The sequence below is a fragment of the Streptomyces sp. NPDC005963 genome, from assembly GCF_040638655.1.
In the GTDB taxonomy this organism is placed as follows: Bacteria; Actinomycetota; Actinomycetes; order Streptomycetales; family Streptomycetaceae; genus Streptomyces.
This window is the reverse complement of record NZ_JBEXVD010000009.1, coordinates 172,893-230,563: the sequence shown is the minus strand read 5'-3', so window position 1 is coordinate 230,563 and position 57,671 is coordinate 172,893. Positions and strand designations below refer to the sequence as shown.

Here is a 57,671-nt window from a genome sequence, read left to right as displayed (position 1 = left end):
GGGCTCCACGATCCGCACCAGGATCGCCCTCGTCTACGGGGGTGTCTTCCTCGTCCTCGGCGGGGTGCTGCTCGCCGTCGTCAATCTGCTCTCCCGGGAGGGCACCGAGGACCAGGCGGACTCCATCGCCCGCCGGGCCGTCCTCAAGCCGCACCCGTCGTCGCCGGGCCTCTGGTCGGTCAGCCAGGGGGACCTCACCACCTTCAGGGCCCAACAGCTCACCGAGAACGTGAGCGACGCGGCATCCGAGGAGATGCTGTTCTGGTCGCTCACCGCGCTGTTGATCACCGCACTGTGCGCGGTCGCGGTCGGCTGGTGGACGGCGGGGCGGGTGTTGCGTCCCGTCCACGCCATGACGGCGAAGGCCCGCCACCTCTCCGAACGCACCCTGCACGAACGCATCGCGGCCAGCGGGCCCGACGACGAGCTGAAGGAGCTGGGGGACACCCTCGATGCGCTGCTCGCCCGGTTGGAGAGCGCCTTCGACAGCCAACGCAGGTTCATCGCGAACGCCTCGCACGAACTGCGCACGCCCTTGGCCACCCAGCGCACGGCCATTCAGGTCGGGCTGGACACCGGGGCGTCCGCCGAGGACCTGTTGGCCACCAAACGCGTACTGCTCGACACCAACCGGCGCAGCGAGCGGCTGATCGAGGGGCTGTTGGTGCTGGCGCGCAGCGAGCGCGGGCTTGAGGAGCGCGACGAGATCGACCTCGGGGAGCTGACCCGTGAGGAATCGGTCCGCCACGATGTGCGCGCCGAGGTGGAGTACGGCGTCGTCGTACGCGGGAACCGGCTGCTGCTGGCCCAACTGGTGGGCAATCTGCTGTCCAACGCGGTCGTCTACAACGTGCCAGGCGGGACGGTGGGCGTGCGGGTGGCCGCGGATGCGGTCGGCGAGGGCGTACTGATCGTGGAGAACACCGGGCCGAAGATCGCCGAGGACGACATCCCCTCGCTGTTCGAGCCCTTCCGGCGTGGGGAGGGACGCGACCGGATGGGGCCGGGGGCGGGCCTCGGGCTCTCCATCGTCCGCTCGATCACCGATGCCCACGGAGGGCGGGTGGCGGCAGGCCCTGGTTTGGGGGGCGGGGGGCTGACCGTCACCGTGACGCTGCCGGTGGTGGCTGCCGGAGCGGACGAACGGGGCGACTGAACCGCTGTTCTCCGCCCGGTTGGCCCGGTTGGCCCGGATGTGGCCTAGTGGTCTCGGGGCCGCCGGTACGGGGCGCGTACCGGCGGCCTCTCGGACAGCTCTTAGGGCTTCCAGCCCTGGAGGAGACCCTCGAACAGTTCCTCGTCGGGGAGCTGGCCCGGGGTGGGGCCGGCGTGGAAGAAGCCCGCGTTGTCGACGGAGAGCTTGCGGAGGTAGTCGAACGCCTTCGCCTCGTGCTCGCCGAAGGCGACGAACTGCCAGAACACGGGCTTGCCCGCGGCTGCCGCCAGGGCGGCGGTCGCAGCGGTCTTGGACTCGGGCGCGCCGTCCGTCTGGAAGATCACCAGGGCGGGGACGGGCTTGCGCGACCGGCTGCCGGTTGCGGCCCGCAGCGCCTTGGTGGCCTTGGCGTGCAGGGCCAGGACCTCTTCGACGGCCAGGTGGTAGTTGGTACGTCCCATCCGGCCGAGGGAGTCGTGGAGTGCGTTGACCCTTCCTTCGTAGGCGTCGGGGGTGAGCGTGCCGGTGCCGTCGACCTCGGTGGAGAAGAACACGACCTCGACGGCGGGTCCGGTGCCCTCGTGGAGGTGCGTGGCCAGCGCGAGGGCGCGCTCGCCGAGGTGCTGTGCGCTGCCGTCCTTGTAGAAGGGGCGCATGGAGCCGGAGCGGTCCAGCACCAGATAGACGAGCGCCCGGGTGTCGGTGAGTCCCGCCCGCTGGAGCGCGGTGGCCGCGGCGGTCGCGGTCTCGGCGAATGCGGCGGGTACGGGGGTGGTGGGTGCGGCGGCGGGCGCGGGATCGGTCGTGGCTACGGGAGCGGGCGCGGCTGGGGCCGGCTCCGCTTCCGGTTCGACCGCAGGTGCTTCGGGTGGGCTGGTGTCCGCCACCGGTTCTGGGTCGGGTGCGGCGGCCACGGGTGTCGGCTTGTCGGCGTCGGTGGCGTCGGTGGCGTCGGTGGCGTCGGTGGGTTCGCTGGTGACGACGGTGGGCTCGGTGGTTTCGCGGGTGGGTTCGTCCGCGGGCTGGGGAGCGGGAGCATCGGCCGATTCTTCGGTGGACGCCTGGGGCTCGGACGATTCGGCCGCAACGATCTGCGGCTCAGCCGGCTCCTCTGCGGCGGCCTGGGGCTCGACTGCTTCGGCCGCTACCGTTGCGGTCTCGTCCGGCACGGTCGGTGCCGGTGTCTCCGCGACGGCTGTGGCCTTCGGCTCGATGACGTCCGCCGTGTCGGCGTCGGCGTCGCCCTCTTCCGCTGCGGGCGCCTCCGGGGCGGCTCCGGGCTCGGTCTTGAGCTCGGCTTCGGACTTGGGCTCGGCTTCGGGCTCGGGTTCGGTCTTGAGCTCGGTGTGGGGCTCGGTCCCGGGCTCGGCTTCCGCCGGTGCATTCTCCGTACGGCTCTGGGAAGGAACCGATGCGGTCCGCGGCCGGGGCTGCGGATTGTCGAACGCCGCCGACACCAGGTCGGCGGCCAGATCGGACGGCGTGGTGCCGGAGTCCGCCGCAGCGGGGGAGGTCTCCTCCTGTGCCGGCGCACCAGCGGCGGCGGACGCGGAGGGAGCCGGCTTCGCGGCAGTCGCCGACGCGGGCTCGGCGGATTCCTCGGCGGGTGCCTCGGCAGGAGAGGGAATGACCGGTGCCTCGGTGGAAACGGCCTCCGTGGCAGTGGCCGGTTCTGGACGTTCGGACTGGGTCGGGACTGAAGCTGCGACCGGCTCGGTGGGCTCCGAACGATCGCGACCGAACACCTTACGCAGCAAGCTCCGAATGCCCATGTGCGAAACCTTTCGCATGAGTTGGGTGTCTTTTATCCGCATATGGACCAAGTTGTTCTGAGAGTGTCCTGGCCAGGGCGGACACGTAAGGTTAGCGGCCAGGCGCCGTAAACCCCCGCAGGGGCGGATTAACGGAAACTCGCCCGTGATCGGTTCCGTATCGGATCGTTCCCGACCGCCACGAGCCCATATCTTTCCGGGCATTCATCCCTCGTTCACCCTGTGTCCGCTGGTTTGCGTGGAAATCCTCCTAACGTCTCGACGGACGACATTCCGACAGACTGTCGGCGCGGGTGCGCCGGAGGAGGACGAAGTGCGCAGATTGTTGCCACTGTTGAGCACCAAGCCCCACGCGGGTGGACGTTCCGCGCTCACCTGCCGCTATCGCTGCGGTGACGCCTGCTTCCAAGAGGTCCCCAACACCAGCGACAACGAGTACGCGGGCGACATCATCGCCCGTGCTCTGTCCCGGCGCTCCATGGTGCGAGCGGCGGCCGTCGTCACCGTAGCCACCGCTGCCGCCACCGCCCCCGTCCTGGGCACCGGAGCCGGGCAGGCCGTCGCCGGGCCCCTCGACCACCGCGGCCAGCGACCCGGGCGCGCCGATGGCGCCCGCGGTCTGCGCTTCGAGCCGGTGGCGCCCAACAAGAAGGACAAGGTCACCGTCCCCCGGGGTTACGACCAGAACATCGTGATCCGTTGGGGCGACCCGATCCTGCGCGGTGCGCCCACCTTCCGCGCCGAGCGGCAGACGGCCAAGGCGCAGGCCGCCCAGTTCGGCTACAACAACGACTTCCTCTCCCTGCTGCCGCTCCGCGGCGAGCAGGGCCGGCAACTCCTCGTCGCCAACCACGAGTACACCGACGAGGTCCTGATGTTCCGTGGGTACGACCCCGAGAAGCCCACCCGCGAGCAGGTCGAGATCGCCTGGGCCGCGCACGGCCTCTCCGTCGTCGCCGTCCAGGAGGAGCGCAGGTCGGGCCGTCTGGTCGCCCTCCCCAGGCACCCCCTGAACCGTCGCCTCACCGCCACCAGCGTCTTCGAGATGACCGGGCCGGCCGCCGGCAGCCCGCTGCTGCGGACCTCCGTCGACCGCTCCGGCATCAAGGTGCGGGGCACGCTCAACAACTGTGCCGGTGGGGAGACCCCTTGGGGGACCACGCTGCACGGCGAGGAGAACTTCAACCAGTACTTCGCCAACGGCTCCAGCGCCACCGACAAGCGCTACGGCATCGGCGAGGGTCCCAGCGAGCGCAAGTGGGAGCGGTTCGACAAGCGCTTCGACGTCAAGCAGGAGCCGAACGAGTCCCACCGCTTCGGTTGGGTCGTCGAACTCGACCCGTACGACGCCGACTCCGTACCGCGCAAGCGCACGGCACTGGGGCGCTTCAAGCACGAGGCCGCGGCTCCCCGGCTGACCGAGGACGGCCGCCCGGTCGTCTACATGGGCGATGACGAGCGCTTTGACTACTTCTACAAGTTCGTCTCCTCGAAGCGGATGAAGAAGGGCAGCTCGCGGGCGGCGCGTGAACACAACCTCACGCTGCTGGACGAGGGGACCCTGTATGTGGCGAAGCTGACCGGTGACAGCCCGGAGTACGCCGCTGGCAAGGGCACGGGTGCGCTTCCCGCCGACGGTGAGTTCGACGGTTCGGGTGTGTGGATTCCGCTGGCGACCGGTGATGTGTCGCACGTGCCGGGGATGAGCGCGGACGAGGTGTACGTCTTCACCCGGCTCGCCGGCGACAAGGTGGGGGCGACCAAGATGGACCGCCCCGAGGACGTCGAGCCCTCCCCGCGCACCGGACGCGTCTATCTGGCGCTGACCAACAACACCGACCGGGGCAAGCCGGGGAAGCCGGGTGCGGACGAGGCCAACCCGCGCAACCTGAACAAGCACGGGCAGATCCTGGAGTTGGCGGAGAACTGGGACGATCCGGCGAGCGACGGCTTCGCCTGGCGACTGTTCCTGGTCGCGGGCGATCCGAAGGACCCGCAGACCTACTTCGCCGGCTTCCCCAAGGACCGGGTGAGCCCGATCTCCTGCCCCGACAACGTCGCCTTCGACCCGCACGGCAATCTGTGGATCTCCACCGACGGCAACCAACTGGGCTCGCACGACGGGCTGTTCGGCGTGGCGACCCAGGGCGAGCGGCGCGGTGAGCTGAAGCAGTTCCTGACCGTCCCCATCGGCGCGGAGACCTGCGGTCCGGTGATCCAGGACCGCCGGGTCCTCGTCGCCGTCCAGCACCCGGGCGAGGTGGACGGGGCTTCGGTGGAGAAGCCCGCCAGCGCCTGGCCGGACGGGCGCGGGCGCATGGTCCGCCCCGCGGTCGTGTCGGTGTGGCGCCAGGACGGCAACGACATCGGCATGTGAGAGGTGCCCTCGCGCCGCCCGTCCGGGGGACGGGCGGCGCGAGGGCGTCCCCCTGCGGCACGGGGTGAAAACCATCCGCTGTACGCATCGCCCGAGCCGTAGAGTCGATGGCATGGATAGCGAAGGCGCACAGGGATCGGTGCGGGTCGATGCCTGGATCTGGTCCGTACGGCTCACCAAGACCCGCTCCCAGGCGGCTGCGGCCTGCAAGGCCGGACACGTCCGGGTGAACGGCACACGCGTGAAGCCCGCCCAGTCGATCCGCGTCGGCGATCAGGTGCGGATCTTCCACGAGGGCCGTGAGCGGCTGGTGGTCGTCGTGCAGATCATTCGCAAGCGGGTGGGCGCGCCGGTGGCCGTGCAGGCGTACGTGGACAACAGTCCGCCGCCCCCGCCGAAGGAGTTCGTGGCGCCCGTCGCGGTACGGGACCGGGGTGCGGGTCGGCCGACCAAGCGCGACCGGCGGGAGATGGAACGACTCCAACCGGGCCAGCCGAAGCCGACGCGCTAGCCGTACCGTCCCCCTGCCGGTCCTACGCGATCAACGGCCGTCGTGGAGGTCCAGCCGGACCAGGAGCGAGCGGTGGTCGGTGTTGCCCAGCTCCAGGAATCGGGCCTTCCGTACGGAGAACTCCTCACTGACCAGCACATGATCGATCTGTGTGCCCAGTGGTCTGCCGACCATGGTGGGCCACGACGGAGTGCGCGAGGCCCCGCCGAGGGCGGAAGCGTTCTTGAGATCGCCGTCGTCCAGGATGTGCCGGAAGGCCGCGTGGTCCTGCGAGGCGTTGAAGTCCCCCGCGATGATCGTGGGTTCCGCCTTCGCCCCCCGGGCGTACTTCCGCATGAGGTCCAGTTCGCTGCGCCACTCGTCGACCCCGTCCGGGATCGGCGGCAGCGGGTGGGCCAACTGCACATTGATCTTCCGGCCCGCGATGACCGCGACCGAACCGGGCATCGCATGGACGCTGTCGATCCCCGCCGCCTGCTGCAACGGGTACTTGCTGAGGATCGCCGAGCCGGACGCTGCGGCGCCCTCGACCACATTGCGGTACGGGTACTCGGCCTGCGAGATCTCGGCTTCCAGGGCGTCGGAGCAGACGGCCGCGCACTCCTGGACGAAGACGAGGTCGGGCTGCTCCCGCTGGATCGTGGCGAGCAACCCCGGTGTGGCGTTGCCGAACTCGACGTTCGAGGTGAGGACGTCGAACTGGGCGATGGCCCGTCCTTCGGGAACGTCGACCAGCCCCGAGTCGTACGGTCGGACGAACCAGCCGATCAGCGCGAGGACCACGGTCGCCCACGCCATGCCGACGCGCCAGCGCCCCAGCAGTGCGAGGAGCAGCGCTGCCCCCGAGGGGATCAACAGCCAGGGCAGGAAGGCCAACAGCTGGGGCACGGGGGTGGCCCCGTCCAGGTCCATGACCCGGAAGGCCACCACGACGGTGGGGAGGATCAGCAGGAGGGCGGCGAACCACCCCGCAGCTCGACGACTGCCCGGAGGGCGCAGCGGGGCGTCCGGTATGGCGGCGGGCTCCGCGGTCGAGGTGGCGCTGTCCAAAACCGGCCTCCGAAGGTGGTTCATGGTGTGCAGTGGCTCCGGGGTTGCGTTCCGTCACTCCGGAACGGGGCGCCCCCTGTCATGACGCCAGTTTCGCCGACTCTGTTGCACCCTTCGCGCCCTTGGCGGTAACTCGTCGCAACCGGCCGGGAACCTTCCGGATCCGCCGGGGCCATGTCCGTACGGTGGCCTTCCGGCCCGATCGCGGCTTGCCCGGTGTTCAGCCTTCTGGGCGCTCAGGTCTGGCGGGGGCGTCGGGGGCGTCGGAATCGGGACTGGCGGTGGCGTCGGGACTGGCGGAATCGGGAGTGGCGGGGGCGTTGGGGGTGTGCGGGGTGTCCGGGCCGGCTGTTTCGTCGGCGTGGACGGCGGACGCTCGTCGGCGGCCGAGCCACCAGATGCCGACCCCCACGACCAGTCCCACGCCCATCAGCCACCAGGACGTGGTCCGCAGGGAGGCGGTCAGGGCATCGAGCACGGCACTCGCCGCCGGTCGGTCCAGGTCCGAGGGGAGGTCGTCCAGGGCGACGGCCCGCCCCACCCGGACCGTGAGCAGCAGCAGGGCGCCGCCGACCGCGAGTGCGAACCCCAGCAGGGCCACGGCCCGCCAGCGGCGACGAGCACAGAGGACGGCGGCGACGGCCAGCAGTGCCGTTCCCACGGGGAGCCATACGCCCGCGATCTGGAGGTCGTCGAACACCTCCCGCGCCGCACCGAGCCTCTTTGACTCCACGACCGTGATCCTGATGTCACCGACCGGGATCTGGTCCGCGAACGGCACCCCGTCGGCTGACAGTTGCCTTTTGACCTGCTCGATCACCGGACCCAGGTCGATGCTCGCAGTATCGCCGTCATCGCTGGTCAGCGCCTGTTCCACGGCGGTGTGCGCGGCCCGGTTGACGGTGTTCCACGCGGTCGCGTACGCATCGGTCTCGGCGAAGCTGAGCACCGCGTCGTGGACGAGTGCGCGTACGGCAGGGGCGAACGGTCCGGCGTCGACATCCGCCAGCACCTCGTCCGCGATGCGGGCGGCCACGGCCTCCTGCACCCGGTGGTCGGAGGCGAGCGGAGCCATGGCCGACACATAGCCGTCCGGGTCGCCGATCTCCCGTTCCGCCCAGATGGACAAGGCGCTCAGCGGTGTCAGGACGGCGATCAGCACGAGCAGCACCGTCGACACCGTTGAGAGGAGACTCCGCACCCCTCCAGGGAACGCGGCCCCCGCCCCGGGCGCGACCGCTGGTCCGCCGACCGGGCGCGTGAACCGGCCGGTCGTCGCAACCGCTGGTAGGGCCCAGCGGCAGCGCTTGCGAGGTGCGGGGTTATGTGGTGGCCGGACGGGACGAAAGCCCTGACTTGCCGGGTGCCCCGGGTGGGTGTGCCCTGAGAGGGAGTGACGAGCAGGATCGTGAGAGGGAAGGGGCCCGGTCATGGCCACACACGCATCGATGCCCGCGCGACACCACGTGTCCCTCAGCTGGGCGGTGCCGGTCGCCCTCGGGGCCTTCTTCGGCTTCTACGCGGGGTTCCTGCGCCGGACCGGGGTGGCCGTCAACTGGTGGGACGTCCTGTTCGGTGTGGTCGCCGGGCTGGTGTTCGCCGGGGTGGCGTACGGCCTCGGACGGATCCAGAAGGCGCTGCCGCGCGAACTGCGTGCTGCGGCCTACGGCGCGCTGTGCGGAATGTCGATCGGCTTCCTCCACAGTCTGACCGGGTGCAGCATTCTCCAAGCTGCCGGCATGGGTCTGTTCTTCGCCGCGGCCATGGTGGTGGCCTCGTACTACGTGTTCTACATGCGGGAGGGATAGCGGCCTTCTGCCGGCACCTCGGCACCCCAGCACCGGCCGTGAGAGCGTCGGGCGCATGGACGAGGTCTGGGTGTTCAGCGATGGGGTGCCGGTGGCGGCCGATGCCGTGGTGTCGGAGTTGCGGGCGAGGATGGACCGGGGGGTCCTTGAGACCTGGCTGAGCAGTTCGGCCGGGCGGTCGTTGGCCTTCGTGACCAACGGTGAGCGCGCCATGGTGATGCTGCTGGCGGGGGAGGGCGACCCCGGCGAGCACGCGGTGGACCCCGGCGCCGACGGCTGGAGCGAGGGATTCCTACTGGCCAACGGGCAGCACGACGAGTATCCCGACGAGGACACCGTGCCCTTGGCGCATGCGTTCCGGATCGTTGCGCACGTCCTCGCCGTGGGGTCACCGCCGCCGGACGCGCCTTGGTCGGTCGACCGCTGAACCGTGCGCGCGACCGGCGCTTCCGTTTCTCTCGTTGCCCTTCGTTCCCCGTTGTTCCCTGGCGTTCCTTCGCTGCCTTCTGCCAGATGGGATCTGGCGATCGCGCGGCGTGATCTCGCGCCTTGAGGGTGAGGGCGAGTTCGCTGCGAGGGCGATCGGGAGGGAGGGCCCGACTGATGAGGGAGCAAGTCGAGGGGGCACCGGGGCCCCTGCGAGTCGCCGTGATCATCGGCAGTACACGGGAGGGCCGGGTGGGCGACGGCATCGGCCGGTGGTTCACCGAGTGTGCTCGTGAGCGTACGGAGCTGGAGTTGGCGGTCGTCGATCTGATCGACTTCGACTTTCCGACGCGCTATCCCGCGCGGACGACCGGGGCGGTCGGTGAGTTCGCTGCTCAGGTGGATCTTGCGGACGCTTTCGTCGTCGTCACCCCTGAGTACAATCGGTCGTTTCCCGCCTCCCTCAAGCAGGCCATCGACTTCGCCTACGACGAGTGGCAGGCCAAACCGGTCGGCTTCGTGAGCTACGGCCACGGCTCGCACGGGCTGTACGCGGTGGAGCAGCTGCGCTCGGTCTTCACCGAACTGCACACCGTGACCCTGCGCAATGGCGTCGCCATCGACCTCCTGGACGAGCGCTGGGAGGAGCAGGACCGTGCGGCCCGCGTGATGCTCGACCAGCTCGGCTGGTGGGGTCTGGCTCTCAGGGAGGCGCGGGCCCTCCGGCCGTACTGCTCCTGAGCCCCGTGGGGCGCACGAGCTCCGTGCGCTCTCAAAGGCCCGGACAACTTCACATCGGATGTACCGACATTTCGCATGATGGGATGCGAGTCCCGCCGGGTTCTTCCACAGCGATCGATGACTTCCGTCGATCGAGTCGGTCGAAACCCCAGACCCACCCGAAGACCACAGGTCCACGGACCACGGCCCGCCCGCTGGGCGGAGGCGGCTCTCACAGTGTCTCCTCGCCGCGGCCCCCACCCGAGCCTCACCGTGACCACACAAGGAAAAGGCGTGATGAGTACAGAACTGGCAATCGAGACCAAGGGCCTGGTGAAGGTCTTCGGTGAACACCGTGCGGTCGACGGCATCGACCTCGCGGTGCCCGCCGGCACCGTCTACGGCGTCCTCGGCCCCAACGGCGCCGGCAAGACCACCACCGTGAAGATGTTGGCGACCCTGCTCCGACCCGACGGCGGCGAGGCCCGCGTCTTCGGCAAGGACGTGCGGAAGGACGCCGACGCCGTCCGCGCCAGGGTCAGTCTGACCGGCCAGTACGCCTCGGTGGACGAGGACCTCACCGGCATGGAGAACCTGATGCTCCTCGGTCGGCTCCTCGGCCACTCCAAGCAGGCGGCCAAAGCCCGGGGCGTACAGCTCCTCGAAGCCTTCGGGTTGGCGGAGGCGGCGGACCGGCAGGTGAAGAACTACTCGGGTGGAATGCGCAGACGCATCGACATCGCCGCATCGATCTTGAACACCCCTGATCTGCTCTTTCTCGACGAGCCGACCACGGGACTCGACCCGCGCAGCCGCAACCAGGTGTGGGACATCGTGCGCGCGGTCGTCGCCCAGGGCACGACGGTCCTGCTGACCACCCAGTACCTGGACGAGGCGGATCAGCTCGCCTCCCGTATCGCGGTCATCGACCACGGCAAGGTGATAGCCGAGGGCACCAAGGGCGAGCTCAAGGCGTCCGTCGGGTCCGGTGCGGTCCATCTACGGCTGCGGGACGCCCACCAGCGGACCGAGGCCGAGCGGGTGCTCGCTGCGGTGCTCGGTGCGGAGGTGCTGCTCGACTCGGATCCGCTCGCCCTGACCGCGCGGATCAACGGGAACACCAGCGAGCAGGGTGCCGCAGAGCAGGCCGCCAGGGCACTGGCCGAGCTCGCGCGCACCGGAATCACCGTGGACAACTTCGCGCTGGGACAGCCCAGCCTGGACGAGGTCTTCCTCGCCCTCACCGACAAGAAGGGGGCGGCAGCATGAGCACCGCGACCACCACCAAGGCCAAGGACAAAGTCGACCTCGACCTCGAAGCGCCCAGGGCGGAGGATCTCGCGGCACTCCTGGTGAACAAGGAGCGACCACCGCGGCCGAGCGCGCTCTCGGCGTCCATGACGTTCGGCTGGCGGGCCATGCTCAAGATCAAGCATGTGCCCGATCAACTGTTCGATGTGACGGCGTTCCCGATCATGATGGTGTTGATGTACACCTACCTCTTCGGAGGCGCGCTCGCCGGTTCCACCGAGGAGTACATCCAGTTTCTGCTGCCCGGCATCCTGACCATGAGCGTCATCATGATCACGTTCTATACGGGCGTCGCGGTCAACACCGACATCACCAAGGGCGTCTTCGACCGCTTCCGCACGCTGCCGATCTGGCGGCCCGCCCCGATGGTGGGCTATCTCCTCGGCGACATAGTCCGCTATCTGATGGCCTCCGTGGTGATGCTGACCGTCGGCATGATCATCGGCTATCGGCCGGACGGCGGGATCGTCGGCATCGCGCTCGGCGTTCTGGTGCTGATGGTCTTCGCCTTCTCGTTCTCCTGGGTCTGGACGATGTTCGGACTGATGCTGCGCAGTGAGAAGTCGGTGATGGGCGTCAGCATGATGGTCATCTTCCCGCTGACCTTCCTGAGCAATGTCTTCGTCGAGCCCAAGACCATGCCGGGGTGGCTCCAGGCGTTCGTCAACAACAGCCCGGTCACCCATGTGTCGACGGCCGTGCGCGAGTTGATGGCGGGCGAGTGGCCGGCGGCGGACATTGCATGGTCGCTGGGGTGGTCCGTGGTCTTCGTGGTGGTCTTCGGCACCTGGACCATGCGGCTCTACAACCGCAAGTGAGGATCCAGCGCTGAGCCGTTCTGAGCCGTTCCGGCGTGTTCTGAGCTGAGGCGAGCTGAGGGGCGGGCGGCGGATGCTTCCGGGGGGAACATCCGCCGCCCGTTCCTCGATGCGTGATGACGGGAGCCAGCCCGTCGTGTGACGGTTGCCGTGGGCCGTTCCGCTGCCGGTCGACCGCCGTGGGCCGTTCCGCTGCGGGGCGGTCGCCGTCGGCCGTTGACCTTCCTCCCGGGGGAAGCCACAGCATCGGAACACCGGGTGGACCACCACCCGGTGCGAGGAAGGAACCGCATGGTCCGGCTCACGATCGGAGCGTTCGCCCGAGCCTCCCGGCTCTCCGCCAAAGCACTGCGCCACTATGACGAACTGGGACTGCTGCCACCGGCGAGCGTCGATGCGTACTCGGGCTACCGGTACTACGACGAGAGCCAGGTGGAGCGCGCCCGGCTAGTGGCCTGGCTGCGCAGGATCGGGATGCCACTGGCGGACGTCCAAATCGTCTGCGACCTCGGCGACTTTGATCCGGCCGCCGCGGCCCAGGCCGTACGGGCGTACTGGGCACGGGTGGAGGCCGATACCGCCACCCGCCGTGACCTGGCCTTCTTCCTCGCCGACCAGCTGACCCAGCTCTCTCGGGAGGAACCCGCCATGACGCAACTCGCCATTCGCTACGCCGCCAAGACCGACCGCGGTCTGGTGCGCGAGACCAATCAGGACGCCGCGTACGCCACCTCGCGGCTGTTCGCCGTCGCCGACGGTTACGGTGGCCAGGGCGCCGCCAGCCTGATCGCCATCGACGCGCTGAGGGAGTGGGAAGCCACCACACCGGCCGAGCAGCCCTCCACCCGGGCCGGTGATCTCCTCAACGCCCTGGAGGACGCCGTCCTTCGCGCCAACACCGCGCTCGACGAGTCCGCCGACTCCGGCACCACCCTCACCGCGATGGTGTGGACCGGCTCCCGGCTGGCACTCGTCCACATCGGCGACACCCGGGCCCAGCTGCTGCGAGGGGGCGAGGTCTTCCACATCACCCACGATCACACCGTCGTCCAACGCATGGTGGACGAGGGCACGCTCACCCCGGAGGAAGCCGACTCGCACCCCCAGCGCGCACTGCTGCTGCGGGCCCTGGACGGCCGGGAGGAATCCGCCCGCGCCGATCTGCGACTGCACGAGGCACTTGCCAGGGACCGTTATTTGCTCTGCTCGGACGGTCTGTTCGCGGTGGTGTCCGAACGGGACGTGCAGCGGGTGCTGGCCTCGGTCGATGAGCCGGAGGCCGCGGTGACGGAACTGATCGCTCTGGCCCACCGGGCGGGCGGCCCCGACAACATCGCCTGCGTGGTGGCGGACGTGGTGTCCGTCTGAGGCCCGGGGCCTGGCCGGGACATGCCGTGCCCGTCCGGCGCCGCCTGCCGCGCCGCACGACGAGCACCAGTCCCGGTCACAGCACTAGAGCCTCCACCACCAGGATTCGAGTTCATGGTGCTCGGCGAACTCCACGGGAACCGCATAGGGCGAGCGTCGGGCGATGGGTAGGGCGTCGGTGCGGCGGACCGCGGCCCGCAGTTCCAGCACGGCAGGCATCTCGGCGAGTTCGGTGACGTCGAAGAGGCAGCCGGCGAGGCCGCCGAGGAGGGTTTCGCAGCCGAATGCGTACCACAGGCCGATGAGTTCGTGGTCCTGTTCCTTCTCGGCGGCCACGGCCACCTCACGGACCGCTTCGATCAACGGGATGCGGCGTGGTGGGGTGGCGTCAGGGCCGCGGAGCTCGCCGGCGGCGACCATGCGCCGCCAGAGTTCGGTGCCGGCGTCGCAGTAGAGGAAGGGGGGTTCGACATAACCGTCTTCGAGCCAGGAGTCGTAGCCCTCGAAGTCGGGGGCGTCCTCGTCGAACGTGCGCAGACCGGTGAACTCGCTCAGCGCGTCCAAGTATGCGGCCCGCTCTCCGTAGTCGGGGTGCCGATCGATCGGGAACCGGTACGTGTATCCGCGGCGCAGGAGTGCGTCCATCACACGGAAGTGGGTGAACGAGCAGTCGTAGCCGTTCTGGAAGTCGTACAGCACCGCGAACCAGTCCCGGACGCGTGGGTCGCCCGGCTCGGTGTGGACGTCCAGGAGGCGGACCGAGTCCGCGACCAGGTCCTCGATGTCATGCAGGGACACGGGTCCCCTCCTCTTTGATCCGGCGCCACACCACCCTGCGCCCGAGCCTGTTGTACGTAGGAACCGACGGCTGCGCCGTGCGGTACGAAGGGCCCGTGACGGAGTGCCCGCATCCGCTGGCGTGCACGGCAGTCAGTCGGCAATCCGTGTGCAGGGCGGCCGGTGTGCCCACCGCTCTACATTTCATCAGGCCCCACTGACACCCCAACTGACCAGCCCGGCAGACGACCTTGTGATCGGATGGGGGACTGCCCGTGGGTGCTCCGAAGGTCGGGCGTTGTCAGTGGGTGTCCTTAGAGTGGCCGCGATGTTGTTCTTCGGGCCGTGGACACCGTTCATCGTGGATACGGCCCCATGCATGGGAGCCGGAACGTGACGTCAAACCCCTCCTCATCCGGCGACGACTGGGAGTCTTCGCTCACCCAGGCATTCGGGGTCCTGTTGGACCGGCCCCTGTCGGACTTCCCGCCGGATGCCGACTACGCCGTCTACTACAGCGGCAACTGGCTCCACGAGACCGAGGTGTACCGGGACCCCGCAGGCTGGCGGAGGCGGTTCTCACCGGACGGGAGACCATCACCAACGAAAATCTGATGCTGCTCGACGAGGTGGGTTACCCAGAGCTCCGGTTCGACGCGAGCCGCTCCCTGTTCGAGATCGACCCCAGTGAGGCGGACTTCCCAGCTGCCTTTCTGAGGGACCTCGTCGCTGCCGATCGGGCCGCTGTCGATGACCTGCCGTATGTCCTCGGTGCCGATCTGGCCCGACTGACGGCCCGCCACGGGGTCGACCTCACCTCACCGGAGCTGCCCGCGGGCGTCTGGTGTCTGGCGAAGGCCAGGATCAATTCGAACGGCACGCTCCTCGACGCCCTGCGGGTCGCGACCGGGATCGGCGACGGCCCCCACAGCCTCGTGCCCTGCAAGCCGAGGGACGCGGAGACCGAGGCAGCGATCGCAGCCGTGGAACACGCCGGGCTCCGGGCCCATCTGCGCGCCTTCTGCGATTCCTCATCGCACGATCTGCGGTTCTTCTACGACCACATACGGGATTCCCATGGGGAGGACAACAGGGTCGTGGCCGAGTGGGAGGGTGCAGTGGACCAGTTCGAGATCAGCGTGGAGCGGATCGGGCGCTAACACCGAGCACCCCACACCAGCGAGCGCACACCAGCAAGCGCACAACGGGACCCGCCGCTGCCGACCCACACCGCAACGGGCGGCTCCTCGACCCGCTCAGAGCCGCCACCGCACCGGCTTCGCGGGCCGGTACGCGCAGTGGGCGCCCGTCGTCACCGCATCCCGTAGATGCGCGGCCAGTTCGGGATGGAGCGGCTGCAACTTGCGCAGGGTGTCCCGGATGCGCGCGGTCACCGTCTTGCGGGCGCGCTCCGCCGCATCCCCCAGTCGCCGGGTGCGCCCGCCCAGACCGGCGGCCGTGCGCAACTCGTCCAGCAGGGCCGCCCGCTCGCGGTCGAACTCGGCCGCCCTGCGGGTGTCGCCCAACTCGGCCGCGCGGTCTATTTCGTCGTCCAGTCGCTCCAGCCGAAGGCGGTAGCGGGTCTTCGCCTCCTCGTCGAGCACCGGATCCGCACCGAAGCGGTGCGCCGTGACGACCGGGGCCCCACCCTCCGGGTCCAGCAACACCACCGCGGACAACTCCTCGCCCGGACGGGACAGCAGCTTATGAAGATCCCTGAGCCCCTTCGCGTCCGGCATATGTGCCGTACGGCCTGCGAACCGCAGCGACCAGACGGCGCCCTGCTTGCGGAACTCCCCTGCGGTCGTCGTGTTCTCCCCGACCGGAGCAGGGGACTTCACTTTCGGTGGCGCGGTGTTGATCACGCTGTCGGTGCCGTCCGTACCGGCCATGCCCGCCGGGCCCGTCCCCTCTTCGGGAGCATCTGCGCCCGGGGCCGTCAGCAGATGCATCAACCCCAACTCCCCCGCTTCCCGCTGCGTCTGCTCGACCAGATCCTTCGGTGCTGCGTCGCCCAGGAACCGCAGCAGCGCAGCCCGGGAGCGCACCGACCAGGGGCGGGCCCGCATCCGGACCGCCGACTCATGGGCCGCCGTGAGCTCCGCCACCGCCGCCTCGCGGCGCCCCGCCGCCGCATCCAGCAGACCCAGCCAGAGATCCACCGGGCCGCCCAGATCGCATCCGTACAACGAGACCACCCACTGACCGGTGTACGGCGCGAAGGCGGCCCTCGCCTCCCCGATCCGATCGTGGTCCTGCGAGAGCACCGCGGCCTGCGCCCGCAGCCGCATCCACAACGGGGTGAAGATCCGCGGCGGCGGCTCGGGCAGGGCGTCCGCCATCCGCACGGCGAGGGCGGTGTCACCCCGTTCGGCGGCCGTCACTCCCACCAGCAGTTCCGGATAGGGGTGTCCGATGCCGTCCAACCCGTCCAACACCGACTGTGCGGCGGCGAACCGCCCCTGGAGCAGCTCCACCGCCCACTGCATATGGGCGAAGACAAAACTGAACTGCGACTTCCCATGGCGCATCTCGGCCACTTCGTCCATGAGCTCACGCGCCTGTGCGAACCGCCCCCGCAAGCCCGCGACCAGGGCGTTGTCCAGCATCCGAGCCATCTCGAAGCGCACCAGCTCGGCCCGCTCCGCGAGGGTGCTGAAGGCGCGCAGCTGATCGAAGTAGCGCGGGTCGGCCAGCTCCAGCAATGTCACCCAGCGCATGGAGTGGGCGTGCATCTCCATCTCCCGGTTACGGGTGCGATGGCCGACGTCGATCATCTCGGCGGTGAGCGCCAACCGCTGCTCGGCGGTGCCGAGACCCCAGATCGCGTCATGCCGGGCCCATAGCGAGAAGGCGAGCGCCTCGTCGTCGTCCCCGTTGCGCGCCAATGCGGTCGCCCGCACGGCCAGCTCCTGCGCCAGCAGTTCGGGGGAGAGCGTCGGTTCGTCGCCGCTGCCGATGAGCGCACGGTGTGCGTCCCGCAGCAATTGCGTGTGGTGCGCCCGCCCCGGCGCGAAGTGGTCGTTCTGGTGGATGGTGATGGCGACCCGCGCCAACAGCTCCGGATCGCGCAGTGACCGGGCCAACTCGACTGCCTGCTCGAAGGAGTGCAGACCGGCCGCGTCCTCGCTCTGGTGGACCAGTTCGCCGCCCAGGTCGAGATGGAGCAGCACCGCCCTACGGGTGTCGTCCCCCGCGGCTTCGATCGCCCGTCGATAGTGTCCGACGGCCTCCTCGCCCGCGAGCCTGCTCGATGCGTCCCGCGCGGCGAACAGCAACAGCTCGACCCGCTTCGTCCGATCCAACTCCTCACCCGCCAGATAGGCGTGACGTGCCAGATCGGCCGGCACCACCTTCTCGCCGAGGGTGGGTGTCGCCTCCAGTGCCTGGACGACCGAGGAGTGTCGGGCCCGCCGCTGCGCCTCGCTCAACTCGTCGTACAGCGTCTCGCGCACGAGGTCATGGGCGAAGGAGAACAGTCCACCGGGCCTGACCGTCACCAGTCGGGCGGTGACCGCCCGCTCCAGCAGTCGATCGACCTGCGGCACCGGGGTGGAGACGGCCGCCGCGAGCACCTGGCGGTGGATCTCCCGCCCCAGCACGGCGGCGGTCTCCAGCAGGGAGATCACCGGTTCCGGCAGGAGCGCCAGCCGACGCCGCACCGCCTCGCGGACACCCGGGGCGACGGTGGTGACCGGACTGCCGCTGCGCCAGATCCGGGCCGTCTGCTCCACGAAGAAGGGATTGCCCCCGGTGCGTCGAAAGACCTCGTCGACCAGGGGGGCTTCCGGTTCGACGCCGGTGGTCAGGGCGATCAGCGCCCCTACGTCGTCCCGGGCGAGTCCGGTGAGCGTCACCGTCGCCGCGGCGCGGGCCGTCAGCGGCAGGATCAGCCCTTGCAAGGGGTGGTCGGCGGCTTCCACCTCGACGTCCCGATAGGTCCCCACCAGGAGCAACCGCTCGAACCAGGCGTGCTGTGCGGCGAATTCGAGCAGTTTGAGCGAGGCGGTGTCCGCCCAGTGCAGATCGTCGAGCACCACCATCACCGGCCGCTGGTGGGAGGAGGTGACGAGGGCGGTCGTCACCGCGTCGTAGAGGGCGAAGCTCTCGTCCCGCTCGCGCGCATCGCCGTGCTGTTCACCGAGCAGCGCCGAGAGTTGTCTGCCGGCGGCCTTCTCGATCTGCGGCCATTCGTCTCCGAGGCTGCGCCGCAGTCCTCGCACCACCTGGACCCAGGGCCAGTACCCCGGAGCACTGTCCGAATCCCAGCAGGAGCCGCCGAGCACCAGTGCCCCGCGTCGACGTGCCTCGTCGGCAGCCTCCGTGACCAGCGAGGTCTTTCCGATGCCGGCTTCGCCGGTGACCAGCACAAGGCCGCCGTGGCTCTGTGTGGCCCGGTCGATCTCGGCCTTGAGGACGCCCGCGGGGTGGTCGCGCCCGATCAGTGCAGGGGTCATGACGAAACCATAGGAGGCACCACTGACATCCCGCATATGGGATGGGGCGCGACCGGCTGCCGCTGCCGCCTAGCACGCCCGTGACCTGGGGCGCAGCCGTACTCCCTGCCGTTCAGGGGGTTGGGGACGGAAACACGGCCCGGGTCGTATCGACCCGGGCCGTGTGACTGTCTGCGCCACTGGTGCCGCGCTCTTCTCAGGCGATGGGGAGCGCCGCCAGTGGTGAGGTGTCCACCGGCTCCCGTCGCGGAGTGCTCGCCATCAGCCGGGCGAACTGCTCGCCGGCCCGGTCGATGCGCACCGGCAGGGTGTCAGTGAGCGCATCCCCTGTGCCGCCCCAGTCCTCCGAGGCCGCGTACACGGCCGTCGGTGCGACGATCGCCCGCAGATAGGCGAACAGCGGACGCAGCGCGTGCTCCAGCACCAGTGAGTGTCGGGCCGTGCCGCCGGTCGCCCCGATGAGCACCGGCTTCCCGGTGAGGGCGTCCGGATCGATCAGGTCGAAGAACGACTTGAACAGTCCGCTGTACGAGGCCGTGAACACCGGGGTCACCGCGATCACTCCATCGGCTTCGGTGACGGCTTCGATGGCCTCGTCGAGCGCGGGCGGCGGGAACCCGGTCACCAGGTGGTTGGCGATGGGGACGGCCAGCTCGCGGAGTTCGATGACGCGCACCTCCACGTCGACGCCCTGTCCCGCCAGGCCCTGGCGCACCGACTCGGAGAGGCGGTCGGCCAACAGCCGGGTCGACGAGGGCACGCTCAGCCCGGCGGACACGGCCACCAGCTTCAGCGTCTGTTGCGGGTTCACTGTTGGGCCTCCTTGCGGGCAGTAGTGACGGCGGGGTGCAGCGGTGCGGTCTCCGGAACTCCGGCGGGCCGCAGCTTCGCGAACTCCTTGCGCAGCACCGGAACGACTTCCTCACCGAGGATGTCGAGCTGCTCCAGGACCGTCTTCAGCGGGAGTCCCGCGTGGTCCATCAGGAACAACTGGCGCTGGTAGTCGCCCACCGCATCGCGGAAGCCGAGCGTGCGCTCGATGACCTGCTGCGGGGAGCCGACGGTCAGCGGGGTCTGCTCGCTGAAGTCCTCCAGCGAGGGACCGTGTCCGTAGACCGGTGCGTTGTCGAAGTACGGGCGGAACTCGCGTACGGCGTCCTGCGAGTTCTTGCGCATGTAGACCTGGCCGCCGAGTCCGACGATGGCTTGTTCGGGCGTGCCGTGGCCGTAGTGCGCGTACCGCTTCCGATAGAGGTCCACCATCTTCTTGGTGTGGCTCATGGGCCAGAAGATGTTGTTGTGGAAGAAGCCGTCACCGTAGTAGGCGGCCTGTTCCGCGATCTCCGGGGAGCGGATCGAACCGTGCCAGACGAAAGGCGGTACGCCGTCGAGCGGGCGCGGCGTCGAGGTGAAGGACTGGAGCGGCGTACGGAACTTGCCCTCCCAGTCCACCACGTCCTGTCGCCACAACTTGTGGACGAGGGCGTAGTTCTCGATCGCCAGCGGAATGCCCTGTCGGATGTCCTGACCGAACCACGGATAGACCGGCCCGGTGTTGCCCCGGCCCATCATCAGGTCCACGCGGCCGTCGGCGAGGTGCTGGAGGTAGGCGTAGTCCTCAGCGATCTTCACCGGGTCGTTGGTGGTGATGAGGGTGGTGGAGGTGGACAGGATCAGGTTCTCGGTGCGGGCCGCGATGTGTCCCAGCAACGTCGTGGGGGACGAGGGGACGAACGGCGGGTTGTGGTGCTCGCCGGTGGCGAAGACGTCGAGTCCGACCTCTTCGACCTTCTGCGCGATGGCGACCGTCGCCTTGATCCGCTCGTGCTCGCTCGGCGTGCGCCCGTTGGTCGGGTCGGTGGTGACGTCGCCGACGGTGAAGATGCCGAACTGCATGGAGCTCACCTCTCGGGTAGGGCTTCGAAGTAAGTGGTTGAATCTTGAATCAAATCGTACAACGGGACACCCCTCCCCGCTATTCCCCCCTGCCCAAGTCAACGCCACCAGCACCATCACACCCCCTCTCACCTGGTGTTTTTCGGTCTTCAAAGATCTCCGGCCGCCTACCGCGGGCCGGACAGACGTGTGGGGTGCCCGTCATCGAGCGACGGACACCCCACATCGAGTCACCGGCCTGCCCGGCCGGCCGCTATCTCGCGGCGGAGAACAACTGGCGGAACGCATCGGCCGAGTCCGAGCCCGACCGCCCGAACGGTGCGTCGAAGTCCCACACCAAGAAGAGGAGGAAGGCGATCAGCGCGCTGAACAGCCCGGCGAGCAGCAGTTCCCGGAAGGAGCGCCCGATGTGCATGGTGAAGATCAGCCCCACCGTGACCAGCGCGCCGATGATCAGACCGAACCAGACCACGCCCGGCAGCGTCGCTCCCGCGTTCTGCTCCCGTGCGTTGCGCGCGTCGTCGGCGATGGAGATCTGGTCGAGCATGGGCTGGTACGCCTGGGCCTCCAGCTCGTTCGAGGGCTCGTGCTGGGCGACATCGCTCCGTACGGTGTCGAGCAGCTGGGCCCCGCGGTCGGGCAGTTCGTCGCCCGAGGTCATCAGGGGCCACTCCGTGTGGACGACGTGCGAGACGTACCGGTCGATGTCCTTCCGTAGCTCCGTCTGGATGTCGGGGGGAAAGACCTCGGCGCGCTGGGTCACCTCGTAGAGCGCCTGCGCCTCGCGCCGCACATCGTCCTGGGCCGTGCTCCGTGCCTCCCAGACGCCCGCGATGGCCAGCCCGAGGACGATGGCGTACACCACGCCCACCATCATCGTCATGTACTCAAGGACGTCGGGGGTCGCATCGCTGTCGTCGTCGTCGCCCGGGAGGGCCCGGGCCTCGCGTCTGCGGTGGCTGAGCAGGGTTGCGGCGAGTACGACGGCACAGGCGGCGGCCATCGCGAGGGCCAGGACCAGCCATTCGGACATGGGGATCTCCGTGCTGTTCGGGGGTGCTGAGTGCTCTGTTCGGCCCGGTGGGCAGGGTTGCTCCGGGCAGTGCCGTGGCCCGTGTGCCGCGAGGGCGGTCGGGTCCGGTCAGCGACCGCGCCGGGGCCGCAGGATCGCGGCGGCCAGGACCGCGGGCGTGGTGGTGGTGAGCATGATGACGACCAGGGGCAGCCCGTCGGACTTCCGCTTCCCCGGGATCGGCCGGTGCTGGCGCACGGGGACGGCCTGCGGCGGTGCGACCGGCGGCGGGCTGGTACGCGGGGGCGCCGGCAGCGGTCGTCGCGCGGGCGGTGCAGGGGCGTGAGCGGGGACGACGGAGGGCGGCGGCGGCTCGACCGGGGGCGCAGGGGCCACAGAGGCAGGGGGCGGCGGAGGCGTCTGCGGTGCCTCCGACACGGGCGGCGCGGGCGGCGGCGGGGGAGTGGGCGCAGGTGGCGGCGGTGTCGGAGGCGAGGGCGAAGGGCGCGGGCCGGTGGGTGTCGGCTTGGGCGGGAGGCTCGGCGTAGGGGTGGGCGTAGGAGTGGGTGTCGGTGTGGGAGTGGGACAAGGGGTCGGCTCGGGCGGCGGCGGGGGCGGAGGGCAGTGGGTGAAGAGGTGCACCGCCACCGAGACGTCGACCGTCAGCGGAAGGGGGCCCGCGATCGAAACGGACGTCGAAGCACAGACCAGACCCGGGACCGAGACATGCGTGGAGACCTCGAAGGGCAACCCGGGCGCCAACCACACCGTCGACGAGACATCGAGCAACCGCGCAGATGCAGAGGGCTCACCGAGGTGGCCGCCCGTCCGTGGGGTCGACGGAGGCACCGATGCGCGCCCGCTCCGGGCGGACCCGGGCGCCGTGGGCGCGATCTCTTCCCCAGGGGAAGCAAGGGCCGGGCGCCGATCAGCGGTTGGGCTCGGGTCCCGCTGACCATCGGCTGCCGCTGCCGCTGCCGGCTGCTGTTGGGGCTTGCTCTGTTCGACGACCGGGGGGATCGATTCCTCCGGGGCCGCCCCCTCCGGGTCGACGGGAGGATTCGTTTCCCCTGGGGTGGGCTGCTCCGCCGTCGGCTCGGCCTCTTCTGGTGCCGATGCCGATGCCGATGCCGATGCCGGTGCCGAAGCTGATGCGTCTGTCGGTGTCGGTGTCGGTGTCGGTGCCGATGTCGTGGCGTCGGCGGTCGGTCGATCGGGTGTACCCACTCGACCGTCGTCTGCGCCGTTTGCCCCGTGGTCCGGTGGGGCCACCGGCACGGACACCGACGCATGTACCGGCTCCCTCGCGGCCCCGGTCGCAACAGCGGCCACGGCCACCCCTTGCGAACCCACAATCGCCGCGATCCCCAACGCGCTCAACTGCTGCCATCCCGCCACATTCGTACGGTAGGGGCAGGGCGGTCCGTGTCGCGGAGTGTCGCCCGGATAGCCGAATTAGACGTTTGTCTGACACGTCACCCACATGCTTCACCAGCAGCACTGGCGCCACAGAGGTGGCCCCCAGCATCACCGCGTGCCCCATCTGCCCCCGCTGGAGTAGCCCGGAATGCGCAATCTGACGGGCCGTGAGAGGTTCGCCGGGTGATGAGTCTCTTGATCGCCGCACTCTCCGTACCCATGGTCGCCGTCTGCTCCGCAGCGGCACTCGCCCTGCTGGGCACCTCGGCGCTCCGGTTCTCCAGCGCGGGCCGTACCGACCCCTCCGACGAAGCGCGTTCGGTGACGCTCGCGCTCTACGGCTGTGTGGTCGCCGTCATGACCCTCGGACTGTTCGTCACCCTGCTGTAGTCGAAAGCCCCGGGAACGGACGCCAGGGCCAAAGGGCCTGATCGGACGTCGGCTCTCGATCCCCGCACCATTCACCCCACGGGTTCTCCTGTCCGCGGGGACGGAAATGCCTCATGCTCAACGGGCGTCCCAAAGGGCTGGGGCAACAACGGAGTTGAATGGTGAAACGGTGTTCGCCGACCGAGGTTTCAAGATCCTCATGCATGGAATTGAGTGCCCCCTCCACGTCGAAAGGGCGAGGGCCTCGGAAGGGGGTCGGAGACGGACAGAAGGACACTCCTGTGTCCCGTGTGACGCATGGTCTGGAGATTTCACAGAGTCATCCGGTTGTGGACTTCACCTTCGCGCCGAGTAGCGGCATCGTCGCTGTATGAGACGAACACCGCTGCAACGCCTGCGCTGCGCCCGCCTCGCGGACTCCGCCGCCGGCATTCCTGACGGCTCGTCCGATGCAGGTCGAGCCGGGGTGGTGCTGTACGCCACCGGTCAGCCGTCCGGGCTGGCGGGCCTTCGGCTCTACGCACGGGCACGCAAGTGGCCCGTGGTCGCCGAGGTGGTCGATCCGGCGCCGGGCGGAGGACTGTGGTCCAGCACCCTCCACCTCATCCGGTCGCAGCGGGTCGCAGGGGTCCTCCTGGACGGACCGCTGGTGGACACGGCCTGGCTGGAGGACGCCTCGGCCTTCGCCGTTCGCCCCGCGGTCGGCACCGGAATGTCCTGATCCGGACCGCCGATGCCGGACGCGGCGACCCGAACGGGGGCGCCCGGGCATCGGGGCTCAGAGCCAGCCGTTGCGGCGGAAGCTCCGGTGGATGGTCACACAGGCGGTCACCATCACCGTGAGCACCAGGGGATAGCCGTAGGTCCAGCGCAGTTCCGGCATGTGCTCGAAGTTCATCCCGTACATCCCGCACACCATCGTCGGCACGGCGACTATCGCCGCCCATGCCGTGATCTTGCGCATGTCCTCGTTCTGGGCGACCGTCACCTGTGCCAGGTGGGCCTGGAGGATGGAGTCGAGGAGCGCGTCGAAGGAAGCGAGCTGTTCGCCCAGTCGGGCCAGGTGGTCGACGACGTCCCGGAAGTACGGCTGCATCGCAGGGCCCGCCGGAGCGAGCGGTGTGGTGGCCAGGGCCCGCATGGGTCGCTCCAGCGGACCGGCCGACCGCTTGAGTTCGAGGAGCTCCCGCTTGAGCTGGTAGATGCGGCCCGCGTCATGACGACCGGCCTGCTCGCTGAAGACCGCGGTCTCCACCTCGTCGATGTCGTGCTGTACGGCGTCGGCGGCGGCGAGGTAGTCGTCCACGATCTGGTCGGCGATGGCGTGCAGTACGGCCGCCGGTCCCTTGGCCAACTGCTCGGGCCGGGCCTCCAGCGACTCGCGGAGCGGGCCGAGTGAGCCATGTCCTCCGTGCCGCACGGTGAGGACGAAGTCGGAGCCGATGAAGACCATCAGATCTCCGGTGTCCACCACTTCCCCGCCCGACGGCGACTGCGGATCGGAGAGGTAGCGGCAGGTTCGGAACACCGCGACGAGCGTGTCCCCCCGGGTCTGGCCGCGCACGGGCTCGTAGCGCTGGAGCCCGGGCCGCTGCTGCGCCAGCGCCGCGTCCTCCACGGCCAGCGGATGGAGTCCGAACATCTCGGCGAAGACGGCCAACTCCAGCGCGGTCGGTTCGTGCAGCCCGAACCAGACGAAGCCGCGGCCGTCCGATCCCCGCACCTGCCGCAGTGCCTTCTGGGCGTCGCCGTCGCAGGGCTGGCGCACACCGTCCTCGTACACCACGCAGTTGACGACCGTGCTGCCCAGGGGGGAGCGCGCCGGGTGGCTGAGATCGACGGTGGCGCGGCGGTAGGTGCGGCTGATCGCTCGGCGCAGCTTGCGCATCATCGGCACGGTGGAGCTCCTTCGGACGGCCGGGCGTCAGTGTGCCATCGGACGGCTACTGGACGGCAGAGTTCCGCAGGCCAGGACCGTACGGAGGGGGCCATGGGGGCTGCGGAAGACGAAGGAGGGGGCCGGGGCTGGGGAGGCGGGCGGCATTCCCCATTCGTGCCATGACTTCCGAGGGCAAATCACGGCCATGGTGGCCGGAAGTCGGCTGCCTCAGCTGGCTTTATGTGTACCCCTCAAGAGACATTTATGGGATCATCGCAAGGATTCACCACACGCGTCACACAGGCCCCTGTTACGGATTGGCCGCGGCGCGCCCAAGCCATTCGCCGGTCCGGGGGGACGTTGTGCCGTACCACCCTTCTACGGCTGTGAGATTGCTGAAATCCGCGTCGTATGTCGCAGCACTGCTGACCTTGTCCGTGCTGTTGTCCATGGTGGTGCCCGGAGTGGTCGATTGGGTGCCCGAGCGGGGAAAGGCGGCTCCGCAGCAGGAGTCGACGGACCGCACGGTCAATGACTCCAAGAACGCCGCCTCGTCCGCGTCCGTGGGGCTCGCGAAGGTGGATCCGCGCCCGCCCGCCGAGGCCGTTGCGGAACCGGCGCCCGCGGATATCACCGCGTGCAGGGCGCTCCCGCTGTCCTCTTTCGGTGAATCCGGTCACACCGCCGGCCGGGCCACGGTCCCCGGTGACGACAGCGTCTGTTACACCGTCACCGCCGAGCGTCCCGGACTCCACCGGATCCTCCTCGACCGCCAGCGCGGCAACTCCCACGCACTCGCCTTCGACGGCGCCCGCCAGCTCGACTGCTACGACGCGGTCGGCGGAGCCGGCTGGTGCACCCTGCCCCGCGCCGGTGTGTTCACCGTGAAGGTCGTGAACTACGGCTCCGCCGAGAGCCGGACCGCTCTCGCCGCCGTCGCCCTCGGCGACACCACCGGCTGCCGTCGTGAGACGGACACCTCCTGGGCGACCCCCGCCGTCAGCGGCTCGCTGGACAGTGCACTGGAACTGCTGTGCCAGCCGTTCCGCGGCCGGTCCGGCGAGCGGGTGATGGTCGACTTCCCCGGCGATCAGTGGATCACCGACCGCTCCGGCGCCCGCATCTGCCCCCGTACCAACGCCGACGGCAGTGATGGATGCGTGCTGCCCGGCGACGGCCCCTACCGGGTGATCGCCCGCATCAAGCAGTCCGACGGCGGCTTCCCGGCCCCGTACGCGCTGAGCGTCCGAAGGCTGTCCGACCCCTCGGGCTGTGCGAACGCCCCCCTGAACGCCTATGACTCCGCGCCCGCGGCGGCCACCGCCACCGGCTGCAAGATTTTCTCCTCTCCCACCGCCGGCAGCTACGAGATGCACCAGGTCTCGGACGCGGGCGTACGGTCTGGAGTGAAGGTCTACGACCGGACCGGGAAGACCGTCTGCAAGCCGTGGGGCCAGTGCCAACTGCCCGACTCGGCCGACTACACCCTGATCACCGACCAGGCCACGCTCGTCTACGACCGCACCGCCAGCGACGGCTGTCGACCCGCCGTGCTCGGCGGCCACCTCGGCGACTTCGAGGCCGCGGGCGAGACGGACTGTCTGATCCTGCCGCAGCCGGCCGGGTCCCGACTCGCAGCCGTGGGCAACCGCGGTGCGGTCAAGGTGGACCCCGAGGCGGTCGTCCTCGACGCCGACGGCACCCAGCGGTGCGACTGGTCCACCCTGAACGAGGGCACCTGCGGACTCACCGGCAAGGCCCCGCACCGGATGCTGATCACGGCGGGCGAGTCGTTCCAGCCCACCGGCACCTATGCGATGGCCCTGTACCGCACCGACACGGCCGAAGGCTGCACCGTCGTACCCGCCGGTGACTTCGGCGCCACCACGGCCGCCGCCCAGCTCACCACCGGCAGCGGTGTGTTCTCGCACTGTCTGACGATCCCGGCCGACGACCACAGTGCGATGGAGAACCTCCAACTGCACACGGCACAGGGCACGAGCAACGCCGTCGTCACGGTCGTCAACCCCACGGGTACGAAGGTCTGTGCCCTGCGGCCCGGCCAGTACGCGCACACCACCTGCGGTTTCGCTCCCGGCGCCGCCTACACCGTGATCTTCTCGGCCGAGGACGCCAACGGTGCGTACGCCCTCACCCGCCGCGATGTCACCGCCACCGCCAAGGGCTGCATCCCCACCCCGGCGACCGCAGTGGGCGGTCCGTCCACCACGGGGGCGACCGGCCCCGCGGGCACCCTCCAGTGCCGACAGGTGACCACCGAAGACCCCAAGGACACGCTCTATCTGAACGCCCGTGACGAGCAGGCGACCGCCCACACCGTCGCCCACGGCGCGGACGGTGCGATCACGACCTGCGGCTACCGCGCCCGGGCCTGCGCTGTCACCGGCTCCACCAGCTACCAGGTCATCGTCACCGTGCCCCAGGGCCGGGAGGTCGCCCCGGGCTACCGCTTCGACGCCCTGCGGATCGGCACCGCGAGCGGACCGGCTCCCGAATGCCTCCGCGTCCCCAACGTCAGCTACGGCTTCGGTGCCCTCACCGGATCGCTGACCGAGCAGAACACGGCCGTCTGCGCGGCACTGCCCACCGGCACCAGCGACCAGTTCAACGCCACGGTCACCAGCGCCACGGGAGACGCCGAGCGCGGCCGGACCGTGGTGCCCCGGCTCTACGGCAGTGCACTCGAAAACGGCTGCACCACGACCCGCACCGGCCGCTACCGGTGCGCCACCGACGAGCCCACCACGGCCCCGCCCCTGCCCACCACCCTCGTCATCGGGCTCCCCGAGCGCGAGTCGCAGACCACCTACCGCGCCGCCTTCGACTGCCGTTCCAGCCTGTGCGGCAACGAGTCGCGCACGGTCGGCACGATCAGCCCGGCCACCGGGGTCAGCGGCACCGACACCGTCCTCACCCTCACCGGCACCGCACTGCACCAGAAGGACACGGTCCGCATCCAGCGCAAGGGGAAGACGATCGAGTCCACCCCGGTCGCCGTCTCACCCGACCGGCGTTCGCTGACCGTGGCCCTCGACCTCGACGGTGCCGCACCGGGAGCCTGGACCGCCAGTGTGACCACCCACTACGGCTGGGAGTTCGGCCGGGGCACGTTCACCGTCACACCGGGCGCACCCCTGAAGAACACCAAGGCGCCCAGGATCAGCGGGACCGTACGCGCGGGGGCCAAGGTCAGCGCGATCACCGGCGGGTGGACGCCCGCGGCGGCGTCCTACCGCTACCAGTGGAAGGCGGACGGGCGCAGCATCTCCGGCGCCACCTCCGCCACCTACACCGTCCCGTCGTCGCTGGTGGGCCAGCAGCTCACGGTCAGCGTCACCGCCCGTCGGGTCGGCCACCAGGACGGTACGTCCACCAGTGCACCGAGCACGGTCGTACCGGGCAGTGCGCCGAAGGCCGACAAGGCGCCGCGGATCACGGGGACGGCCGACGTCGGCCGCACCCTGAAGGCGAAGCGCGGCACCTGGTCGCCCAAGCCGACGTCGTACGCCTATCAGTGGTACGCCGACGGGCGGGCGATCGCCGGGGCGACCGGGTCCAGTCTGACGCTGAAGCCGGCACAGGGCGGAAAGCGGATCACGGTCAAGGTGACCGCCCACCGCACCGGACACCACAGCGGATCGGCCACCAGCAGGGCGACGGACTCCGTGGACCGCTGAGCCGAGCGCGGCCCGTTCAACGAGCCGTCGGCACGGCACACCCCAACACGGCATACCTCAGCATCGCGGCCCCACCGATCACCGGTGGGGCCGCCGTCACTTCCGGAGAAGCGGACGGCCCGTCACTCGGTCGGCCGGTCACCGGATGCAAAGTCCCCGCGCCCCGTCGACTCTGGGACGAACCACACGCCACGCGGCGGTTCGCCACCGAGCGGCCAGCACGGGGGAAGGTGCCCATGAGTTCCATGGACGTGCCCGCGGACCTTCCGCGGCAGACGACCCGTACCAAAGCGGTCGGCCGACCGGCCAATCCCACCCTGAGTTGGCTGACCCTGGCCCTGATGACCACGGCGTCCGTCGCGAGTCTGCGTGCCGCGCCCACCATGGCGGTCTACGGCCTGGCCTGCGTCTTCCTCTACCTCATCCCCGCGATCGTCTTTCTGCTGCCGACCGCGTTGGTCTCCGCCGAACTGGCGTCCGGCTGGTCCGGCGGCGTGTACCGATGGGTGAGCGAGGGTCTGTCCAAACCCTTGGGATTTCTGGCGGTTTGGTGCCAATTTGCTATGACAATCTTTTATTACCCGAGCCTGCTGGCGTTCGTGGCGAGCACGATCGCCTACGTCATCGATCCGGCGCTCGCCTCCAACGGCCTCTACACGGCCATCGTCATCATGGTCCTGTACTGGACCGGTGTCTGGGTCTCCTCGCGGGGGACGAAGGCGCTCGCCGGGCTCTCGTCCTGGGGCCTGGTCATCGGAACGCTGGTGCCCGGCACGATCCTCGTCGTCCTCGGCATCGTCTTCCTCGGCCAGGGCAACCCCTCCGCCGCGCCCATGACCGCCTCGAACCTGCTTCCCCAGTGGGCGGGGCTGGCCAGCCTGGTGCTGATCGTCAACAACTTCCTCTCCTACTCGGGCATGGAGATGAACGCGGTGCACGTCTCCTCGCTCAAGGACCCGCCGCGCGAGTACCCGAAGTCCATGTTCCTGGCCATGGGACTGGTCCTGTTGATCTTCATCCTGCCGGCGCTCGCGATCAGCTGGGTCGTCCCGTCCGGGCAGCTGAGCCTGACCGCCGGAGTGATGCAGGCGTTCGACGCCTTCTTCTCGTACTTCCACATCGGCTGGCTCACCCCGATCGCCGCCGTGATGCTGGTCTCCGCGGCCCTCGGCGGAATGCTGACCTGGCTCGCCGGCCCCTCCAAGGGCCTGTTGGAGATCTCCCGGCAGGAGGGCTATCTACCGCCGTTCCTGCAACAGCTCAACAAGAACGGCATCCAGCAGAACATCCTGGTCACCCAGGGCATCATCACCACGATCATCGCCCTGATGTACGCGTTCCTGCCGAACGTCTCCAGCGTCTACTGGATCTTCTCCACCATCACCACCCAGGTCTATCTGATCGTCTACCTGCTGATGTTCGTGGCCGCGATGCGCCTGCGGAAGAACCAGCCCGACCACCCCCGCGGCTATCGCGCACCCCTGCTGGGAGTGCTCTGCACGGTCGGTCTGCTGGCATCGCTGGCCGCGCTCGCCATCGGCTTCGTACCGCCGTCGCAGTTCGGCGGCGGCAGCGTGGGCGCGTACGTCCTGATCGTCGGCGGTGGACTGGTGATCCTCGGGCTGCTGATCCCCTGGGCGTTCCTGAAGTTCCGCAAGCCCAGTTGGAAGACCGCCGAGAACGCCGAGAACGCCACGGCTGACGGGAGCGCGTCATGAGCCCGACGCGGTTCGCCTCCGAACACAAGTGGATCTACATCGGTGCGATCGTGCTGCTGGTCGCGCTCGCGATCGTCGGAGTCATCCAGTACAACAAGGTCAAGGTCACCAACGAGGCCGCCCGCAAGGCCGACCAACTCGCCTCCGACCTGGAGGCCGCAGGACTGCCGCGCCCGAAGACGTCGACCATCGCGCGGGTCCTGGGCACGGACGGCGGAGTGGTCTGCGAGGACCCGGCCAGTGCGCTGAAGTCCGCGCTGTGGCGCATCAACCTCTCCAACGGCGCCGCAGGCCCCGGGCAGCGGCCCATCATCGCCGACTCCCAGGTGGTGGAGGCCGAAGCGATGATCGTCGACCTCTACTGCCCGGAGAAGATCGACAAGGTCCGCGATGCGGTCGACGACCTCAAGACCGACGACACCGTACGCGACTGACCCGGTCGACACCCCACGACGACGGGGGCATATGCCCCCGACGGGCCGGCCGCCGATGAGCCGGCCGCCGAGGTGGCGAAGCGCCCCGAGAGACGAGGCACCGACATGAACGCCCAGGCCAGCAGCGCCGACACCGAACTGCGCCGACGCATCACCGACCTGATGCCACGGGCCAAGACCGACCTCACCGAACTCGTCGCCATCCCCTCGGTCGCCGACCCCCGCCAGTACCCGCCCGAGGAGTGCCATAAGGCCGCCCGCTGGGTCGCCGACGCCATCACCGACGCCGGACTGCACGACGTACGACTCGTCGAGACCCCCGACGGCAGCCATGCCGTCATCGGACACCGCCCACCCCCGCCCGGCGCCCCGACCGTGCTGCTCTACTGCCACTACGACGTCCAACCGCCGCTCGACGACGACGCCTGGACCACCCCGCCCTTCACCCTCACCGAACGCGACGGCCGCTGGTACGGGCGCGGCGCCGCCGACTGCAAGGGCAACATCGTGATGCACCTGACCGCGCTGCGGGCGCTCGGGGACGACATCCCCGTCGGGTTGCGATTCGTCGCCGAGGGTTCCGAAGAGCAGGGCACCGGCGGCCTGGAGGCGTACGTCACCGAGCACCCCGAGGAGTTCCTCGCGGACGCCCTCCTGGTCTGCGACACCGGCAACGCGGCCGTGGGCATCGGCACCGCGACCGTTTCCCTGCGCGGGCTCGCAGCCGTCGTCGTCACCGTGGACACCCTCCAGGGCGAGGTCCACTCGGGCATGTTCGGTGGCCCCGCCCCCGATGCGCTCGCCGCACTGATCCAGATGCTGGCCTCGCTGCGCGACCCCGAGACCGGCGCCACCAGGATCGACGGCTTGGACGCAGAAGGCACCTGGGACGGCGTCGGCTACGACGAGGAGCAGTTCCGCACGGACGCCGGGGTGCTCGACGGAGTACGACTGACCGGCACCGACCGGGTCGCCGACCGGCTGTGGGCCCGGCCCGCCGTCACCGTCCTCGGCATCGACTGTCCCCCGGTCGTCGGCTCGTCCGCCGCCGTGCCCGCCACCGCCCGCGCCCGCGTCAGCCTGCGCGTACCGCCCGGCATGAACGCGGAGACGGCGTGCGCGGCGCTGATCGCCCATCTGCGGGCCGCCGCACCCTGGGGCGTGCGCGTCGACATCGAACCGGAGGGCACCGGAGCACCCTTCCGCGCCGCCACCGACGGCCCCGCGTACGCGGCACTCGGCACGGCCATGGCCGAGGTGTACGGCCGGCCGATGTCCTTCCTCGGCCAGGGCGGTTCCATCCCGCTCTGCAACGTCCTCGCCGCCACCTATCCGCGCGCCGAGATCGTCCTCATGGGAGTGGAGGAGCCCCGGTGCCTCATCCACGCACCCAACGAGAGCGTTGACCCCACCGAGATCGAGCACATGGCCCAGGTCGAGGCCCTGTTCCTCCGGCACTTCAGCGCTGCTGCTTCTCCAACAGCTGCGCGGTGACAAAACCGACCACCGCACATACCGCGATCAACGGCATCTGGTTCGCCGCGTCCTTGTCCATCAGCAGCACGGCCAGTACGGAGCTGGTCACCGGCAACCGGGTCACCACCGCCGAAGCGGTCGCCATGCCGAGCGCCAACCCCGGTGTCACCCCCAGCCCCGGCAACCCCGAAGCGGCCACCCCGATCGCCGCACCCAACAGCACCGCGGGGAAGATCGGCCCACCGCGCAGCGAACCCAGGCTGATGCCCCACGCCACGCCCTTGCACAACACCAACGCCAACAGCGCCCCCACCGACCACGCATGGGGATCCGCGGCCAGCGCACCGAGCATCACCTGTCCCGACAGCGCCGCTTCCGCGGGCGAACGACCCGTCACCAGCGCGTACACGGCGATGCACACCCCCACGGCCACCGCACACGCCACCGTACGCAGGGCGGTCTGCCGCGCGGTCCAGCGCAGGGACACATAGCCGATGCGATGCGTGTACGTCACCACCACACCGATCACCACCGCCACCGGCACGCCCCACAGGAAGTCACCGGCGTCCGGGCTCACGTTCGGCGGTACGGACGGCAGTTCCAGCGCTCCGATGGAGAGGCCGGTCCAGTTCCCGAAGCCCGTGAACACCAACGCACCCACACCGCTGGCCAACAGACACGGCAACAGCAACAGGGCCAGTTGCGGACCGGCGAGTCCGGCCGCCTCCACCACCATCACGGCAGCGACCAACGGGCCACCCAGGATGGTGGAGATCGCCGTCGTGGAACCCGTCGTCCCCAACACCAAGGCGATCTGGGGGTCCTCGGCGCGCTTCGCCGACCGCACGGCGAGCAGCGCCAGCCCGCTGCCGAGCGCCATCAGCGGCGCCTCCGGTCCGAGCACCACGCCCAACGGCAGGGTGGCGAGGGCCGCGAGCACCACACCGGGCAGTGCGTCGGGGCCCAGCGGCGGACCGCCGAGGCCGTGCACCGGCTGATGGCCACCGCGGCCCGGCAGCCGCGTCACGATCGGTGCGAGGATCAGCCCCGCGAGCAGCAGTGCGGGCAGCGGCCACCACCAGGGCGGCTCGTCGTAGCCGGCCGCCTGCGGGAGGTCCTCCCAGATGGCGCGTTGCAGGGCGTGCTGTGCGCTGACGAAGAAGAAGCAGGCCAGGGCGATGGGCACCCCGATCAGCACGGACAGCAGCAGCAGTTTGAGATAGCCGCGGCTACGGATGGTGTCGCGGAGCGTGAGGGTCCCCGAGGCGTCACCGGGCGCCGCCGCCGCACTCACGCGACCATCCGCCCGCTGCCGCCGGCCGTACGGCTCGGCGCGGCCCCCGTGCGCTCTTCCCTGCGATGCATGAGCCCATGCAAAGGCAGGAGGGAGCCGTTGGGCCGCCCGGGCGCGCTGCATTCGGGTGGCTCCACCCGGACGGCCGTCCTGCGTTCGCCGCCGCTCCCCGTTTCGGGTTCGCTGACCAGACGGCGAGTGGGAGGCCCTGACGGCGAGTGGGAGGCGTACGGCCATGGCGGACGAACTGGATCATCTCAGGGCCCGGGTCGCCGCCCTGGAGTCCTCGGCGGACCGGCCACCACCCGGCCACCACCGGGTGCGCTCGTTCTTCTCCGCACTGCTCATCGTCATCGGCTGTGTCCTCGCACCGCTGGGCGCGGTGGCCGCCTGGAGCGCGGACGAGGTCGGCAACACCGACCGATACGTGGACACGGTCGCCCCGCTCGCCTCCGACGCGGACGTACAGAACGCGGTCGCCACCCGGGTCACCGATGCCGTGATGGAGCACATCGACCTCAACTCGGTCCTGGAGGGCGTCGCTCCCGCCGATCGACCGCGCCTCACCAAGGCGCTCGGCAAACTGGGCGACTCGCTGGAGAGCGCACTGCGCAGCTTCGTCCACGACAAGTCGCAGGAGGTCGTCGCCTCCGACGCGTTCAAGACGGTCTGGGTCGACGCCAACCGCAAGGTCCATGACGCCGTGGACAAGGCCCTCACCGGCAACGGCGGTGGCGCGGTCAAACTCACGAACGACGCCGTGAAGATCGATCTGGGACCCGTCGTCGACCAGGTGAAACAGCGCCTGGTCGACGACGGGCTGACGGCGGCCGAGCGGATTCCCGAGGTCAACGCCGAGTTCACGGTGTTCAAGTCGGAGGACATCGGCAAGGTCAAGACGGGGTTCCGGCTGCTCCAGATCGCCGGGTTCTGGCTACCGGTGCTGGCCCTGCTGCTGGTCGTGGTGGGCGTACTGCTCGCGGTGCGCCGCCGTAGGGCGCTGGTCGCCGCCGCGCTGGGGGTGGCGTTTGCACTGCTGCTGCTGGGGGCGGCTCTGACGGGCTTCCGGGCGGTCTATCTGGACGCCCTGCCGTCCGACGTGTCCCAGTCCGCTGCCGGCTCGGTGTACGACGCTCTCGTCCGGTATCTGCGCACCACGGTTCGCACGGTGGTCGCGCTCGGAATCGTGGTGGCCCTCGCGGCCTGGCTCACCGGCCCGGGGCGCTGGGCCGCCCTCGTCCAGCAGATGTGGCACACGGGCCTCGGTGCGGTACGGGCCACGGCCGCGCGGGCCGGGCTGCACACGGGTCCGGTGGGGCCGTGGGTGCGTCGCTACCGGCGCTGGGTCGTGTGGGTGCTGGTGGCGGGGGCGGTGCTGGCGTACGTGTTCTGGAGCTATCCGACGGCGTGGGTGGTGGTGGGGCTGGCCCTGGCGCTGCTGTTCGCTCTGGCGCTGGTGGAACTGGTCGCTGGGGAACCGGCCCCCGAGCGGAGAGGGGCGGGACGGTCCACGCCGCCGCCGTCACCCGAACGGCCGAACACCGATGGCGGTGGGTCGGGCACGGGCTGAGGCTCGAATTCCCGTCCGCGATGGGCGCACGGGGCAAGGAGCCAATGAAGGGACGTCCCATGAGCAGTGCATCGCAGCCGACCGGGACACCACCGCCGAGACCCACCACCACCTCCGGTCACGGCTCCGGCTATCGATCCGGCCGCAACAGCGGCTGGGCGGTCGGAGGGGTCGTCTTCGCGGGCATCCTGATGATCTGCAACGGCGTGCTCGCCATCCTTCAGGGCATCTCCGCCATCGCGAAGGACGACGTCTACACCCGGGTCGGCGACTACGTCTACAAGATCAATCTGACCGGGTGGGGCTGGATCCACCTCGTGCTCGGCATCTGTTTGCTGATCACCGGCTGGGGCGTGCTGTCCAACCAGTCCTGGGCGCGGTACACGGGCATCTTCTTCGCCTCGATCAGTCTGATCGCACAGTTCCTGTTCCTGCCCTATCTCCCGATCTGGGCAGTGATCATGATCGCGATCGACGTGTTCATCATCTGGGCGCTGGCCACGTACCACCCTGATGACGAGAGGGATCTCATCTGACGCGGATTCCTCCCGCCGGCCCGGTCCAGCCTTGGACCGGGCCGACGGGTGCGTCCGCCACCGGGACCGCAGAACTGGGGGCTCGGAAAGGGAGATCGCCCGGGACGAGAGCCTGGAGACGGGATACAGGCTGTCCCACGGGGGAACAGGTCCTGGCCCGCCTCCGGGCGGACGACGGGCGCCCCACGGACTGAGCCGTACGCCGGTGTCATCGGCGCGCGTTCGGGGGCGGTGCGCCGGGTGTCGGCGCGGATCGTGCTGGTTCTGCGGGTCGGGCTGGTTGTGCGGGTCGGCCTGGTTCTGTGGGTCGGGCCGGTTGTGCCGGTCGGCTATGCGCCGGTCGCGGCGCGCGGTTCGCGCCACATCGCCCACAGCACCGGTCCGCCGTCCGGCAGTTGGAGCTCGTGGCGGACGGTGAACCCGAAGTGCTCGTAGAACGGGAGATTGTCCGGCTTGGACGACTCCAGATACGCGGGCAGACCCGCCGCATCGGCCTTCGCCAGGCCCGAGCGCAGCAGCGCGGCCCCATGCCCCTGGCCCTGGGCCGCGGGGTCGGCACCGATCAGCGCCAGGTACCAGTGCGGCTCCTGGGGAGTGTGCTTGGCGGCCGTCTCCACGGTGTTCTTGAAGACCCCCGCGCGGTCGCCGAGGATGTTCAGGAGCTCCTGGATGGTCTCCGCATCGGGCACGGCCTTGGCCTGCCCCTCCGGCGGCACCCAGAACGCAGCGGCCTTGTCGGTGACCTCGCACACGGCGTGGCGCACGTACTGCCGGGTGAAGATCGTCGAGAAGTAGCGGCTGAGGTTGGCCTCGCGCGAGGCGTCCTCCGGGAAGAAGGAACGCATCATCGGGTCATCGTCGAATGCACGGGTCAGGACGTCGCTGACCAGCGCAGCATCGTCGACCGTTGCCGTTTTCGGGGTATTCGATATCGACATGGGTTCATTCTGCACGTTTCGTTTTCCGAGGCCGAGGCGAGGTCCCTTCGCAGGTCCGGGACCATCGTGCGAGGCTCATTGCGAGGTCTGCCGCAGCCGGGATCTCCTGCCGATCACACCGGCGATCCGGGTGCCGCGGCCCGACCGGGCACCCGTCACGTCGTCACGGAAAGATCGCTGGGTCCGTCCCCGAGCACGGTCCTCGGGCACGCGAGCCCAGCAAGATCCGAAAGAAGGGCCCTAGCCGTGCCAGCGGACGCGCCCCCGGTGCAACCTGATGAACAGCCAGGCGCCGGTGAATCCAATGAGGTTGAGAACGACGACCGCTGCGATGGCCTGCCATACGTGGTGCATGGGTACCCCCTGTTGCCGTCACGTACCGGGAGGAACGAGGAGAGTGCGGTGAACGGTGGGTCTCGGTGCCTTCGGCGGTCATCGGTGTTGGGTCTTCGGCGACCGTCGGTGAGCCGAAGCTAGCAGGAACGGTTCGCCGTCTACGGAAACCATGGATTCTCTGAGGAACATCTGAGCTCGGGCACGCTCAACTAGCCCTAACAGGCCAAGTGTTGGGTCGATATCGCCCCGAACCAGGGCTCCGAGGCGGCACCCTCAGCCGCCGCCTCGACCCCGCTCCGCACGTTCGGGTTTCAGCCGCCGGCCGGCTCGGCTCCGTGCTCGGCAGCCAAGGCGCTGATGCGGGCGGCGAGTGCGGTGTCCAGAGCGGTGATCGCGTCCCCGGCGTCATGGGTGTTGAGTGCGAAGCCGATCGTCCCGTAGAGGATGTGGATCGCGGCGTGATGGTTCGCCTCGTCCTCGGCGGCGGCGACCGCCAGATACAGCCCCGGCACGCTGGCCCGGTCAGCCTTGAAGTCCGCGGCGAGACTGCCGTCCCGCACGCTCCAGCCGGGTAGGTCGGTCAACACCTGGTCCAGCTCGCCGGGGGTCAGCGGAGTGGCGGGCATCGATTGCTCCTCGTGATAGCTGATGACACGACGGCCAGCCGGACGCACGCACCCGGCCGCCGACGCCGTGGGTGCCTTCAGCAGTTCATGCCCCACCACGGGGTGTCCAGCGCTCCGGGGCGGGGGGAGGGACGAATGCACCCGTTTGCGCGAGGGGCCCGCCGCTGGCGCCGGGCTTTGAACACGACAGCAGGAGGATCACCAGCCCAGGCGCTGACCTTCTGCCTCCACATGCAGTCGCAGCCTCCCGGACGAGGGGCGGCCCGCGTCGTACCAGCGAACGATCTGCTCGCTGATGTCATCCCACAACCGTGCGGGTCCACCTTGGCGTACGTGCCACTGTCCGCCGTCTTCGAACAGGACTGCCCAGGAGGCGGCTTCCACATCAATGACCACTTGCTCGTCACGGCTACGGCGGGTCAGGGAGAACCGTTGGGCACGCGGAGCCGCGAACTGTGCGACGAAGCGGGCCGTACTGTCGTCCAGTACCGTCCCGCCGATATCCGTGGGCACGGTCTCCCCGGCTTCGAGGTCCGGCAACATGCCCAACGCGGGCGGCTGATGCGTGCGGGCGAGCATGAACGAGACATGGCCGTCCAGCACAGGGCCGCTCGCCGTCCCATCGCTCGCCACGGTGAGACGCACCAGCTCGGAGGCGTTCATCCAGCCGCCGACCGTCGTCAGGATCTCTCCCCCGGGGCGGATCTGGTCGATCCATTCGGCGGGAACCGTGTGGACGCCACAGGTGGAGATCAGACGATCGTAGGGAGCTTCGGCACCGTGCCCGGCCAACCCGTCGCCGACGACGAGATGAGGCCAGTGGCCCAGTTCGCCCAGGGCCACCTGAGCGCGGGCGGAAATCTCCGGATCCACTTCAACGGAGTGCACGTGGTCCTCCCCCACCACGTGAGAGAGGAGAGCGGTCGAGTAGCCCGTGCCCGTGCCGATTTCGAGTACCCGCATCCCCCCGGACACATTCAGTTCTTCGAGCATGTGCGCCACGAGCCCCGGCCGGGTCGATGACGACGAGGGCGAGTGTGAGATGCGCCCGTCCACTTGGAGCGGAGTGACGGAACACGCAACCTGGGTGACGAGCGTCTCGTCCTCGTACACCCGGCCAAGCACCTGTGGTCCGTCACCGGGACCCACCGGCCGGTACCACCCTCCGTCTTCGTACTCGAACCACCCGCCCTTGAGGAACGCTTCCCGAGGTACGGCGGCAAAAGCCTCCTGCCACTGCGGACTCCGGAGGTCTCCGGACTCGGCGAGCAACTGCACGAGGTCTGCCCGGAGCTGTTGCGAGGAAGGGTGGTCGCTCACTTCGTCAGTCCGTTCTCCAGCAGTTCGGCAATTGCCATGGCGATGGGAAGTTGTGCAGCTTCTTCGAGCCAAGCCCATTGCCCGTTGGGGTTGCATTCAAGGAACCACCAGGCTTCATCGGCGGTCACGGAGAAATCGAATGCACCGAATCTGAGCCCGAACTCGGAGAGGAATCGTAGGATTGCTTGTTGAATCTCGACGGGGCATGGAACTTTCTCGTACGAGAGATTTCGGTACTGTGATCGCCAGTCCACTACACCTGGTGGAGCGGTGATCCGCGCACAGAAGAACCGTGAGCCCACGACCACAACTCGGACATCAGACGTCTTCGATACTTGTGCCTGAAAGAGATGGGCGCATTCTTTGACGCTTTCAGTGATCTCTTCAGGATCGACAGGGCTGGCCCAGATGCCCGCGGGCTCTCCATCGACCTCGTAGGAGCCAGCGTGTAGAGGTTTATAGACGGTCGGTTGCGTGGTAGAGAAGGCAACCGCTTCAGCTGGGTCATTGGTGATCAGCGTTGCGGGGACCCTGAATCCGACTCGGTTCGCGGTCGCTAACTGCGCCGGCTTGTACTCTGCCCGGGCAATGGCTTGCGGATGACTGAGATAGAGACAGTTGGGGAGGGCGCCCAAGACTCCTCCGAGCCCACGTCTGTTCTCTTGCATGACGAAACGCGCCACTTGTCCGTCGTCGCGCAGTAGATAGCTGCTTGGGCGACGATGATAAAGCGCTCGGACTTGGGATAGGTCCGCCGATCTACCTCCGACCGTTAGTCGTCCATCCCAGCCGCCGGAGTTCGTGCTGGCCGCAAGAACAGCGTTGGCAGGGAAATCGGTTCCAGGATCGAAGCGTAAAATTGGCACCTTTCGTTTGTTTAATTCTCCAATCACCAAGTCGGCAGTCGGGTCCTCAAATTCTGTGGCGATCAATACCGGATACTCGTGCATACTCTAATGTTATCCTTCGTCTGGAATTCCTTCGTCTTGCTGTGCGTCATGGCCGGTATCAGAATCGATCTTGCCGTCCTTACTGACCTGGGTAGGAGGATAGGTGTTAACGGACGTGCCGTGTTTCCCCAGTTCAACAGGGCGTGGTACTCCATCGTTTCCGACCCATCGGCCTGTCTGAGTCGCAGGGTCGATTCCAACGTAGTGGAACGTGGAGGGTTCTCCATTGCGAAGCGGCGTCATACGACCCATGCCCCATGGGACAGAAGAGCCCTGAGTTGAGCCCCGTGAGTTCATTCGTTTCTCTCCTCGTTAATTTCGGGACAACGGCGATGATGCGGGTGCTGTAGTGGTTGAGCACATCACGGCGCATCGCCCGTGATGCTTCGAAAGAGTGCGGCCACCAGCGCGCCGAAGAGGGTCAGCGTGGCGAGGACGAACACGATTCGGTCGCTGCGCGTGCTCGTCGGTCGGTTCTCGGGGGTGGTGCGTGTCATCGAGTCCGTATCCGTCTCCGTGGCCGTCATCGGATGGTCCCGGTCCGTACGGCCGCCGCAGCAGTGTGAAACGTGCAGGTCACGACCTTTCCCGTCGGTGTGGTGGTGGATTCCCAGTGCTCGGTCAGTGCTTCGACCAGGAGCAGGCCGCGTCCGGTCTCGGCGCAGTCGGAGCGTTGGCGCACGGTGGGCAGGTCGTGGACGGTGTCGCTGAGGCGGAGGACCAGTCGCTCACCGAGAGGCTCGATCTCCAGATGGCAGATGCCTTCGGCGTGCTTGTGGACATTGGCGAGCAGTTCCGTCACCACCAGCCCGACATCGGGGGCGGCCTCTGGGTGACCGACATTCTTGAGGCGATCCACGACGGCTCGTCGCACCACACCGATTTTGGACGGTTCCACGGTCAAGCTCATGCTCAGAAGAGTCTCCGTTCCGCTCGTGGCCACCACCACCGGGCCTGGCCCGAGGGGCTGTTCGGCGGTGTGATGGGTGAGATCGCCAGTTCCGGGAGGGGACGTGGGGCGGGCAACTGCGTCGCGTCTCATGCGTACGTCCCCCGATGGGCATACGGGTCGTGGTCCGCGCTCAGGGCGCGTAGTTGCAGGGTCTCTTCCGCAACGACGTACGGGCGGACGGTTCGGCAGTCTTCACCCCTAAGCGTGCGTTGCCGCTCCACGACGTGGGCGGGGGTCGGCGTTGACCACCAGCAGGCGGAAACCGGTGCCGGCTCGGGGGTGAATGTGGGCGGTGGTACGACTTCGTCCTCTGCCGGGAGTAACCGGCTCAGCACCCACAACAGGGCTCGGACGATGGCGGCGCGCATCGTGGGCTAGCTCCCTCGAAGGCTGTTCGACGAGCTCTGGCAGCAATGTCGTTGCAATGTTCGGAGGTCTCTTGGTGGGCGCTGCTCGACGCTGCAAGTGTCAGCCACCGAACTGGGATGCCCTCTGTACGTCGACCGAATCCGCATCCGCAGGAGCATCCTCTTCGGTCCGTGACCAGGACAGGGCCGAATACTCGTGGACGTGATCCCCTTTGTGATCGGGGTCCTTGACGGTGCAGAACGTCTTTTCACGGGACGGCATCAGTTCGCCGCACAGGGAAAGGCGCCTCAAGCGCTGCGTAACGCACTGGTTCATATGGTTCACCTCTTTTGACACCGGAGGCGGCCACCACGGGGGCGTGCAGGAACGCGCGAACGCGGAGAACCGCCGCTGCCAGGCATGTGGCCAGCAGCAGTTCGACGGTAGGACCGCTAGACATACGCCTCGGGTACAGTCCGTACCCGTTCGACTACGGGTACGGACTGTACCTATGCGGCGGGGACGTTCCAGGCTCGTGCAAGTGAACGGGCATTGCCGCGAATGGCTACCGGGCCGGACTCCACAAGGTCGGCAACAACTCTGCGCGCGAACAAGTTGTACTTGGCTGTCTCCGGTGACAGGTCATTGGCCTGTTTGAGGAAGTGCACGACCGCCACGTCTTCGCCGGCAAGACTGTACGCGCGTGCTTGCTCAATGGCGTGGAAGCCGCGACGCGTAGCAGAGGGCATGACGGAGGCATCAAGCCCTCTTGCCGCGGTCACCGCAGGGCCTGGCTGTGTCAGGTCGGTGTACATGGTGATCCGGTATGCGTCCACCATGCCTCTTCCGAAGATCAGGTACGGATGGGAGTACGCGTCCCCCAATGCCCTGGCTGCCTCGTCAGCCTTTTCCCAATGGTGTTCCGCACTTCCGACTTGGCCCACCTTTGCGTAGGACAGGGCCACTGCCAGATGCAACAACCCCCATCGGGCGGTGTCTTCCTCGCCTCGTTCACACCGCAGCAGACCAGCTGCGCTGAGGGCTAGTTCGGTTCGTGCCTGATGAGACTCTCCCGCGTCTCGGAAGACGTGATTCATGTACCAGGCCGCCACGGCGATGGCATGGGGACTGTCAGCGTCCTGGGCGGCAGCCATTGCTCTGTCTCCGGTCAGCATCACGAGCTCTGGGACCGGTTGGAAGCTGAGGTAGAGCTGGGCTAGGTGGTAGGTCTCGGCCAGAGCGGCAAGTACGCGTCGGCGTGCCGTTCCGTCCAAGGTGCGAGCCGCGTGCTGAAGGTCCGAGAGCAAAGCCGGAAGCACATCGGCGATGTGCGTGCGATGGTCTCCGATGCCGTGCCACAGCAGCCATGCCTGCCGCACGCGACTCATCAACTGCGTCTCGCTCTGGGGCTCAACATCGGAGTGGCGGAACGTGTACTTGGTGAGGGAGTCCTTGACTCTGCCGAGTGAGGGGTGAGATGTGTTGCTGTAGGCGGACGCGGTGACTCGGTCGTCACCTGTGAGGTCCGCAAGGGAATCGACCCCCAGCACGTCGGCGATCCTCATCAGCATGGGCAGCCGAGGCATGAGTAGCCGGCCGGTCTCAATGCCCTTCCACCACTCGTAGGAGTGGCCGACCCGTTCGGCTGCTGCTGCTCGGGTCATCCCCCGGCGTTCTCTGGCCTGCCGGACTCGTTTTGCGAAGGTGTCCGGCGCACTGCGTCCGTCATGTGGATCCGGCATACCGACACTCCGTTCTCGTAGACACTCAGAACGCTACTCCTCTGGGCAGCAGAGGAGATGGCGTCGGTGACCCTCCTGGGTTTTTTGCGCGGTCATGAGATTGGGGAACTTTGGGGCCGGCGTTGCTGTCTCTGGCAGGTGTTGCGCTCGGCGCGGGTGGGTCGCTGTTTGGCCAGCCCATGGTGTCGCGGGCGAGCACCCGGCAGCTTGGAATACAGGAGTCGGCCGCGCACCGCGCGGAGCTGAAGAACATGATCCTGAAGTTCCTGAGCAGTGCGTCGCAGATGGAGAAGGCCGAGCTCACCCGCGCGACGGCAAGAACCGAAGCCGCCCCCGTGCTTGACCAACTCGTCGATGATCTGTGGCTTGTGCAAGCTGAGATCGATCTGGCGGCCAGAAATGAGCCTCTGCGGGGCGCTACTTTTCGGAGGCTTGACATGATCACTTGGTGATCTATCCCTCGGTGACCATGCGCGATCTCGTTGTCGGTGACTGCCCTGCTGTGCATGCCTTCGCCAGCCTGCCGGAGGCATGCCGCTATCAGGCGTGGGGGCCGAACACCGAGAAACAGACAAGGGACTTCGTCCAAGGCGCGGTGGCTGCCCGGGCGCAGTCCCCGCAGACGCGGTTCGTCTATGGCGCCTGCCTCGACGGTGAACTTGTCGGCATCGGCGAGCTGAAGGTCCGTAGTCTGGCTCATCGCCAGGGCGAGATCTCGTATCTCGTCCATCCTCGGGTGTGGGGTCGAGGGGTGGGCACGGCCATCGGCTGGGAACTCCTCGGTAGAGGGTTCGAGCTGACAGGACTGCACCGGATCTACGCGACCTGCGATCCTCGCAACCTCGCATCGGCCCGGTTGCTGGCCAAGCTCGGCATGATCCACGAGGGCCGGCACCGGCACACCGCGCGGATTCGGGACGGCTGGCGTGACTCCGATGTCTTCAGCATTCTCGATGAGGAATGGACGTGCCGGCCGGGGCGGGAATGATCGGCTGAGCGCCCGCCGATCTTCCCCGGCCAGTGTTCTCAGCGCGGCCGTTCGCCCAGGAGCAGCGCATTGAGCGCGGCATAGTCGTATCCACCCTCCAGCGTGGTCGTCGTGCCCTCGGTCAGCAGTTCGTGGGCCGCCCGTCGTACCAGTGCGTACGCAGCTTCGGCGATGGCGGAACCCGCGCTGATGCGGGCGACCCCCGTGGTGGCGAGAGCGGAGACGGACGGTGTTCCCGGGCCGGCCAGGACGTTTACCGGCAAGGGGGTGGATGCGACGAGTGCACTGATCGCCGCGGTGTCCGGGGCGCTGAGGACGAAGATGCCGTCCGCGCCCGCCGTTGCGTAGGCGCCGGCGCGGGTGAGGGTCTCGTCCAGCCATGTCGCGCGGTCGCCCGGTGGCAGGCGGTGGGTGTCGATGCGGGCGTTGATGAACAGTGGGACGCCCGTCTCGTCCGCCGCCCTGCGGGCCGCGGCGATCCGGGCGACCTGCTCGGCCACGGGACGCAGGGTGTCCTCAAGGTTGATGCCCACGGCTCCGGCCGCCAGGACGCCGCGTACGGTATCGCCCACACCGGCGGGATCGGTCGCGTAGCCGCGCTCGACATCGGCCGTGACCGGCAGGTCAACGGCGGACGTGATGCGGGAGATCGCGCCCAACGCCTGCTCGCGGCTGAGCCGGTCCCCGTCGCCGTGGCCCAACGACCAGGCGATGCCGGCGCTGGTGGTGGCGATCGCGGCGGCACCCGCGCTCACCACCACCCGGGCGGAGGCCGCGTCCCAGGCGTTGGGCAGGATCAGCGGATCGCCGGGGACGTGCAGGGAGCGGAACAACCGGGCCTTGTCGAGCAGTGTTGTCATGCGTGGCATTGCACCATGTGTCCCCGATCGAGGAGGACTATTTCTCCGCGCCCTGGTGGGGGACGACCTCGAACGGAGAGCGCGCCAAGGGCTGAGTGTGTGTGCGGCTCATTCCCCCGGGCCGTTCGCCAACAGGTCCAGGAAGTCCACCTCTCGGACCAGTTGGGCCATGGTGCAGTCGGGCTTGCGGCGGGCCTCCTCGCCGAGGGCGTCGCGTAGGAAGGAAGCGAGGGACTGGCGCGGGAAGGTCTCCAGTGCCAGGTCCACGGTGGTCGGGGGGATCTTGTCGATGCGGAGGCCTACGACGTCCACTCCCGCCCCGAGGTGGATGCCCGCGACCTCGGGGCGGGGGTCGTAGGCGGTCGTGAGCAGGAGGTGGAGGCGGATGGCGTCGGCCACCAGATCGGCGAGCTCCGGACGGGCGCCCTGCTGGAGGAGGGCTTCGTGGGCGACCTGTGCGCCGTGTTCCTCGAAGGGCGTCGTGGCGTGCGTCCAGGTCGGGGTGAGGCCGAGGTCGTGCAGGGCGGCGCCGAGGAAGAGGGCTTCGCGGTCGTAGTCGAGCCCGCGGCGGTCGAGCAGGGCCGCCGCGAAGACATAGGTGCGGTGGCAGTGGGCGACGAGCGTGGGCGGGGCGGCGGCCCGCAGCATCGCGTCCGCGGTGTCGGCGAGGGCGGTGTCGGGGCGCGCTATGAGGGCGGGGGCTGCGGTCATGGTGGGCGGCCTTTCGAAGGCGGGGTGTCCGACGGGTGGGTCCTGGTGCTGAACCGCTGGCGGTAGGCGTGCGGTGTGATGGACGTGTGGTGTTTGAAGGTGCGGTGGAAGGTCTCGGTGGAGCCGAAGCCGCAGAGGGTGGCGATGGCGGAGACGGTGAGGTCGTTCTCCTGGAGCAGTTGGCGGGCCGCCTGGATGCGTTGTGTTTCGATGTAGGCGGCCGGTGTGCTCCCCGTCTCCCGGTTGAAGACCCGGGCGAACTGTCGCTCCCCCAGGCTGAGCCGGGCCGCCAGGGTCGGTACGTTCAGCGGCCGGTCGAGGTGGGCGTCGATCCACGCCAGGAGTTCCGCGACATCGGGGCTCGCGGTGCTCTGGCGGTGCAGTGGGGTGCTGAACTGGGCCTGGTTGCCGGGGCGCTGGAGGTAGACGACCATCCACTTGGCCGTGGACAGTGCGTGTCTACGCCCGAGGTCGTCGGCGACGAGCGCCAGGCTCATGTCGATGCCCGCGCTGACACCGGCACCCGTCCAGACGGGGTCGGACCGTACGTACACCGCTTCGGCGTCCACGGTGACGTCCGGGTACTGCTCGGCGAGCAGGTGGGCCGTCGCCCAGTGGGTGGTGGCCCGTCTGCCGGTGAGGAGTCCCGCCTCCGCAAGCAGATGGGCTCCCGCACACACCGACGCGACCCGACGCACCCGGGGCGCGACCCTCTTCACCCATGCCAGGACGGCCGGTTCGACGATGGGTTCGAGGCGGCCCCTTCGGGGGCGCAGTGCACCCGGCACGATGACGGTGTCGATGCCGGACGCCCCGGGCCCGTTGGATGCGTCGAGGTCGGCGAACGAGCGCTCCACCGCGAAGCGAACCCCGTCCGCGCAGCTCACCGCGCCTGCACTGGCCGCGGCGAGTTCGACGGTGTAGCCGTATCCGGCGCCGTGCAGCAGACGGCTGGCCGTCGCGAACACCTGGGAGGGGCCCGTCACGTCCAGGGACTCCACCCCGTCGAAGACGGCGATCACGACCTTGCGGCTGCGGCTCATGACCTCATCCTCTGCCGGACGCGCGGTGACTGCAATGACAGAGATATGTCAGATTCAGACATGCAACGGCGGGTGGCACTGGGTGAACCACGCTGTCGGGGGGTACCCCCACCCCGGCCCACCAGCCTCCTGGATGGGCGGGACGCCGAATGTCAACAACCCTCTAGAGATGACGACTTACTCCACCCCGGCCCTTCTCCTCGCGCTCTCCGCAACGCTCACCGGCGTCGTTTCCCCCGCCGCGCAGGCCGCTCCGACCGCACCCGCGCCCCGTGCTCTCCTCTGGGAGAACTGTGCGAGGGCGGGCGGACCGGAAACCCAGGAGTGCGCCACCCTGTCGGTTCCGCTGGACTATCGCGATCCCGGGGGCAAACGCATCTCCCTCGCCGTGTCCCGCGTCCTCAGCGACCGCCCCCAGGCACGCCGCGGCACCCTGCTGGTGATCGCGGGTGGGCCTGGTGGCTCGGGAGTGCAGAGGCTGGCGCAGAAGGGCGTCGCCCTCCAGCGGGAGCTGAAGGGCGCCTACGACCTCGTCAGCCTCGACCCGCGCGGGGTCGGCGGCAGCGCCACCGCCGGTTGTGGACTACGACCCGATGACCGGCGGCTGCCGAACCTGCGCTCCTGGCCTGCGGCCGACGGCAGCATCGATGCGAACACCGCCCGCTCACAACGGATCGCGGACGCCTGTCACCGCAACGGCGGACCGTTGCTGCGCAGTATGTCCACCGTCAACGAGGCCCGTGACATCGAGACCTTCCGCGTTGCGTTGGGCGTCGAGAAGCTGTCGGCCTGGGGCATCTCGTACGGCACCTACGTCGGTGCGGTGTATGCGCAGAAGTATCCGCAGCGCACCGATCGTTGGGTGCTCGACAGCAGCGGTGATCCGGATGCGCGGCGCGTCGCCCGCGGCTGGCTCGCCAACACGGGCCAGGCCGTCGAGGACCGGTTCCCGGACTTCGCGGCCTGGGCCGCGCACCCTGACCGCGATGCCGAAGGGCTGCGACTGGTGCAGCGCCCGCAGGACCTCAAACCCGCGTTCCTCCGGCTGGCGCGGGCACTTGACCTGGCGCCCCGGCCGACCACCACCCCGCACATTCCCCTGGACGGGAACCTCCTGCGGCAGTCCCTGCACCTCGCCCTCTACAGCGATGCCGCGTTCCCCCAGTTGGCGAGGCTCATCCAGGCCGTGCAGGACCCGACCGGCCGGCCGGTGCTCTCGGACGACCTGGTGCAGCCGATGGGCGACGAGGCGGCGGCGGTGACGATGGCGGTGATCTGCAACGACGTGCGGTGGCCCGGACACGTGCCCTCGTACCGTCGTGCGGTGGCCGCCGACCGTGCCGCCTTCCCGCTCACCGCGGGGCTGTCGCAGAACATCACACCGTGCGCGTTCTGGAAGGACGGGCCGGCCGAGCCACCGACGCGCATCACCGACGACGGGCCGTCCAACGTGCTGATGATCCAGGCCCGACGCGACCCGGCCACGCCCCACTTCGGCGGGTTGAAGATGCGCGAGGCACTGGGGGACCGGGCCCGGCTGGTGACGGTGGAGACGGGCGGGCACTCGGTCTACCTCGGTGCCGGCAATGCCTGCGGCGATCGGGCGGTGACCACCTTCCTGACCACGGGTGAGCGCCCGCGGACCGATGTCAGCTGCCCGAGCCGCTGACCGGTGCCTCCGGGGCTCATCCGGGGCTCGCGGTCGGGCCGCCCCGCCCCACGATCGCCGACTCCACGCCCGCCAGCCGCTCCGCCAGCACGCCCAGCGCCACCACGGCCCGCTCCAACTCGCCGCCCTGTGACTCCCGTACGTACACCTCCTTGATCCGCGCCCAACGGTTCGCGCCTGCGGTGTCCAGCAGCCCGCGGAGTTCGGCCAGTTTGAGGAGATTGGCCTCCGCGTCCGCCGTGAGGGTGCGGGCCTCGGCCGCGTAGTGGTCGTCGATCACGGCGGACAGTTCGGCGGGGTTCATCACCGGGCTGATCCGTTGGGCGATCCGGTTCAGATTACGGTACGAGCCCTGGAGGCGGAACGGTGGCTCGGTCCGGGTGCTGTCGGTGCGGCCCGCGGACTCGATGTAGGCGGCGTTCACCGCGAGCACGGTCGCGCGGGCGGTCAGCAGATGCCGCAGGACGTTCACGATCCGCTCCAGTTCCTCGGCGGCGTACGGATGGGTGAGCCGGTCGCGGTGGGCCGTCGGGTCGTCGGACGCCAGGCGCACCAGTAGTTCCAGATCCGCCCGGGCTCGCCCTGCCAGGGGAGCGAGCACCGGGTGTGAGGTGAGCGCGTTCTCGACGAAGCTGAACGCGAACGCGTCCTCCTTGCCGGTGAGCACATCGCCGAGGTCCCACACGTCGGCCCGGTTGGCGAGCATGTCGGGGATGCGGAACCGCTGACCCGACTCGGTGTAGGGGTTGCCGGCCATGCAGACCGCGAACCGTTTGCCGCGCAGATCGCGCCCGCCCAGGGTGCGGGTCGCATCCGTCAGCGGAATGAACTTCTGGAGGAGCTCGGGCGAGGTGTGCTGGATGTCGTCGAGGTAGAGCAGCACATTGCTGCCCGCCTCCAGTGCGAACGCGATCTTCTCCACCTCCTTGCGCGCTGCCGCGTCGGGCGCCTCCGCCGGATCGAGGGAGACGGTGTGCCGGCCGAGCGCCGGCCCGTCCACCTTCACCAGCAGCAGCCCGAGCCGCTCGGCCACGTACTCGACCAGCGTCGTCTTGCCGTAGCCAGGCGGGGACAGGAGCAGCAGCAGCCCGCCGCTGTCCGTACGTCGTGCGTCTCCGGCCGCCCCCAGCTGTTTGGCGAGGTTGTCGCCGATCAGCGGTAGGTACACCTCGTCGACCAGGCGGTTGCGGACGAAGGCGGACATCACCCTCGGCCGGTAGTCGTCCAGCCGCAGCCGAGCGCGTTCCCGGGCGGCCAACTCGCCGCGCAACTGCTGGTAGGCCCGGAAGCCGGGCACGCCGGTGGCGGCGAAGTCGGCCGTACGGGAGAGGAACTCGTCCAGCCGGACGGTGAGCGCACCCCGGACGATCCTCGGGTGCTCGCCCAGCAGCGGGCCCGCCGTGCCGGTCACGGACGCGTCCACGTCGTGGCGCACCAGCCCCGGTGTCAGCTCGATCGCCGCCGCCTCGGCGATGTCGCCCGCCGTGGTGTGTTCGCCGGCCGTCCGCGCCCAGGCCGTCAGCCAGCCTTCGACCAGCCGGTGCGCAGCCGCGACCTCCCCCTCGGCCAACTGCGCCCGCACATCGTCCTCGTAGGGGCAGGAGCCCACCGCCCGGGTGAACTTGTCCAGCAGGGCACGGGCCGTGCCGCTGGTCGTGAACGACTCTCCGGTGGCCAGCTCCGCGACCAGGTAGTCGGCCGCGCCGGGGTGGTGCAGCGGTAGCCCGGATCCGGTGAGGGCGGCGGCGATCTCGTCCCGCAGTCCGTCCGTCGCGCCCGTCGCGCCGAACACCTCCGCGGCCCGGGCCAGTGACACGGCCTGCCGTGACCAGCCCGTGCGCTGCACCCCGGTCGTGCCGTGCGCCCAGAACAACTGGGCGGCGGCCCGGGCCGCCGCCGGATGGCTCAGCAGCCCAGCGTCCGCGCGCAGCCGCAGGAGCAGCCCCAGGATCTTCTCGGTGTCGTGGTCGTGGACGCCCCGCTCATAGCCCTCGTCGTACGAGGACTGGGCGGCGGCCCGTACCAACTCCCGTACGTCGCCGCCGGCGATCGCCCCGGGAAGCAGCCGGGCGGCCAGGTGCTCGGCGCGGTAGACCTCGCGCGACTCGGACGGCAGGGTGCGCGCCCAGTAGGGCCGGGTGGCGGCGAAGGCGGGGTCGGTGACGGGGACGCGGTAGTCGGTGCCGGTGAGTGCGAACGCGAGGCCGCCGTCCGGTGCGCCGCCGTCCGGCACGACGGTCAACTCCGGGGTGCGCGTGGTGACGGCGAACCGATGGCTGCCGAAGCGGATGGTGTCGCCGCCGTCCGCGAACAGCTCGGTCCGGTCCCGGACGGCCCGTGCGGCCTCCTGGCGGGCCGCCTTCAGCCGGCCTTCGAGCTCGTCGGCGCGCACCCGGTCGCCGAGTTCCCGCAGCTCGTCGGCGGTACGGCGGACCTTGACCGGCAGCGGGTCGGAGGCGAAGTAGGCATGGGCGGCGTCCGCGTCGGGGAGGGTTGCGGCGCGTCGGGTGATCGCCTCCACCATGCGTTCCGCGGACTGCGCCAGCCGTTGGGCGCGCCGGGCCCGGGCGTCGTCGAGCGTCTGCCGGCGGGCTGTGAACGCCTCGTACACCTCGGTGCGCTTCTGCGCGATCCGGTCGAGGAAGTCGTCGTGGGTGGCGAACCGGGACTCCAGGGTCTCCAGTTGCGGCAGCAGGCGGGCGAGTTGGTCATCGCAGCCGTCGGGCGTGTCCGCGGCGGCCAGGGCGCCGGTGACCGTCTGGGCGAGCAGGGCGAACTCGGCCGCGAACTCGGCCCTGCCCTCCTGGTCGAGGAGTTCACGGCGGCGGGCGCGCAGGGTCGCCGCGGCCCGGTTGAGCGCGCCCATGGCCTCGGCGATCCGCTCCAGGATCGCCGTGCGGATCGTTGTGTCACCGCTCTCCAGCCCGGTCACGGACTCGGTCAGGGCCCGCAGCCCGTCGACGCGTTCCGTCAGCCGGGCGCCGGCCTCGTCCGCTTCGGCCACCGTCGCCGACTGGGCAGCCGCGGCCATGACCTCCTCGGCCTCGTCGTGGTACGGGGTGAAGGCGTCCTCGCGCTGGAGGAAGGCCATGGCCCGCCGCGCGGCGGACGCCGTGTCGTCCTCGATGCGTCGGACGAGCGCGTCGATCGCCTCCGTGTCGGCGTAGCGCATCTCCCGCAGACCTACTACGTGCCCGTGGCAGGTGCGTAGTTCGGCGATGCGCTCCACCCACTCCTCCGCCCCTGCGGGCGCCTCGCCCCGGATGCGGCGCACCAGCCGGCTGATCCGCTCCGTCATCCGCGCGAGTGCGTCGGCGGCCTGCGCGGTCAGGGCCTGGACGGTCCTGAACTCCCCCAACACCTGTACGGCGCTGGTGCGTACCTCCTCCAACGGGCCGCGCAGATCACCGGTGTCGGGGTCGTCCAGCCAGTGGTAGCGGTCGACGGTGCGGGAGCAGAGCGCCACCAAGGACTCGTACACCTCGGTGGTGGGGGTGGTCTCGACGGCCCGGCGGGCGATGGACAGACAGTCGGAGATCCCGCGGACGAGATCGGCGTTGCCGATGCGGGCCAGCGGACCAGAGCCGGCCGGTGCCCGGTGGCTGGCGCCGACATAGGGGCTGCGCCACAGCTGGATCTGATGGACCCGGGAGGGCTCGTCGGTCTGCGGATCGCGCAGCAGGATCAGCGTGCCGTCGTCGAACAGCGCGTATCCGATGCCCCCCAGCGGGCTCGCCGCCTCCTTGCGGATGGTGTTGTACGCCATCAGCAGGGCCCGACCGCCGCCCGGGTCCTGGAAGACGTACAGCACGTCCTCGCCGCCGGGGGAGGGCTGGGCCGTCTCGAACTCCAGCCCTGTGGCGTCGACGTCGAAGACGCGCACCTCACCGTCGGCGAGGCAGTAACCGCCGGGGAAGACGATGCCCTGGTCGTCGGGGAGCCGCCGAGGGGACGGGCCGATGGCGTCCAGTCGGGCCACCGTGCGGGTGACCGTGTTGAACACCAGATGGCGATCGTGCAGTTCCTTGTAGGGCCTGACCCGCAGCAGCAGGAGGGGGCCGACGCGGGCGTACGAGACATCCGCGTCGGCGAGTGCCTGAAGAGGCTCGTCGACCGGCTCGCGATGGATTCCGTCCGCGCTCTCGGTGTCGTTCTCCACCTTGAGGGTGAGCGAGCCGCCCACGGTGGAGACGTAGAGGTCGTCCCCGATGGCGATGTGCGGGTGGCGGCCCAGGACATGGCTGTCGCGCTGGAGGGCGGTCCACTCGATGTCGTGCGGGGGTGTGCGGGCGAGGTCGCGGTCACCTCGGCCGTCCAGGAAGCGGACCGTGCCGTCCGGGTCGAGCGCCCACCGCAGCACGCGCACGGCGTCGGCCCGCCCGCCCGTGCCGTCGCCCTCCGCGGCCTTCCGGAACACGGCCAACAGCCGGTCCTCGACCCGGTGCAGCCGGATCAGGCGGGCGCCTTGGAAGTAGCGGCACAGGGACGCGAACTCGGCGATGAACGCGGGGTCGTCCAACAGCCCCGGGACGGCGTCCGCAGGAAGCGGCTCGCGGGTGCTGCCGTGCAGGCTGAAGACATCGCCGACGGCGGTACGGGGGGTGAGCGCGGCGGACGGGTCGCTGCCGAAGAGGAACGTATCCCCGACGGCGACCAGATCGCGGGGGTGGCCGGGGGTCTCGACGGTGAGCGTCTCGGTGGCCGTCAGTTGCAGATCGGTCGAGCCGAACGCGGCGGTGCGTGCGGTGTTGAGCGCGTCGGCGCGGCGGGCGAGTTCGGTCGCACGGCCGCGGAGCCGGTCCCGCAGCAACTCGTAGGTGCCGGGGTCCAAGGTGCCGGAGCCCGAGGTGCCGGAGCCCGAGGTGCCGGGGTTCAAGGTGCCGGAGCCCGAGGTGCCGGGGTTCAAGGTGCCGGAGTCCGGGGTGCCGGAGTCCGAGCGGACCTCGGGCGGGCCGTCCGTGCCAGCCACTCGTCGCCCGCCCCCGCTCCCGCCCACCGCTCGTCGCCCGCTCCCGCCCACCGCTCCCTGGCTGTTCCCGCCCGTGCCGTTCGCGTCCGTCCTGTCCATCCCGATCTCCATCTGGTTCAGCTCCTCACAACACGGCTGCGGTACACGGGGACGTGCGCCGCAGCCGATCGAACGCGGGACAGGCCCGGGGTGGTCACGGGCGGATCGGAAGGCATAGGGGAGCAGCTGCCGCCCCCCGCGCGGCAGCTGCCCCCTCCCCGGCTCCGGGTCCCGCCCGAAGGCATCGACCCGGAACCGGAGCTCAGGTCTTCACGACCCCGTTCATCGGCCGCTGCCCGGTCAGCGACGCCAAGGAGGCGTCACCGATCCCCAGCTGCTGGGCGGCGTCCAGGAGCTGCCGCAACTGGCCGCTGTGCTCGCCGCCGCCCTTCATCAGCTGCATCAGCAGCGCGGAGACCGTCAGGTTCTGCACATCGGACGTGGACACCGAGCCCAGGACCGACGTCACGTCGTCGGTGAAGGACGACGAGCCGTCCAACCAGGGACCGGCAAGCGTCTGCGCGGTCTGCGAGTGCTGCACGAAACCGTCCAGGCCCTTGCCCAGGGAGATCGACTGCACGAGCCGGTCGAAGAAGATCGAGTCACCGCCGACGATGTCGATGTCGGCGTTCTCCAGACCTGTGGCGAGGACCGTGGCCTGCGCCTCGGCGATCTGCCGCTGCACATCGAGCCCCGCGAGCCTGATGTCCTTCTCCGCCTCCAACCGCAGTCGGTACTCCTCGTGGGTGCGGGACGCCTCGTCCAGTGCGGCCATCGCCGCGGCCTTCTCGGTCAGACCGGCCGCCTCCGCCTTCAGCTTCTCGCCGATCGCGGTGGCGTCGGCGAGCGCCTTGGCGCGGTTGCCCTCCGCCTCCGCCGTGAGCTGTGCGGCGGTCCCGTCCGCCTCCGCCTTCATGCGGGCCGCCATGGCATCTGCCTCGGCGCGGCCCGTCTTCTCGATGGCGGTCGCCTCCATCTCCCGGACCCGGACGGCCGCCAGTCCCTCGGCCGCCGCCTCCGCCTGGATTCCCTCGGCCAGCCGGATCTTGGCGCGGGCGTCCAGGTCGGCCGCCTTGGTGCGGGCCTCGGCGAGGGTGAGCTCCTCGGCCGCCCGGTGCACGGCGGCCTGCTCGGCGGCTTCCGCGGCCTTGATGTCTTTGACCAGCTTCTCCTGCGCCTCGGCCTCGGCCGCGATCACCACGGACTGCCGCTCCCGCTCGGCCTGTTCGACCGCCCGCAGCCGCTTGATCGACTCCTCCTGCTCGGCGACCGTACGGTCCACCGCGATCCGCTCCCTGATCACCTCGGCGATCTCGCGGCGCTCCGCCTCCAACTCCTTCTCGGCGGCGATCCGGTTCAGCTCCGTCTCACGCTCCCGGGCGATGACCTCCAGCAGGCGGTCCTTCTCGATCCGCTCGCTCTCCACCGCGATCACGCGCTCGCGGTTCTTCGCGGCGACGGCGACCTCACGGTTCTGGTTCTCCCGCTGGATGCCCAACTGCTCCTCGGTCTTGAGGAACGCGCTCTGCGCGCGCAACCGCTCCTCCTCGACCACCCGAGCCGTTTCCGCTTCCTCCCGGGCCCGTACGGTGTCGATCTCGCGGCGCTGCTTGATCTCCGCGTCGGCCTGCCGCCGCTCCAGCTCCAGGATCGCTTCCCGGGCGTCCACGTTCTGCCGGGTGATCTCCTTCTCCTCGTTGCGCTGGAACTCGTTGGTGCGCACGTGCTCGACCGCGGTCAGCTCGGTGATCTTCCGGATGCCCTGGGCGTCGAGGATGTTGTTGCTGTCGAGCTGGGCCAGCGGGGTCTGCTCCAGGTAGTCGATGGCCGCGTCTTCGAGGCTGTAGCCGTTGAGGTCGGTGCCGATGACCTGAATGATCCGATCCCTGAACTCGTCCCGCTTCGTGTACAGGTCGGTGAAGTCCAACTGCTTGCCGACGGTCTTGAGCGCCTCGGAGAACTTGGCGTTGAAGAGTTCCTGCAAGGTCGCCTGATCACTGGCGCGGGCCGTGCCGATCGCCTGGGCGACCTTGATGACGTCCTCCACGGTCTTGTTGACCCGTACGAAGAACGAGATGCGGATGTCGGCCCGGATGTTGTCCTGGCAGATCAGCCCGTCGCGGCCGGTGCGGGAGATCTCGATGGTCTTGACGGAGATGTCCATGACCTCGGCCTTGTGCAGGACGGGTAGCACGACCTGGCCGGTGAACGTGACGTCCACGGTGCGCATCTTGGAGACGATCAGCGCCTTGCCCTGTTCCACCTTGCGGAACAGTCGGCCGACGACGAAGAGCATGGCGACGGCGATCAAGAGGACCAGCGCGATGAGTAGGCCGATGCCCACGGTGATGGCGTCCATAGGGGTTCCCTGGTGAGGGCGGGCGGGCCTGGGCCCGGCGCGGAATCGGATGACACCGGTGGGGCGTGGCCCCACGGAGTCGGTGGTGGATCAGGCCCGTTGGACCGGGCTCGTTGGGTCAGGCCCGTTGGACCGGGCCCGGGAGGGAGGAACCGGCACGCGTACGGACGCACGGGACCGCCCTGCGTCTTCTTGCGTCCAGTCCTGCCGTACGGGTCGGTCGTGCCGGCCGAATCAGCCATGCCGTCCGGGCCGGCATGGCCCTCGGATCAGCGGTGCTCTTCGGACCTGCCGTGCTCTTCGGACCTGCTGTGTTCTTCGGATCAGAGGGGCGCGACCCAGAAGAACTCGCCGACCTCGTCGTAGGCGTACAGCAGACCCGTACTGCCGAGGGCGAGCGCGGCCGTCACGTCAAGACCGCTGCGGCGCACCTGGACCAGTGCCGTGGAGCCGTCCGACGAAGTGACCTCGGCCTGACCGAAGTCCTCGTCGACCCGCCTGGTGCGGATGGTGCAGGTCAGTCCGACGAAGTCGACGCGGGACGGCCCGGGTTCGTCGGGGAAGAGGGCGGCGAGTGGTCGGACGGCCCCTCTGGTCAGCCACCACGCCCCGAGGACCGACGCGGGCAGCAGGGCGACGAGGAGGAGTTGGTGCAGCCATCGGGAGGTGTTCAGATCGGCCAGCAGAACCGATCCGACCAGGCTGAGCGTCCAGGTGAGTGCGATCACCAGCGACGCGGACACGGCGACGGGCACTCCGCCCAGCCCCACTGTGCCGCTGTCCAGATCGGTGTCGAACGAGTCATGACCGACCGCGCCCACCAACACCATGAGCCAGAAGAAGATCACGACGACGAGGGCGGCACTGAACAACATGGTCGGGAAGCGCAGCACATGGTCCAGGAACTCGCCCATCTCTGATCCCCCTTCACCCCGGCCGTGTCCGGCCCCTTCGTCGTCCCGCCTCCGTCGGGCCCGCGCTCCGCGGGCAGCAAGGCGGAATCCCCATTTCCGCTGTCCGGCATGGAGCAGGCCCCCCGCCGTCCGTGGAGCTCATTCTTGTCGATTGGCACGCCTGTTCGCATTGCCGTGCTCCGGCAGTCTTTACGCGTCCTTAATGCCGGTCGCGGGCCGGTAGGTGCACATGACACTCTTGCCGGGAGAGCGTTAGGAAAGCGTCAAGAGGGGGAGTTGATCGTGGCGGACCAGGAGATATTCGAGGATCATCTGGCGGGGTATGCCCAGATCCTTGCGAACGCGTGTGCCACCGGTCGCCGTCTGAGCCGCGATGAGCTGGAATCGTTGCGCGTCCGGGGCGAGAGGGCGGCCGAAGCGGGCATTGGGCTACGACTCCTGGTGCGCGCCCAACTCACCGCCGCCCAAGCGGTCCGCCCCGAACTGTCGAACCAGGCCGCCGAGCACCTCCTTGCCGTGGTCGAGCAGGCGGTGGACGCGTTCGCAGCCGGCCATGAGCGGGCGCAGCGCCTCGCCGTCCGCCAGGAGGAGGCGGCGCGCCGAGAGTTCATCGACGACCTTCTCTACGGTCGCAGCGATCTCGGGCGCCTTGCCCAGCGTGCCGAACGCTTCGGGCTGCTGCTCTCCCACGCCCATGCCGTGGCGGTGGCGCAGGGCCCCGAGCCGTACGAAGACGGCTTTCCGGTGTCACGGCAGGTGGAGTCCGCGCTGATCGCCCGGTTCGGGCACCGCAGCATCCTCCTCACCACCAAGGACGGCAGGCTGATCTGCATCGCACCTGCGGATCAGGACGAGGTGCTCGGCTTCTTCGCCAAACAGGCGTACGCGGCGACGGACGGTGGACGCGTGGCGATCGGCCGGGCCCACCCGGGGGCGGGCGGAGTCGTCCACTCCTATGAGGAGGCGCTGAACGCACTGGAGTTGGCGACCACCATGGACCTGCCGGATCCGGTGCTGCGGGCCGCGGACCTGCT

At 69.3% G+C, this 57,671-nt stretch carries 48 protein-coding genes (2 of these 48 cut by a window edge); 23 read left to right on the top strand and 25 right to left on the bottom strand.

Annotated elements, in window-relative coordinates:
* Positions 1-1,156, top strand: partial view of an ATP-binding protein gene (locus ABZ348_RS15885; protein ID WP_358933308.1) — the 3' portion only. 176 nt of this gene lie to the left of the window's left edge; 1,156 of the gene's 1,332 nt are visible here — the last part of the coding sequence; its start codon lies beyond the left edge, outside the window; it ends in the stop codon at positions 1,154-1,156.
* 101 nt (positions 1,157-1,257) lie between these two features.
* Here the strand turns inward: ABZ348_RS15885 and ABZ348_RS15880 are convergent, their stop codons facing one another.
* Positions 1,258-2,928 carry a VWA domain-containing protein gene (locus ABZ348_RS15880; protein ID WP_358933306.1) on the bottom strand — a complete coding sequence of 557 codons (1,671 nt, stop codon included), beginning with the start codon at positions 2,926-2,928 and terminating at the stop codon, positions 1,258-1,260.
* A 313-nt stretch (positions 2,929-3,241) separates the two neighbouring features.
* Here ABZ348_RS15880 and ABZ348_RS15875 point away from each other — a divergent pair, with 313 nt between their 5' ends.
* The gene (locus ABZ348_RS15875; RefSeq protein WP_358933305.1) at positions 3,242-5,305 is read left to right on the top strand and encodes a PhoX family protein; all 2,064 of its coding nucleotides are present in this window, start codon (positions 3,242-3,244) and stop codon (positions 5,303-5,305) included.
* A 112-nt stretch (positions 5,306-5,417) separates the two neighbouring features.
* The gene (locus tag ABZ348_RS15870; RefSeq protein WP_358933303.1) at positions 5,418-5,816 is read left to right on the top strand and encodes an RNA-binding S4 domain-containing protein; all 399 of its coding nucleotides are present in this window, start codon (positions 5,418-5,420) and stop codon (positions 5,814-5,816) included.
* Between the two features lie 30 nt (positions 5,817-5,846).
* Here the strand turns inward: ABZ348_RS15870 and ABZ348_RS15865 are convergent, their stop codons facing one another.
* On the bottom strand, positions 5,847-6,890 hold the full coding sequence (locus ABZ348_RS15865) for an endonuclease/exonuclease/phosphatase family protein (protein ID WP_358933301.1): 1,044 nt from the start codon (positions 6,888-6,890) through the stop codon (positions 5,847-5,849).
* A 196-nt stretch (positions 6,891-7,086) separates the two neighbouring features.
* Entirely contained in the window at positions 7,087-8,046 is a 960-nt protein-coding gene (locus ABZ348_RS15860) for a hypothetical protein (RefSeq protein ID WP_358933299.1), read from the bottom strand.
* Positions 8,047-8,296: 250 nt separating this feature from the next.
* Here ABZ348_RS15860 and ABZ348_RS15855 point away from each other — a divergent pair, with 250 nt between their 5' ends.
* From ABZ348_RS15855 to ABZ348_RS15830, 6 genes are all read left to right on the top strand, one after another.
* Positions 8,297-8,674 (top strand): hypothetical protein, encoded by a 378-nt coding sequence (locus ABZ348_RS15855; RefSeq protein WP_358933297.1) that lies wholly within the window; start codon positions 8,297-8,299, stop codon positions 8,672-8,674.
* A gap of 55 nt (positions 8,675-8,729) precedes the next feature.
* Complete coding sequence (locus tag ABZ348_RS15850) at positions 8,730-9,101, top strand: hypothetical protein (RefSeq protein ID WP_358933295.1); 372 nt, start codon at positions 8,730-8,732, stop codon at positions 9,099-9,101.
* Positions 9,102-9,277: 176 nt separating this feature from the next.
* Positions 9,278-9,841 carry an NAD(P)H-dependent oxidoreductase gene (locus tag ABZ348_RS15845; protein WP_358933294.1) on the top strand — a complete coding sequence of 188 codons (564 nt, stop codon included), beginning with the start codon at positions 9,278-9,280 and terminating at the stop codon, positions 9,839-9,841.
* Positions 9,842-10,117: 276 nt separating this feature from the next.
* The gene (locus ABZ348_RS15840) at positions 10,118-11,089 is read left to right on the top strand and encodes an ATP-binding cassette domain-containing protein (RefSeq protein WP_358933292.1); all 972 of its coding nucleotides are present in this window, start codon (positions 10,118-10,120) and stop codon (positions 11,087-11,089) included.
* On the top strand, positions 11,086-11,949 hold the full coding sequence (locus tag ABZ348_RS15835; RefSeq protein WP_358933290.1) for an ABC transporter permease: 864 nt from the start codon (positions 11,086-11,088) through the stop codon (positions 11,947-11,949). Before ABZ348_RS15840 ends, ABZ348_RS15835 begins: the two co-directional genes overlap by 4 nt.
* 291 nt (positions 11,950-12,240) lie before the next feature.
* Positions 12,241-13,317: a MerR family transcriptional regulator gene (locus ABZ348_RS15830; RefSeq protein WP_358933289.1), complete on the top strand. Its 1,077-nt coding sequence runs from the start codon at positions 12,241-12,243 to the stop codon at positions 13,315-13,317.
* Positions 13,318-13,401: 84 nt separating this feature from the next.
* On the opposite strand, the gene ABZ348_RS15825 is transcribed toward ABZ348_RS15830, so the two are convergent.
* Positions 13,402-14,115, bottom strand: a complete 714-nt coding sequence (locus ABZ348_RS15825) for a hypothetical protein (protein ID WP_358933287.1) — start codon at positions 14,113-14,115, stop codon at positions 13,402-13,404.
* A 372-nt stretch (positions 14,116-14,487) separates the two neighbouring features.
* Here ABZ348_RS15825 and ABZ348_RS15820 point away from each other — a divergent pair, with 372 nt between their 5' ends.
* Both ABZ348_RS15820 and ABZ348_RS15815 read left to right on the top strand, forming a co-directional pair.
* On the top strand, positions 14,488-14,709 hold the full coding sequence (locus ABZ348_RS15820) for a hypothetical protein (protein ID WP_358933285.1): 222 nt from the start codon (positions 14,488-14,490) through the stop codon (positions 14,707-14,709).
* Positions 14,709-15,254, top strand: coding sequence for a hypothetical protein (locus ABZ348_RS15815; RefSeq protein WP_358933283.1), 546 nt, complete (start codon positions 14,709-14,711; stop codon positions 15,252-15,254). Before ABZ348_RS15820 ends, ABZ348_RS15815 begins: the two co-directional genes overlap by 1 nt.
* A 96-nt stretch (positions 15,255-15,350) precedes the next feature.
* On the opposite strand, the gene ABZ348_RS15810 is transcribed toward ABZ348_RS15815, so the two are convergent.
* The 5 genes from ABZ348_RS15810 to ABZ348_RS15790 form a co-directional block, all read right to left on the bottom strand.
* A complete protein-coding gene (locus ABZ348_RS15810; RefSeq protein ID WP_358933281.1) occupies positions 15,351-18,551 on the bottom strand; it encodes an AAA family ATPase in 3,201 nt (1,066 codons plus the stop codon).
* 196 nt (positions 18,552-18,747) lie between these two features.
* A complete protein-coding gene (locus ABZ348_RS15805) occupies positions 18,748-19,362 on the bottom strand; it encodes an FMN reductase (RefSeq protein ID WP_358933279.1) in 615 nt (204 codons plus the stop codon).
* Positions 19,359-20,447, bottom strand: a complete 1,089-nt coding sequence (locus ABZ348_RS15800; protein ID WP_358933277.1) for an LLM class flavin-dependent oxidoreductase — start codon at positions 20,445-20,447, stop codon at positions 19,359-19,361. The genes ABZ348_RS15805 and ABZ348_RS15800 overlap by 4 nt, the downstream gene beginning before the upstream one ends.
* 253 nt (positions 20,448-20,700) lie before the next feature.
* The gene (locus tag ABZ348_RS15795) at positions 20,701-21,480 is read right to left on the bottom strand and encodes a hypothetical protein (RefSeq protein WP_358933275.1); all 780 of its coding nucleotides are present in this window, start codon (positions 21,478-21,480) and stop codon (positions 20,701-20,703) included.
* Positions 21,481-21,588: 108 nt separating this feature from the next.
* Positions 21,589-21,717, bottom strand: coding sequence for a hypothetical protein (locus ABZ348_RS15790; RefSeq protein ID WP_358933273.1), 129 nt, complete (start codon positions 21,715-21,717; stop codon positions 21,589-21,591).
* 1,347 nt (positions 21,718-23,064) lie between these two features.
* Here ABZ348_RS15790 and ABZ348_RS15785 point away from each other — a divergent pair.
* Together ABZ348_RS15785 and ABZ348_RS15780 are read left to right on the top strand one after the other, a co-directional pair.
* On the top strand, positions 23,065-23,268 hold the full coding sequence (locus ABZ348_RS15785) for a hypothetical protein (RefSeq protein WP_358933271.1): 204 nt from the start codon (positions 23,065-23,067) through the stop codon (positions 23,266-23,268).
* A 370-nt stretch (positions 23,269-23,638) separates the two neighbouring features.
* Entirely contained in the window at positions 23,639-23,989 is a 351-nt protein-coding gene (locus ABZ348_RS15780; protein ID WP_358933269.1) for a hypothetical protein, read from the top strand.
* Positions 23,990-24,046: 57 nt separating this feature from the next.
* Here ABZ348_RS15780 and ABZ348_RS15775 read toward each other — a convergent pair whose 3' ends face one another.
* Positions 24,047-25,159, bottom strand: a complete 1,113-nt coding sequence (locus ABZ348_RS15775; RefSeq protein WP_358933347.1) for a magnesium and cobalt transport protein CorA — start codon at positions 25,157-25,159, stop codon at positions 24,047-24,049.
* Between the two features lie 374 nt (positions 25,160-25,533).
* Here ABZ348_RS15775 and ABZ348_RS15770 point away from each other — a divergent pair, with 374 nt between their 5' ends.
* From ABZ348_RS15770 to ABZ348_RS15755, 4 genes are all read left to right on the top strand, one after another.
* On the top strand, positions 25,534-28,845 hold the full coding sequence (locus tag ABZ348_RS15770; protein ID WP_358933268.1) for a hypothetical protein: 3,312 nt from the start codon (positions 25,534-25,536) through the stop codon (positions 28,843-28,845).
* Between the two features lie 236 nt (positions 28,846-29,081).
* Positions 29,082-30,563, top strand: coding sequence for an APC family permease (locus ABZ348_RS15765; RefSeq protein ID WP_358933266.1), 1,482 nt, complete (start codon positions 29,082-29,084; stop codon positions 30,561-30,563).
* On the top strand, positions 30,560-30,997 hold the full coding sequence (locus ABZ348_RS15760) for a hypothetical protein (RefSeq protein WP_358933264.1): 438 nt from the start codon (positions 30,560-30,562) through the stop codon (positions 30,995-30,997). The genes ABZ348_RS15765 and ABZ348_RS15760 overlap by 4 nt, the downstream gene beginning before the upstream one ends.
* A 105-nt stretch (positions 30,998-31,102) precedes the next feature.
* Positions 31,103-32,491: a dipeptidase gene (locus ABZ348_RS15755; protein WP_358933262.1), complete on the top strand. Its 1,389-nt coding sequence runs from the start codon at positions 31,103-31,105 to the stop codon at positions 32,489-32,491.
* Here the strand turns inward: ABZ348_RS15755 and ABZ348_RS15750 are convergent.
* The gene (locus ABZ348_RS15750; RefSeq protein WP_358933260.1) at positions 32,457-33,767 is read right to left on the bottom strand and encodes a chloride channel protein; all 1,311 of its coding nucleotides are present in this window, start codon (positions 33,765-33,767) and stop codon (positions 32,457-32,459) included. The two genes, ABZ348_RS15755 and ABZ348_RS15750, sit on opposite strands and share 35 nt — an antisense overlap.
* Positions 33,768-34,002: 235 nt before the next feature.
* Here ABZ348_RS15750 and ABZ348_RS15745 point away from each other — a divergent pair, with 235 nt between their 5' ends.
* Positions 34,003-35,337 carry a hypothetical protein gene (locus tag ABZ348_RS15745; protein WP_358933258.1) on the top strand — a complete coding sequence of 445 codons (1,335 nt, stop codon included), beginning with the start codon at positions 34,003-34,005 and terminating at the stop codon, positions 35,335-35,337.
* Between the two features lie 59 nt (positions 35,338-35,396).
* Positions 35,397-35,873: a hypothetical protein gene (locus ABZ348_RS15740; protein ID WP_358933256.1), complete on the top strand. Its 477-nt coding sequence runs from the start codon at positions 35,397-35,399 to the stop codon at positions 35,871-35,873.
* Between the two features lie 329 nt (positions 35,874-36,202).
* Here the strand turns inward: ABZ348_RS15740 and ABZ348_RS15735 are convergent, their stop codons facing one another.
* The 8 genes from ABZ348_RS15735 to ABZ348_RS15700 form a co-directional block, all read right to left on the bottom strand.
* Entirely contained in the window at positions 36,203-36,811 is a 609-nt protein-coding gene (locus ABZ348_RS15735) for a GNAT family N-acetyltransferase (protein ID WP_358933254.1), read from the bottom strand.
* A 647-nt stretch (positions 36,812-37,458) separates the two neighbouring features.
* Complete coding sequence (locus tag ABZ348_RS15730; protein WP_358933253.1) at positions 37,459-37,773, bottom strand: 4a-hydroxytetrahydrobiopterin dehydratase; 315 nt, start codon at positions 37,771-37,773, stop codon at positions 37,459-37,461.
* Between the two features lie 198 nt (positions 37,774-37,971).
* Positions 37,972-39,093 carry an ATP-grasp peptide maturase system methyltransferase gene (tgmC, locus tag ABZ348_RS15725; protein WP_358933251.1) on the bottom strand — a complete coding sequence of 374 codons (1,122 nt, stop codon included), beginning with the start codon at positions 39,091-39,093 and terminating at the stop codon, positions 37,972-37,974.
* Positions 39,090-40,043 (bottom strand): ATP-grasp ribosomal peptide maturase, encoded by a 954-nt coding sequence (gene tgmB / locus ABZ348_RS15720; RefSeq protein WP_358933249.1) that lies wholly within the window; start codon positions 40,041-40,043, stop codon positions 39,090-39,092. The genes tgmC and tgmB overlap by 4 nt, the downstream gene beginning before the upstream one ends.
* Positions 40,044-40,052: 9 nt before the next feature.
* Entirely contained in the window at positions 40,053-40,295 is a 243-nt protein-coding gene (tgmA, locus tag ABZ348_RS15715; protein ID WP_358933345.1) for a putative ATP-grasp-modified RiPP, read from the bottom strand.
* Between the two features lie 110 nt (positions 40,296-40,405).
* Positions 40,406-40,540, bottom strand: coding sequence for a hypothetical protein (locus ABZ348_RS15710; protein WP_358933247.1), 135 nt, complete (start codon positions 40,538-40,540; stop codon positions 40,406-40,408).
* Between the two features lie 26 nt (positions 40,541-40,566).
* Positions 40,567-40,953, bottom strand: a complete 387-nt coding sequence (locus tag ABZ348_RS15705) for an ATP-binding protein (RefSeq protein ID WP_358933245.1) — start codon at positions 40,951-40,953, stop codon at positions 40,567-40,569.
* Positions 40,954-41,852: 899 nt separating this feature from the next.
* The gene (locus ABZ348_RS15700) at positions 41,853-43,085 is read right to left on the bottom strand and encodes a helix-turn-helix transcriptional regulator (protein WP_358933243.1); all 1,233 of its coding nucleotides are present in this window, start codon (positions 43,083-43,085) and stop codon (positions 41,853-41,855) included.
* A 122-nt stretch (positions 43,086-43,207) separates the two neighbouring features.
* Here ABZ348_RS15700 and ABZ348_RS15695 point away from each other — a divergent pair, with 122 nt between their 5' ends.
* Both ABZ348_RS15695 and ABZ348_RS15690 read left to right on the top strand, forming a co-directional pair.
* Positions 43,208-43,537, top strand: a complete 330-nt coding sequence (locus ABZ348_RS15695) for a hypothetical protein (protein WP_358933242.1) — start codon at positions 43,208-43,210, stop codon at positions 43,535-43,537.
* A gap of 17 nt (positions 43,538-43,554) precedes the next feature.
* Positions 43,555-44,073 (top strand): GNAT family protein, encoded by a 519-nt coding sequence (locus ABZ348_RS15690; RefSeq protein WP_358933344.1) that lies wholly within the window; start codon positions 43,555-43,557, stop codon positions 44,071-44,073.
* 38 nt (positions 44,074-44,111) lie between these two features.
* Here ABZ348_RS15690 and ABZ348_RS15685 read toward each other — a convergent pair whose 3' ends face one another.
* From ABZ348_RS15685 to ABZ348_RS15675, 3 genes are all read right to left on the bottom strand, one after another.
* Complete coding sequence (locus ABZ348_RS15685; protein ID WP_358933240.1) at positions 44,112-44,933, bottom strand: isocitrate lyase/phosphoenolpyruvate mutase family protein; 822 nt, start codon at positions 44,931-44,933, stop codon at positions 44,112-44,114.
* Positions 44,934-45,041: 108 nt separating this feature from the next.
* Complete coding sequence (locus ABZ348_RS15680; protein WP_358933238.1) at positions 45,042-45,644, bottom strand: HD domain-containing protein; 603 nt, start codon at positions 45,642-45,644, stop codon at positions 45,042-45,044.
* Positions 45,641-46,687, bottom strand: a complete 1,047-nt coding sequence (locus ABZ348_RS15675; RefSeq protein WP_358933236.1) for a helix-turn-helix domain-containing protein — start codon at positions 46,685-46,687, stop codon at positions 45,641-45,643. The genes ABZ348_RS15680 and ABZ348_RS15675 overlap by 4 nt, the downstream gene beginning before the upstream one ends.
* Positions 46,688-46,856: 169 nt before the next feature.
* Between ABZ348_RS15675 and ABZ348_RS15670 the strand changes: the two genes are divergently transcribed.
* Entirely contained in the window at positions 46,857-48,356 is a 1,500-nt protein-coding gene (locus ABZ348_RS15670; protein WP_358933234.1) for an alpha/beta hydrolase, read from the top strand.
* 16 nt (positions 48,357-48,372) lie between these two features.
* Here the strand turns inward: ABZ348_RS15670 and ABZ348_RS15665 are convergent, their stop codons facing one another.
* The 3 genes from ABZ348_RS15665 to ABZ348_RS15655 all read right to left on the bottom strand — a co-directional run bounded on the left by ABZ348_RS15665 (position 48,373) and on the right by ABZ348_RS15655 (position 56,637).
* Positions 48,373-53,424, bottom strand: coding sequence for a DNA repair ATPase (locus ABZ348_RS15665; protein ID WP_358933232.1), 5,052 nt, complete (start codon positions 53,422-53,424; stop codon positions 48,373-48,375).
* A gap of 202 nt (positions 53,425-53,626) precedes the next feature.
* Complete coding sequence (locus ABZ348_RS15660) at positions 53,627-55,723, bottom strand: SPFH domain-containing protein (protein WP_358933230.1); 2,097 nt, start codon at positions 55,721-55,723, stop codon at positions 53,627-53,629.
* Between the two features lie 323 nt (positions 55,724-56,046).
* A complete protein-coding gene (locus ABZ348_RS15655) occupies positions 56,047-56,637 on the bottom strand; it encodes a hypothetical protein (protein ID WP_358933228.1) in 591 nt (196 codons plus the stop codon).
* 282 nt (positions 56,638-56,919) lie between these two features.
* On the opposite strand from ABZ348_RS15655, the gene ABZ348_RS15650 reads away from it, so the two are divergent.
* Positions 56,920-57,671, top strand: partial view of a helix-turn-helix domain-containing protein gene (locus tag ABZ348_RS15650; RefSeq protein ID WP_358933226.1) — the 5' portion only. 328 nt of this gene lie beyond the right edge of the window; 752 of the gene's 1,080 nt are visible here — the first part of the coding sequence; the start codon lies at positions 56,920-56,922; its stop codon lies beyond the right edge, outside the window.

Bases quoted from the DNA above. Each gene is read 5' to 3' on its own strand.
- ABZ348_RS15780 (WP_358933269.1), top strand. From the start codon at position 23,639: ATGAGACGAACACCGCTGCAACGCCTGCGCTGCGCCCGCCTCGCGGAC.
- ABZ348_RS15865 (WP_358933301.1), bottom strand. From the start codon at position 6,890: ATGAACCACCTTCGGAGGCCGGTTTTGGACAGCGCCACCTCGACCGCG.
- ABZ348_RS15830 (WP_358933289.1), top strand. From the start codon at position 12,241: ATGGTCCGGCTCACGATCGGAGCGTTCGCCCGAGCCTCCCGGCTCTCC.
- ABZ348_RS15800 (WP_358933277.1), bottom strand. From the start codon at position 20,447: ATGCAGTTCGGCATCTTCACCGTCGGCGACGTCACCACCGACCCGACC.
- ABZ348_RS15880 (WP_358933306.1), bottom strand. From the start codon at position 2,928: ATGGGCATTCGGAGCTTGCTGCGTAAGGTGTTCGGTCGCGATCGTTCG.
- ABZ348_RS15845 (WP_358933294.1), top strand. From the start codon at position 9,278: ATGAGGGAGCAAGTCGAGGGGGCACCGGGGCCCCTGCGAGTCGCCGTG.
- ABZ348_RS15660 (WP_358933230.1), bottom strand. From the start codon at position 55,723: ATGGACGCCATCACCGTGGGCATCGGCCTACTCATCGCGCTGGTCCTC.
- ABZ348_RS15835 (WP_358933290.1), top strand. From the start codon at position 11,086: ATGAGCACCGCGACCACCACCAAGGCCAAGGACAAAGTCGACCTCGAC.
- ABZ348_RS15810 (WP_358933281.1), bottom strand. From the start codon at position 18,551: ATGACCCCTGCACTGATCGGGCGCGACCACCCCGCGGGCGTCCTCAAG.
- ABZ348_RS15705 (WP_358933245.1), bottom strand. From the start codon at position 40,953: ATGAGCTTGACCGTGGAACCGTCCAAAATCGGTGTGGTGCGACGAGCC.
- ABZ348_RS15685 (WP_358933240.1), bottom strand. From the start codon at position 44,933: ATGACAACACTGCTCGACAAGGCCCGGTTGTTCCGCTCCCTGCACGTC.
- ABZ348_RS15815 (WP_358933283.1), top strand. From the start codon at position 14,709: ATGCTGCTCGACGAGGTGGGTTACCCAGAGCTCCGGTTCGACGCGAGC.
- tgmB (WP_358933249.1), bottom strand. From the start codon at position 40,043: ATGCACGAGTATCCGGTATTGATCGCCACAGAATTTGAGGACCCGACT.
- ABZ348_RS15690 (WP_358933344.1), top strand. From the start codon at position 43,555: ATGCGCGATCTCGTTGTCGGTGACTGCCCTGCTGTGCATGCCTTCGCC.
- ABZ348_RS15745 (WP_358933258.1), top strand. From the start codon at position 34,003: ATGGCGGACGAACTGGATCATCTCAGGGCCCGGGTCGCCGCCCTGGAG.
- ABZ348_RS15680 (WP_358933238.1), bottom strand. From the start codon at position 45,644: ATGACCGCAGCCCCCGCCCTCATAGCGCGCCCCGACACCGCCCTCGCC.
- ABZ348_RS15760 (WP_358933264.1), top strand. From the start codon at position 30,560: ATGAGCCCGACGCGGTTCGCCTCCGAACACAAGTGGATCTACATCGGT.
- ABZ348_RS15670 (WP_358933234.1), top strand. From the start codon at position 46,857: ATGACGACTTACTCCACCCCGGCCCTTCTCCTCGCGCTCTCCGCAACG.
- ABZ348_RS15765 (WP_358933266.1), top strand. From the start codon at position 29,082: ATGAGTTCCATGGACGTGCCCGCGGACCTTCCGCGGCAGACGACCCGT.
- ABZ348_RS15840 (WP_358933292.1), top strand. From the start codon at position 10,118: ATGAGTACAGAACTGGCAATCGAGACCAAGGGCCTGGTGAAGGTCTTC.
- ABZ348_RS15795 (WP_358933275.1), bottom strand. From the start codon at position 21,480: ATGTCCGAATGGCTGGTCCTGGCCCTCGCGATGGCCGCCGCCTGTGCC.
- ABZ348_RS15850 (WP_358933295.1), top strand. From the start codon at position 8,730: ATGGACGAGGTCTGGGTGTTCAGCGATGGGGTGCCGGTGGCGGCCGAT.
- ABZ348_RS15735 (WP_358933254.1), bottom strand. From the start codon at position 36,811: ATGTCGATATCGAATACCCCGAAAACGGCAACGGTCGACGATGCTGCG.
- ABZ348_RS15870 (WP_358933303.1), top strand. From the start codon at position 5,418: ATGGATAGCGAAGGCGCACAGGGATCGGTGCGGGTCGATGCCTGGATC.
- ABZ348_RS15730 (WP_358933253.1), bottom strand. From the start codon at position 37,773: ATGCCCGCCACTCCGCTGACCCCCGGCGAGCTGGACCAGGTGTTGACC.
- ABZ348_RS15655 (WP_358933228.1), bottom strand. From the start codon at position 56,637: ATGGGCGAGTTCCTGGACCATGTGCTGCGCTTCCCGACCATGTTGTTC.
- tgmA (WP_358933345.1), bottom strand. From the start codon at position 40,295: ATGGGTCGTATGACGCCGCTTCGCAATGGAGAACCCTCCACGTTCCAC.
- ABZ348_RS15775 (WP_358933347.1), bottom strand. From the start codon at position 25,159: ATGATGCGCAAGCTGCGCCGAGCGATCAGCCGCACCTACCGCCGCGCC.
- ABZ348_RS15855 (WP_358933297.1), top strand. From the start codon at position 8,297: ATGGCCACACACGCATCGATGCCCGCGCGACACCACGTGTCCCTCAGC.
- ABZ348_RS15710 (WP_358933247.1), bottom strand. From the start codon at position 40,540: ATGACACGCACCACCCCCGAGAACCGACCGACGAGCACGCGCAGCGAC.
- ABZ348_RS15700 (WP_358933243.1), bottom strand. From the start codon at position 43,085: ATGCCGGATCCACATGACGGACGCAGTGCGCCGGACACCTTCGCAAAA.
- ABZ348_RS15740 (WP_358933256.1), top strand. From the start codon at position 35,397: ATGAGCAGTGCATCGCAGCCGACCGGGACACCACCGCCGAGACCCACC.
- ABZ348_RS15675 (WP_358933236.1), bottom strand. From the start codon at position 46,687: ATGAGCCGCAGCCGCAAGGTCGTGATCGCCGTCTTCGACGGGGTGGAG.
- ABZ348_RS15785 (WP_358933271.1), top strand. From the start codon at position 23,065: ATGAGTCTCTTGATCGCCGCACTCTCCGTACCCATGGTCGCCGTCTGC.
- ABZ348_RS15665 (WP_358933232.1), bottom strand. From the start codon at position 53,424: ATGGACAGGACGGACGCGAACGGCACGGGCGGGAACAGCCAGGGAGCG.
- ABZ348_RS15755 (WP_358933262.1), top strand. From the start codon at position 31,103: ATGAACGCCCAGGCCAGCAGCGCCGACACCGAACTGCGCCGACGCATC.